Origin of the sequence: Vibrio sp. SCSIO 43137, from assembly GCF_028201475.1 — a bacterium.
Classification (GTDB): domain Bacteria; phylum Pseudomonadota; class Gammaproteobacteria; order Enterobacterales; family Vibrionaceae; genus Vibrio.
In genome coordinates this window covers 3,287,274-3,344,944 of the sequence record NZ_CP116383.1, presented here as the reverse complement: position 1 = coordinate 3,344,944, position 57,671 = coordinate 3,287,274, and the positions used below count along the sequence as shown (strand labels likewise).

44 protein-coding genes, 7 tRNA genes, 4 rRNA genes and 4 pseudogenes (2 of these 59 cut by a window edge) are annotated in these 57,671 nt (G+C 44.7%); 35 read left to right on the top strand and 24 right to left on the bottom strand.

Going from position 1 to position 57,671, the window contains the following annotated elements; all coding sequences use genetic code 11:
• A protein-coding gene (locus tag PK654_RS15740; protein ID WP_271696871.1) for a YifB family Mg chelatase-like AAA ATPase crosses the window boundary here: on the top strand, positions 1-83 show its 3' portion. The gene continues 1,444 nt to the left of window position 1, outside the view; the window shows 83 of its 1,527 coding nt (coding positions 1,445-1,527); its start codon lies beyond the left edge, outside the window; the stop codon is at positions 81-83.
• An 85-nt stretch (positions 84-168) separates the two neighbouring features.
• The gene (locus tag PK654_RS15735; RefSeq protein ID WP_271696870.1) at positions 169-1,050 is read left to right on the top strand and encodes an acyltransferase; all 882 of its coding nucleotides are present in this window, start codon (positions 169-171) and stop codon (positions 1,048-1,050) included.
• A 39-nt stretch (positions 1,051-1,089) separates the two neighbouring features.
• Here PK654_RS15735 and PK654_RS15730 read toward each other — a convergent pair whose 3' ends face one another.
• The 4 genes from PK654_RS15730 to PK654_RS15715 form a co-directional block, all read right to left on the bottom strand.
• The gene (locus tag PK654_RS15730; protein ID WP_271696869.1) at positions 1,090-1,689 is read right to left on the bottom strand and encodes a thiol:disulfide interchange protein DsbA/DsbL; all 600 of its coding nucleotides are present in this window, start codon (positions 1,687-1,689) and stop codon (positions 1,090-1,092) included.
• 58 nt (positions 1,690-1,747) lie between these two features.
• On the bottom strand, positions 1,748-2,734 hold the full coding sequence (locus PK654_RS15725) for a serine/threonine protein kinase (protein ID WP_271696868.1): 987 nt from the start codon (positions 2,732-2,734) through the stop codon (positions 1,748-1,750).
• A gap of 64 nt (positions 2,735-2,798) precedes the next feature.
• Complete coding sequence (gene ccoG, locus PK654_RS15720) at positions 2,799-4,217, bottom strand: cytochrome c oxidase accessory protein CcoG (protein WP_271696867.1); 1,419 nt, start codon at positions 4,215-4,217, stop codon at positions 2,799-2,801.
• 256 nt (positions 4,218-4,473) lie between these two features.
• Positions 4,474-4,740, bottom strand: a complete 267-nt coding sequence (locus PK654_RS15715; RefSeq protein WP_271696866.1) for a YihD family protein — start codon at positions 4,738-4,740, stop codon at positions 4,474-4,476.
• A gap of 699 nt (positions 4,741-5,439) precedes the next feature.
• Here PK654_RS15715 and PK654_RS15710 point away from each other — a divergent pair.
• Together PK654_RS15710 and trhA are read left to right on the top strand one after the other, a co-directional pair.
• Positions 5,440-6,234, top strand: a complete 795-nt coding sequence (locus PK654_RS15710) for a sporulation protein (protein ID WP_271696865.1) — start codon at positions 5,440-5,442, stop codon at positions 6,232-6,234.
• Positions 6,235-6,324: 90 nt separating this feature from the next.
• Positions 6,325-6,978: a PAQR family membrane homeostasis protein TrhA gene (gene trhA, locus PK654_RS15705; RefSeq protein ID WP_271696864.1), complete on the top strand. Its 654-nt coding sequence runs from the start codon at positions 6,325-6,327 to the stop codon at positions 6,976-6,978.
• Between the two features lie 44 nt (positions 6,979-7,022).
• Here trhA and PK654_RS15700 read toward each other — a convergent pair whose 3' ends face one another.
• From PK654_RS15700 to def, 5 genes are all read right to left on the bottom strand, one after another.
• Complete coding sequence (locus tag PK654_RS15700; protein ID WP_271696863.1) at positions 7,023-8,468, bottom strand: TrkH family potassium uptake protein; 1,446 nt, start codon at positions 8,466-8,468, stop codon at positions 7,023-7,025.
• 16 nt (positions 8,469-8,484) lie between these two features.
• The gene (trkA, locus tag PK654_RS15695) at positions 8,485-9,861 is read right to left on the bottom strand and encodes a Trk system potassium transporter TrkA (protein WP_271696862.1); all 1,377 of its coding nucleotides are present in this window, start codon (positions 9,859-9,861) and stop codon (positions 8,485-8,487) included.
• A 47-nt stretch (positions 9,862-9,908) separates the two neighbouring features.
• Positions 9,909-11,189 (bottom strand): 16S rRNA (cytosine(967)-C(5))-methyltransferase RsmB, encoded by a 1,281-nt coding sequence (gene rsmB, locus PK654_RS15690; RefSeq protein ID WP_271696861.1) that lies wholly within the window; start codon positions 11,187-11,189, stop codon positions 9,909-9,911.
• A 65-nt stretch (positions 11,190-11,254) separates the two neighbouring features.
• Positions 11,255-12,202 (bottom strand): methionyl-tRNA formyltransferase, encoded by a 948-nt coding sequence (gene fmt / locus PK654_RS15685; RefSeq protein ID WP_271696860.1) that lies wholly within the window; start codon positions 12,200-12,202, stop codon positions 11,255-11,257.
• Between the two features lie 10 nt (positions 12,203-12,212).
• Positions 12,213-12,725, bottom strand: coding sequence for a peptide deformylase (def, locus tag PK654_RS15680; RefSeq protein WP_271696859.1), 513 nt, complete (start codon positions 12,723-12,725; stop codon positions 12,213-12,215).
• Between the two features lie 258 nt (positions 12,726-12,983).
• Between def and dprA the strand changes: the two genes are divergently transcribed.
• The 3 genes from dprA to PK654_RS15665 are packed head-to-tail and all read left to right on the top strand — an operon-like array spanning position 12,984 to position 15,131.
• On the top strand, positions 12,984-14,087 hold the full coding sequence (dprA, locus tag PK654_RS15675; RefSeq protein ID WP_271696858.1) for a DNA-processing protein DprA: 1,104 nt from the start codon (positions 12,984-12,986) through the stop codon (positions 14,085-14,087).
• A 2-nt stretch (positions 14,088-14,089) separates the two neighbouring features.
• On the top strand, positions 14,090-14,563 hold the full coding sequence (locus tag PK654_RS15670; RefSeq protein ID WP_271696857.1) for a DUF494 family protein: 474 nt from the start codon (positions 14,090-14,092) through the stop codon (positions 14,561-14,563).
• Between the two features lie 13 nt (positions 14,564-14,576).
• On the top strand, positions 14,577-15,131 hold the full coding sequence (locus tag PK654_RS15665; RefSeq protein WP_271696856.1) for a DNA topoisomerase family protein: 555 nt from the start codon (positions 14,577-14,579) through the stop codon (positions 15,129-15,131).
• Between the two features lie 42 nt (positions 15,132-15,173).
• Here the strand turns inward: PK654_RS15665 and PK654_RS15660 are convergent, their stop codons facing one another.
• Positions 15,174-16,298, bottom strand: a complete 1,125-nt coding sequence (locus PK654_RS15660) for a 5-(carboxyamino)imidazole ribonucleotide synthase (RefSeq protein WP_271696855.1) — start codon at positions 16,296-16,298, stop codon at positions 15,174-15,176.
• A 1-nt stretch (position 16,299) separates the two neighbouring features.
• Complete coding sequence (gene purE, locus PK654_RS15655) at positions 16,300-16,788, bottom strand: 5-(carboxyamino)imidazole ribonucleotide mutase (RefSeq protein ID WP_271696854.1); 489 nt, start codon at positions 16,786-16,788, stop codon at positions 16,300-16,302.
• Positions 16,789-16,958: 170 nt separating this feature from the next.
• Between purE and PK654_RS15650 the strand changes: the two genes are divergently transcribed.
• The 4 genes from PK654_RS15650 to PK654_RS15635 all read left to right on the top strand — a co-directional run bounded on the left by PK654_RS15650 (position 16,959) and on the right by PK654_RS15635 (position 19,580).
• Positions 16,959-17,516, top strand: coding sequence for an L-threonylcarbamoyladenylate synthase (locus PK654_RS15650; RefSeq protein WP_271696853.1), 558 nt, complete (start codon positions 16,959-16,961; stop codon positions 17,514-17,516).
• A gap of 4 nt (positions 17,517-17,520) precedes the next feature.
• The gene (hemF, locus tag PK654_RS15645; RefSeq protein ID WP_271696852.1) at positions 17,521-18,426 is read left to right on the top strand and encodes an oxygen-dependent coproporphyrinogen oxidase; all 906 of its coding nucleotides are present in this window, start codon (positions 17,521-17,523) and stop codon (positions 18,424-18,426) included.
• A gap of 64 nt (positions 18,427-18,490) precedes the next feature.
• Positions 18,491-19,315, top strand: coding sequence for a shikimate dehydrogenase (gene aroE / locus PK654_RS15640; RefSeq protein ID WP_271696851.1), 825 nt, complete (start codon positions 18,491-18,493; stop codon positions 19,313-19,315).
• Position 19,316: 1 nt separating this feature from the next.
• The gene (locus PK654_RS15635) at positions 19,317-19,580 is read left to right on the top strand and encodes a DUF1488 domain-containing protein (protein WP_271696850.1); all 264 of its coding nucleotides are present in this window, start codon (positions 19,317-19,319) and stop codon (positions 19,578-19,580) included.
• Here PK654_RS15635 and PK654_RS15630 read toward each other — a convergent pair.
• Positions 19,577-20,113 carry a gamma carbonic anhydrase family protein gene (locus PK654_RS15630; RefSeq protein ID WP_271696849.1) on the bottom strand — a complete coding sequence of 179 codons (537 nt, stop codon included), beginning with the start codon at positions 20,111-20,113 and terminating at the stop codon, positions 19,577-19,579. The genes PK654_RS15635 and PK654_RS15630 overlap by 4 nt on opposite strands.
• 551 nt (positions 20,114-20,664) lie before the next feature.
• Here PK654_RS15630 and PK654_RS15625 point away from each other — a divergent pair.
• From PK654_RS15625 to rrf (PK654_RS15600), 6 genes are all read left to right on the top strand, one after another.
• A 16S ribosomal RNA gene (locus PK654_RS15625) occupies positions 20,665-22,216 on the top strand.
• Positions 22,217-22,298: 82 nt separating this feature from the next.
• Positions 22,299-22,374: transfer RNA gene (locus PK654_RS15620), tRNA-Ala, on the top strand.
• Positions 22,375-22,716: 342 nt separating this feature from the next.
• A 23S ribosomal RNA gene (locus PK654_RS15615) occupies positions 22,717-25,605 on the top strand.
• A 128-nt stretch (positions 25,606-25,733) separates the two neighbouring features.
• Positions 25,734-25,849 (top strand): 5S ribosomal RNA (gene rrf, locus PK654_RS15610).
• 62 nt (positions 25,850-25,911) lie between these two features.
• Positions 25,912-25,987: transfer RNA gene (locus PK654_RS15605), tRNA-Thr, on the top strand.
• Between the two features lie 44 nt (positions 25,988-26,031).
• Positions 26,032-26,147: ribosomal RNA gene (rrf, locus tag PK654_RS15600) — 5S ribosomal RNA — on the top strand.
• Together the 16S, 23S and 5S rRNA genes with 2 tRNA genes alongside form the textbook arrangement of a ribosomal RNA operon.
• A 38-nt stretch (positions 26,148-26,185) precedes the next feature.
• On the opposite strand, the gene ilvY is transcribed toward rrf (PK654_RS15600), so the two are convergent.
• Positions 26,186-27,076, bottom strand: a complete 891-nt coding sequence (ilvY, locus tag PK654_RS15595) for an HTH-type transcriptional activator IlvY (RefSeq protein ID WP_271696848.1) — start codon at positions 27,074-27,076, stop codon at positions 26,186-26,188.
• A gap of 132 nt (positions 27,077-27,208) precedes the next feature.
• Here ilvY and ilvC point away from each other — a divergent pair, with 132 nt between their 5' ends.
• Entirely contained in the window at positions 27,209-28,693 is a 1,485-nt protein-coding gene (gene ilvC, locus PK654_RS15590) for a ketol-acid reductoisomerase (RefSeq protein ID WP_271696847.1), read from the top strand.
• 69 nt (positions 28,694-28,762) lie between these two features.
• Here ilvC and ubiK read toward each other — a convergent pair whose 3' ends face one another.
• From ubiK to PK654_RS15570, 4 genes are all read right to left on the bottom strand, one after another.
• Positions 28,763-29,017 carry a ubiquinone biosynthesis accessory factor UbiK gene (gene ubiK / locus PK654_RS15585; protein WP_271696846.1) on the bottom strand — a complete coding sequence of 85 codons (255 nt, stop codon included), beginning with the start codon at positions 29,015-29,017 and terminating at the stop codon, positions 28,763-28,765.
• Between the two features lie 111 nt (positions 29,018-29,128).
• The gene (locus tag PK654_RS15580; protein ID WP_271696845.1) at positions 29,129-32,245 is read right to left on the bottom strand and encodes a multidrug efflux RND transporter permease subunit; all 3,117 of its coding nucleotides are present in this window, start codon (positions 32,243-32,245) and stop codon (positions 29,129-29,131) included.
• 11 nt (positions 32,246-32,256) lie between these two features.
• On the bottom strand, positions 32,257-33,363 hold the full coding sequence (locus PK654_RS15575) for an efflux RND transporter periplasmic adaptor subunit (RefSeq protein WP_271696844.1): 1,107 nt from the start codon (positions 33,361-33,363) through the stop codon (positions 32,257-32,259).
• Between the two features lie 18 nt (positions 33,364-33,381).
• Positions 33,382-33,957: a TetR/AcrR family transcriptional regulator gene (locus PK654_RS15570; RefSeq protein WP_271696843.1), complete on the bottom strand. Its 576-nt coding sequence runs from the start codon at positions 33,955-33,957 to the stop codon at positions 33,382-33,384.
• Positions 33,958-34,126: 169 nt separating this feature from the next.
• On the opposite strand from PK654_RS15570, the gene rep reads away from it, so the two are divergent.
• Complete coding sequence (rep, locus tag PK654_RS15565; RefSeq protein WP_271696842.1) at positions 34,127-36,151, top strand: DNA helicase Rep; 2,025 nt, start codon at positions 34,127-34,129, stop codon at positions 36,149-36,151.
• A 131-nt stretch (positions 36,152-36,282) separates the two neighbouring features.
• Here rep and PK654_RS15560 read toward each other — a convergent pair whose 3' ends face one another.
• Positions 36,283-36,690 (bottom strand): c-type cytochrome, encoded by a 408-nt coding sequence (locus tag PK654_RS15560; protein WP_271696841.1) that lies wholly within the window; start codon positions 36,688-36,690, stop codon positions 36,283-36,285.
• Between the two features lie 284 nt (positions 36,691-36,974).
• Here PK654_RS15560 and PK654_RS15555 point away from each other — a divergent pair.
• From PK654_RS15555 to tnpC, 12 genes and pseudogenes are all read left to right on the top strand, one after another.
• Positions 36,975-37,051 (top strand) — tRNA-Arg (locus PK654_RS15555).
• A gap of 43 nt (positions 37,052-37,094) precedes the next feature.
• Positions 37,095-37,170 (top strand) — tRNA-His (locus PK654_RS15550).
• Between the two features lie 159 nt (positions 37,171-37,329).
• Positions 37,330-37,406 (top strand) — tRNA-Pro (locus PK654_RS15545).
• A 9-nt stretch (positions 37,407-37,415) separates the two neighbouring features.
• Positions 37,416-37,491 (top strand) — tRNA-His (locus PK654_RS15540).
• A 42-nt stretch (positions 37,492-37,533) separates the two neighbouring features.
• Positions 37,534-37,610, top strand: a tRNA-Pro gene (locus tag PK654_RS15535).
• 651 nt (positions 37,611-38,261) lie between these two features.
• Complete coding sequence (locus tag PK654_RS15530) at positions 38,262-39,971, top strand: dipeptide ABC transporter ATP-binding protein (RefSeq protein WP_271696840.1); 1,710 nt, start codon at positions 38,262-38,264, stop codon at positions 39,969-39,971.
• 132 nt (positions 39,972-40,103) lie between these two features.
• Positions 40,104-41,657 (top strand): ABC transporter substrate-binding protein, encoded by a 1,554-nt coding sequence (locus PK654_RS15525; protein ID WP_271696839.1) that lies wholly within the window; start codon positions 40,104-40,106, stop codon positions 41,655-41,657.
• Positions 41,658-41,851: 194 nt separating this feature from the next.
• Positions 41,852-42,829, top strand: coding sequence for an ABC transporter permease (locus PK654_RS15520; RefSeq protein ID WP_271696838.1), 978 nt, complete (start codon positions 41,852-41,854; stop codon positions 42,827-42,829).
• 2 nt (positions 42,830-42,831) lie between these two features.
• The gene (locus PK654_RS15515) at positions 42,832-43,770 is read left to right on the top strand and encodes an ABC transporter permease (RefSeq protein ID WP_271696837.1); all 939 of its coding nucleotides are present in this window, start codon (positions 42,832-42,834) and stop codon (positions 43,768-43,770) included.
• 154 nt (positions 43,771-43,924) lie between these two features.
• Positions 43,925-44,887: an SPOR domain-containing protein gene (locus tag PK654_RS15510; protein WP_271696836.1), complete on the top strand. Its 963-nt coding sequence runs from the start codon at positions 43,925-43,927 to the stop codon at positions 44,885-44,887.
• A gap of 660 nt (positions 44,888-45,547) precedes the next feature.
• On the top strand, positions 45,548-45,736 hold the full coding sequence (locus tag PK654_RS23045) for a hypothetical protein (RefSeq protein WP_443088715.1): 189 nt from the start codon (positions 45,548-45,550) through the stop codon (positions 45,734-45,736).
• Positions 45,709-46,583, top strand: a pseudogene (gene tnpC / locus PK654_RS15505) (IS66 family transposase); the annotation flags it as partial. The gene PK654_RS23045 and the pseudogene tnpC, both read left to right, overlap by 28 nt.
• 66 nt (positions 46,584-46,649) lie before the next feature.
• Here tnpC and PK654_RS15500 read toward each other — a convergent pair.
• Entirely contained in the window at positions 46,650-48,230 is a 1,581-nt protein-coding gene (locus PK654_RS15500) for a methyl-accepting chemotaxis protein (protein WP_271696835.1), read from the bottom strand.
• A gap of 300 nt (positions 48,231-48,530) precedes the next feature.
• Between PK654_RS15500 and PK654_RS15495 the strand changes: the two genes are divergently transcribed.
• From PK654_RS15495 to PK654_RS15485, 3 genes are all read left to right on the top strand, one after another.
• A complete protein-coding gene (locus PK654_RS15495) occupies positions 48,531-48,914 on the top strand; it encodes a hypothetical protein (RefSeq protein WP_271696834.1) in 384 nt (127 codons plus the stop codon).
• 80 nt (positions 48,915-48,994) lie between these two features.
• On the top strand, positions 48,995-49,306 hold the full coding sequence (locus PK654_RS15490; protein WP_271696833.1) for a hypothetical protein: 312 nt from the start codon (positions 48,995-48,997) through the stop codon (positions 49,304-49,306).
• Positions 49,307-49,614: 308 nt separating this feature from the next.
• Positions 49,615-50,559 (top strand): histidine ammonia-lyase, encoded by a 945-nt coding sequence (locus PK654_RS15485; protein WP_271696832.1) that lies wholly within the window; start codon positions 49,615-49,617, stop codon positions 50,557-50,559.
• A gap of 372 nt (positions 50,560-50,931) precedes the next feature.
• Here the strand turns inward: PK654_RS15485 and PK654_RS15480 are convergent, their stop codons facing one another.
• The 3 genes and pseudogenes from PK654_RS15480 to PK654_RS15470 form a co-directional block, all read right to left on the bottom strand.
• Positions 50,932-51,378 (bottom strand): hypothetical protein, encoded by a 447-nt coding sequence (locus PK654_RS15480; RefSeq protein WP_271696831.1) that lies wholly within the window; start codon positions 51,376-51,378, stop codon positions 50,932-50,934.
• Positions 51,350-53,464: an integrase gene (locus PK654_RS15475; RefSeq protein WP_271696830.1), complete on the bottom strand. Its 2,115-nt coding sequence runs from the start codon at positions 53,462-53,464 to the stop codon at positions 51,350-51,352. Before PK654_RS15475 ends, PK654_RS15480 begins: the two co-directional genes overlap by 29 nt.
• Before the next feature lie 13 nt (positions 53,465-53,477).
• Positions 53,478-53,759: pseudogene (locus PK654_RS15470) on the bottom strand (hypothetical protein); the annotation flags it as partial.
• A 65-nt stretch (positions 53,760-53,824) separates the two neighbouring features.
• Here PK654_RS15470 and PK654_RS15465 point away from each other — a divergent pair.
• Positions 53,825-55,362 (top strand): annotated as a pseudogene (locus tag PK654_RS15465) (IS3 family transposase).
• A gap of 38 nt (positions 55,363-55,400) precedes the next feature.
• On the opposite strand, the pseudogene PK654_RS15460 reads toward PK654_RS15465, so the two are convergent.
• Positions 55,401-56,813, bottom strand: a pseudogene (locus tag PK654_RS15460) (hypothetical protein); the annotation flags it as partial.
• A protein-coding gene (locus tag PK654_RS15455; RefSeq protein WP_271696829.1) for a tyrosine-type recombinase/integrase crosses the window boundary here: on the bottom strand, positions 56,810-57,671 show its 3' portion. Its footprint extends 341 nt past the window's final position; 862 of the gene's 1,203 nt are visible here — the last part of the coding sequence; its start codon lies off the right edge, out of view — the gene reads right to left on this strand; its stop codon occupies positions 56,810-56,812. The gene PK654_RS15455 and the pseudogene PK654_RS15460, both read right to left, overlap by 4 nt.

Sequence of the window (57,671 nt, the reverse complement as noted above, 5' to 3'; positions counted from 1 at the left end):
TAGAGAGAAAACATTTGTCGGAAGCGCTGGGTTACCGGGCGATGGATAGATTGTTAAAGTACCTTAACGCTCAAGTGGTTTGATATGTGAGAGAGGATATTTCAATCTAATCATTCATTTGTATAATACTGGCGATTTAAAAACTGAGTCAGAAGGGCTTTTATACAGATGTTTGGCTACCTAAAACTTATCTTAAGTGTACTGTTTGTGATTGTGAACAGTGCCGTTTGTTCAACTCTTATCTGTATCCTTGCTATTGTTAAGTTTGTTCTGCCGGTTGCTGCAGCCAAGACAATCATTACATTGGCGGCCAATAAAGTAATGTGGTTATGGGCCACCCTTAACTCTGCGTTTCTCTCAATATTCAATAAAATAGAGTGGGATATTGAAGGTGGTGAGAACCTTAACCCTAAAGGCTGGTATCTGATGATATCTAACCACCTTAGCTGGACAGATATCGTTATTCTCTGCTGTGTATTTAAAGACAGAGTTCCTATGCCTAAGTTTTTCCTGAAACAGCAGCTTTTGTATGTGCCTTTTGTTGGTATGGCTTGCTGGGCTCTTGATATGCCGTTTATGAAACGCTATTCGAGGGAATATCTGATTCGAAACCCTCATCTCAAGGGTAAAGATCTGCAAACTACCCGACGCTCTTGCGAGAAATTTAAACATATTCCTACTACTGTGGTGAATTATGTTGAAGGTACCCGGTTTACTGCTGAGAAGAAGGCTGCGGGCAAAGGCAGGTTTAACAATTTGTTGCCGCCAAAATCCGGCGGTATAGCTTATACGCTGGCAGCCATGGGGGAACAGTTTGATAGTATTATTGATGTCACTCTGGCTTACCCTGATAACCGGGAATTGCCTTTTAAAGATATGCTGATGGGCAGGATGAAGCGTGTTGTGGTCAGAATTAAGGTGCTGCCTGTCGATGAGCAGGTGTCGGGTGACTATTTTAATGACAAGCCTTATAAACGCGCGTTTCAGGGCTGGCTAACCGATGTCTGGCAGCAGAAAGATAAGTTGCTGGATGAGATTTATAACAAATAAAAAATGGAGCTTTAACGCTCCATTTTTTCTGGGAATAGGTTATTTTTTCAATAAGAAATTAACCAGATCGAAATACTCATTGTAGTTTTTCAGATTATCTGTTTTAACCAGATACTTGTTGTTTACCACCAGTCCCGGAACACCTCTCAGACCAGTGTCTTTAAACTGTTTCTCAAAACGTCTCTGCATGGAATCAACGGCAAACCCTTTGTAGGCAGCGTCGAACTTTTTGCCGTCAATGCCGTTATCGATAAACATCTGGCGTAGATCTTGTTCTGTGGCAGGAGGCTTACGGAAATCCTGAATCTGCTTAAAGAAATAAGGAACCATCTTATCTTCGGCTTTTAGCACAACCATAGTGGCGTAAGCTTTTGCTACCGGAACACCCATATTGCCGCCCATAAAGGAGACATGAGCCTTTTGTAGTTTGGCATTATCAGGAATTTTCTTCTTCAGTTGCTCCATAATAGGCTCAAACTTATAGCAGTGTGGGCAGTAAAAAGAGAAAAACTCAGTAACAACAGGAGAGGACGATCTCTCTACGTCGAGAACCTGATAGTGGTCTCCTTCCTTAAACTGGGCTGCCTGTACCACCACGCTGAACATAAAGGTGGTCATTAACAAAAATAGCTTTTTCATTGTGATCTCTTTCTCCGTCTAGATTCTATTTATATTTATCAGTTTAACCTATATCTGGCTACCATTGTGGCATTAGTGACAGCGGTGGCTCCTGCAGTGCTGCAATTTGCTCTTTGATGGCCAGTACCTGATTTTCCCAATATTTAGGGTCAGCAAACCAGGGAAAGGCAGCAGGAAAGGCGGGATCATCCCATCTTTTCGCCAGCCATGCCATATAGTGCACCATACGTAGACCCCGTAATGGCTCTATTAGTTTCAATTCTGACTGGTCAAAGTCAAAAAACTCCTGATAACCTTCCAGAATAATATCCAGCTGAGCCAGTTTGTCAGCTCTCTCTCCGTTTAACAGCATCCAGAGGTCCTGAATAGCCGGACCATTTCTGGCATCGTCGAGATCCACAAACATAGGGCCGTCTCTCCAGAGAATATTTCCCGGATGACAATCTCCATGCAGACGAATGCTGGTGAACTGGTTATCCCACTGCTGCTCTAGTGAGTTAATCAGAAGGTTTAGATCGCTGAAGAAGCTGTTTTCCAGATGGGCAGGAATAAAGCTGGAGTTCTCCAACCGTTTTTTCGGCTGGTAAAGGTAGTCGTTCAGGCAGATTTCTGGCCGGTGCTGAAAAGTCTGTTTGCTGCCGATACTGTGGATGCGCCCCATAAAGCGGCCAACCCACTCTAGCTGGTCATAGTTATCAACTTCAAACTGGCGGCCGCCAACACTTTCAAACAGGGCAAACAGGTATCCCTGATACTCATGCAGGGTATGACCATTAATTTTTACTGGTGGTGCAACTGGAACCTCATGCTCAATTAACTCCAGAGTAAAATCATGCTCTTCCTGTATCTGTTCTTTGCTCCAGCGCATAGGGCGATAAAATTTCACTACATAGCGCTGCTTTTCTTCGTCGACAAACTGATAAACCCTGTTTTCATAACTGTTTAGTGCCAGAAGCCCCGATTCAGCCCTGATGCCGATACTGGCAATGGCATACCACATAAAGTCGGGGGTAAGGGCATCAAAATTAAAAGCCTTGTTGTTCATTTCTGTGCTGTCCGCAAATAAAAAGGACTCGTTACCGAGCCCTTTTTTATGATAACCAGAAAGCCTAAAGTTTATTAATAAACCGGCTCTCTACTTCAACAGTAAACTGGTTGCTGTCTGTGAGTATAAACTGAATCGTCGCAACGGGGGAGCTAAGTTTATCGGATTTAACCCCCAGACTGATAGGCAGGTTAAGTACTTCACCCGGCTCGACTTGAATGGTCTGTTTGCCATACCAGGTGGCATCACTTAAGCCATCGACACTGAGTTTATATTGCTGAGGTTGCTGAGTTTTATTTATCACTTTCAGGGTGTAGGTGTTTTCCACCTGACCGCTGCTGTTTACTTTAAATAGCTGGTTTCTGTCCCGTAACACGCTCATGCCTACAGGTTCTACCCTGGCTATCTGAACAAAGAACAGTGCTATCATCAGAATCATCACCGAGCCGTATCCGATCAGTTTCGGACGCATAACTTTAGTGCTATTGCCTGACAACCTGTGTTCGGTGGTGTAGCTAATCAGGTTCTTTTCATAGCCCATTCTGTCCATGGTCTGATTACAGGCATCAATACAAGCGCCACAGTTGATACATTCATACTGAAGCCCGTCGCGGATATCGATTCCTGTCGGGCAAACCTGAACACAGAGGTCACAGTCGATACAGTCACCCAGACCTAGTTTTTTAGGATCGGCTTTTCTCGATCTTGGGCCTCGTGACTCACCTCTGACCGGGTTATAGCCCACGATATAGGTATCTTTATCAAACATAGCTGACTGGAATCTGGCATATGGGCACATATGAAGACAGACGATCGAACGCATCCAGCCGGCATTGGCATAAGTACAGATAGCAAAAAACAGAACCCAGAATCCAGACCAGAAGGAGCTGTTAAAGGTAAAGAAATCGATAACCAGGGACTTAATAGGTACAAAGTAGCCGACAAAAGTAAAACCGGTAATTAAAGCGATAGCAAACCAGGCAAGGTGTTTGAGACTTTTTCTGGCAATCAGGTGTGATGTCAGTTTTTTGCTGTCTTGTTTACGCCGTTTATTCGCCGATCCTTCCAGCTTCTCTTCAAACCATATATACATAAATGTCCAGACGGTTTGAGGGCAAAGATAGCCACACCAGACCCGGCCGAGAAAAGTGGTGATAAAGAACAGGCCGAAGGCGGCAATCATAAACAGCAGTGCCAGCAGGGTTAGATCCTGTGGATAGAGTGTGGTACCAAAAAAGTTGAACTGCTGATTACCTATATCCAGCAAAATGGCTTGTCGGTCACCATAAGGGATCCATGGGGTTAAACCAAACAGCAGTAATAAAAACCAGGAGCCGTAGCGTCTCAGTTTTTGAAATGTGCCTTTGCTTTCCCTGACGTAAATTCGGTTGTTGGGATTAAATCTGTCTTGATTTCCTTTATGAGTTTTGGGGTTAAAGGTTTTGGGAGTCACATCTTTTATCTCTATCTTATCCTGACTCATGTTAGTTCCTTGTGGGCTGATGTGATGCTTTGTAGCATCTTTTTGACATTGCTTTCATTGTTATAATTAATACTCTGCAGCTTTCATGTTGGCGTGGAAGTGCTTTTATTGAGCATTATTGAAGCGGATTATATCCCTGTTAACATCTTTGTTTCTTAACAGCGGTCTATTTTTAACATATAACTGTGAAGTAAGAACAAAAAAACGACACATCAAGTGTCGTTTTTACCAGTAAATCATCTTATTGATGGTTGTATTACTTAATAATGCCTCTGGCTTTCAGAATGGCGGTTTTAAAGTCGTCTTCCTGATCTTTGGCTAAGCCGGGAATCATTTCATCTTTCTCTGAGTTGCGCATTTTTAAATGGTAGATCAGGATATCGTCGGTAAGATCAGCTAACTTACCTTTGTAGCCGGCTTCTTCACTGAGTTTCTGAATAAACTCAATTAAATTAAGATCGGGTTCTTTCTGCCACTCCGGGTGAAGCAGTTCAATAACCTCGTTGACTCTATGACACTTCATTACTTACTCCGTAATTGTTATAACGATACGTTAGCAAATCGCAGGGTAAGAAAAAAGCGCAGTGTTTAAACTGCGCTTTTTGTTATGCCGCTTGTGTCACTTTTTGTTCAGCGTTTTTAGCCATAGCTACTCGTTTTACCAAGGTCGTTGCTGGCGCTGGTTTACTTGCAGTAGGTGCCGAAGTTGATCCACTACGGTGATATGACGCGCTTCGGTTGGTGCGCGAAAACCTGACAGATGCTGGTCGCATAAATGTTACCTGACAGTCAGGCATATCCTTTGCCAAATTAATGGCCTGACTATTTATGAGATGAATCTCTACTTGGCCCACTGCCATTCCTATAAATAACCAGGTGTAAAGATATGCAATTGCATATCGACCTAAAGCATAGCATTAAGCTATTAGATGATCAGTAAAAAAATGATGTTTTTTTAGACGATTTTAATCAGCGTTTTAGCTGTACGGTTGCTCTTGTTTTTATGACTTATACAGAGAGATTTGAATAATGAGTTTTTCTGATTGGTGGGACAAATAAATTACTGCAAACAAACCCAGACAGAAGCAATAATTTTGAATTAAATCCCGAAAAAACATCCGGTTGTAGAATCCGGCTTTGCTAATATTATGATTAGATTCGGTAAAACAGGGAGAGTTTATCTTTTTACCGGCAACACGTTGTTATTAAGGAGTAGCTTTACATGTCTTTTCTAAAAAAAACCTTAGCCAGTTTTGGTATTGGCTCAGCAAGAGTGGATTCTGTATTGCAGCAGGAATACCTGATTCCGGGAGATAAAGCCAGTGTATCAGTAGAGGTCTATGGTGGTGCAACCGCGCAGGAGATAGACAATATTGAGTTAAAGATATATTGCCGTTACTTCGCTGAAGAGACAGTTGAAAGCAATTCTGAAGATGGCGGAGAGCGTACCCGCAGGGTTGCTAAAGATTATAAACTGGCGGAATGGAAACTCCCTTACGCCTTTACTATTGAACCGGGCCAGCAGCGTGATTTTGATGTAGAACTGGAGATCCCTTTAAATACGCCGGTTTCCATCGGTGATACAAAAGTCTGGCTGGAGACAGGTCTGGATATTTCTATGGCAAGGGATCCGAAAGATAAGGATATGCTGACGGTCCGACCCGATGCTTTGTTGGACGGTATATTTTCTGAGTTAGAGGAGCAGGGGCTTCGTATCCGACAGGTGGAGTGTGAGTCAGCGAAAGGATTTGCCATGCCTTTTGTTCAGGAGTTTGAGTTTGTTCCTACCACCGGACCATTCCATGGAGTGTGGCGTGAGCTGGAGATTGTTCTCTATCGTCATCCGGACAAACTTGAACTCTGGTTTGAAATTGACCGGAAACAGAGTGGCCTAAAGGGTATGCTGTCTAGCTTGCTGGGAACCGGTGAGTTAAAAAGGCATCTACAGCTTCCGATGAGTTTATCTGGCAAAGAGGCTGGTAAACAGGTGCTTGAGTATCTGCAATCGACAACTTAATTTAGCTTCGTTTTAAAAGATTATCAATTTAAGCTTACATGTGTAAGCTGAATATATCATATTCTAACTCTTAGCAGTGAGGGTTAGGGTATGACCAGAGCAAAAACGGATCCATATAGTCTCAAAGAGGAAGTTGCCAATTCGGTTACTCATGGTATTGGTGTCGTTTTGGGTGGCGTTGGCCTGATTTTTTTATTAATGAAGGCAATTGAGCTTAATGCTGATCCACTAACCATCGTCAGCATGAGCATTTACGGCAGCAGTATTATTATTCTCTTTCTTGCTTCAACCCTTTATCACGCTATTCCTTTCCAAAAGGCGAAGCGGGCTCTGAAAACCTTTGATCATTGTGCGATTTTTCTGCTGATCGCCGGAAGCTATACTCCCTTTCTGTTAGTCAGCCTGAGAACACCGTTAGCTATTGGGCTGATGGTTGCTATATGGTTGATTGCCATCGTCGGTATCATCTTTAAAGTGTTGTTCGTTTACCGGTTTAAAAAGCTGTCTTTGGTTGCTTATTTAACTATGGGATGGCTGTCTCTGATAGTGATTTATCAACTTGCTTTGGTACTCAATATCGGGGGTATTATTCTTCTGGCAGCAGGCGGGGCAATCTATTCTGCCGGGGTGTTGTTTTATATTGCCAAAAAAATTCCTTTTAACCACGCCATATGGCACTGCTTTGTGCTGGCGGGTTGTTTATGTCATTTCTTTGCTATCTATTTCTATGTAGAGCCGGTTTAGCTGCTCACTTGAGTTAAAAGGCTTTGAAGCAAAGAGTCTGATTGTCAGCTTTTCCAGAATGCCGGGAAGAAAAGTACCAAGATGGTCAGAATTTCCAGTCTTCCCATCAACATACCAAAACTGAGTATCCATTTTGCCAGATCCGGTAGCGGAGAGAAGTTACCGGTTGGGCCTATTACTGAGCCCATGCCCGGACCTACATTGGCAACGGCGGTCACTGAACCTGAAATACTGGTTATTGGATCGAGCCCCAGTGATGCCAGACATGCTGCTATCAGGATAATTGTGGCAAAGAAGGTGATAGCAAAGGCTACTACTGAGCGGACAATATCGTCGTTTACCGGCCGTTTGTTATATCTCTGAACAAAGACACCGGAAGGGTGAACCAGCCTCATCATCTGTTTATTAAGCAGCGTCATGGCTATCTGAAAGCGGAAAATTTTAATCCCGCCGGAGGTTGAGCCAGAACAGGCACCTGCCAGCATCAGGAAGGCAAACAGCACTGTGGGAAGTGCTCCCCATGCAGTAAAGTCTTCTAAGCCATATCCTGTGGTGGTTACTACCGAGACAATATTAAACATTGAAACACGGATAGCATCAGGGAAGCTGTAATCATTGTGAACCTGAAGCCAGATAGCAACCACAAGACTTGAAACAATAAACAGCAGTGAGAACCCCTTCACTTGGGCATCACTGTAGATGGCAACAAGAGAGCGTCTTTTAATGGCACTGACGAACAGCAAAAATGGCAGCCCGCCTAAAAACATAAATACGGTTCCAACCCAGTGAGCACCATCAGAGAAAAGGTTCATGGAGCTGTCGGATGTTGAGTAACCTCCCGTCGACAGGGTAGTAAAGGCGTGGTTAATGGCATCAAAAGGCCCCATCCCTGTGATCAGGTAGCCGATAAAACAGGCTAGTGTGAGGGAGATATAAACCACCACAATATTTTTTGCTACGGTTTTGGCTCTCGGGCTGCTTTTATCAGACCAGTCAGAAGACTCTGTCTGGAACAGCCGCATGCCACCTACGTTCAGCATAGGAAGAATAGCTACTGCCATAACGATAAACCCAATGCCTCCCAGCCACTGCAGGATAGAGCGCCAGAGCAGAATGCTGGGTGCCATATCGTCCAGTCCGCTTAATACCGTTGAGCCTGTGGTAGTAATACCGGACATGGTTTCAAAATAAGCATCGGTGAAACTAATGTGGTTAATAAACACAAATGGCAGGGCAGCAAAGGCACTGGATATGGTCCAGACCAGCGAGGTGATCAGGAACATATCCCTCACCCCGAGCCGGAAAGGTTTCTTTCTGCCCAGAGTAACGCATACAAAGGAGATTGCATGGGTGATAAGAACAGATTTACCAAATTCTAAGAAACCGTCAGTCCCTGACAAAAAGGAGACTAAGGTCGGTACGTACATAAAAAGGGCTAATTTTGATAGCACCAATCCAATAACGAACAGAATAGGCCGCAGGTTTACCATAACTTAAGGTCAAGTGTTATAAGAAGAACGGACTTGGCTGGAACAGCGCTTCAACATCCGGTACATATTTCTTGTCTACCAGGAACATAACAACATGGTCGTCCTGCTCGATAACTGTCTTGTCATGGGCGATAAGTACTTCGTCACCCCGGACAATGGCACCAATGGTTGTACCCGGTGGCAGTCTTAGCTCACCGATTGAACGTCCGACAACTTTAGAGGTAGTTTCATCACCATGGGCTATGGCTTCAATGGCTTCCGCAGCACCGCGACGCAGTGATGATACATTGACAATATCCGCACGTCTTACATGGGTCAGAAGGGCAGAAATAGTGGCCTGTTGAGGAGAAATAGCAACATCAATGGCGCCGCCCTGAACCAGGTCAACATAAGCACCACGCTGGATAAGTACCATCACCTTTTTCGCACCAAGCCTTTTTGCCAGCATGGCGGACATAATATTGGTTTCATCTTCGTTGGTCAGGGCAATAAATACATCGACCTGATCGATATTCTCTTCAGACAGCAGTTCCTGATCGGCGGCATCACCACAGAATACAATGGTGTTTTCCAGCTCTTCGGACAGTTTTTCTGCCCGGGTCAGGCTTCGTTCAATCAGCTTTACACTATGATCTTGATCGAGACGCTTAGCCAGTGAAGCACCAATGTTACCTCCGCCGACAATCATAATGCGCCGGTAAGGCTTCTCTAACCGCTGAAGCTCACTCATTACAGAACGAATATTGTTACTGGCGGCAACGAAGAAGACTTCATCGTCCGCTTCAATAATAGTGGTTCCCTGTGGACGGATAGGCCTGCCCTGACGGAAAATAGCTGCAACCCTGGTGTCAATATGAGGCATATGGTCACGCAGGGTAGAGAGCGCATTACCTACTAATGGACCGCCATAGTAGGCTTTAACGGCAACCAGGCTGACTTTCTTCTCTGCGAAGCTGACCACCTGAAGTGCACCGGGGTACTGAATCAGACGCTGAATATAGCTGGTTACCAGCTCTTCGGGGGCAATAAGGTGATCGACAGGAACTGCGCCTGACTGGAACAGAGCGTCTTTTTCGCGCAGGTATTCCGGTGAACGTATCCGTGCAATCCGGTTTGGAGTGTTAAAGATGGTAAAGGCAACCTGACAGGCGGCCATATTGGTTTCATCAGAGTTCGTTACTGCCACCAGCATATCGGCATCCTGAGCGCCTGCTTCGCGCAGGGTTTCCGGATGACTGGCAAAACCGTTAATAACACGTAAATCATACTTATCCTGCAGCTCACGAAGACGATCGCCATTTTTGTCTATGATGGTGATATCGTTATTTTCGCCAACTAAGTTTTCTGCCAGTGTGCCGCCGACCTGACCTGCACCGAGAATGATGATTTTCATGTTATTTGATCTCTTTAACAATCACTGTTTGGGGAAACAAAACTGCTTTAAGCCTGCTTGGTTAATACGGCGTAATAGAAGCCGTCCATGCTCTCTTCTCCCGGGAGAATTTGTCTGCCCGGTGATGAAATTTCGGAGTCCAGCAATCTGGCATCAGGGGTTCTTTCAAGGAAAGAAGCGACTTGCAGTCTGTTTTCCTGAGGCATAATTGAGCAGGTTGCATATACCATTGTGCCTCCGGCTTTAAGCTGTTGCCACATTGCATCCATGATTTCGCGCTGCAAATCAGATAATGCTTGAATGTCTTCTGCCCTGCGCAGCCATTTTATATCCGGATGGCGACGAATAACGCCGGTCGCGGAACATGGTGCATCCAGCAGAATGCGGTCAAACTTGTCACCTTGCCACCACTTTTCTGGTGTTCTGGCATCTCCACAAACCACTTTTGCAGAAACATTCAGGCGCTTAAGGTTTTCATAGACACGTTTAAGACGGAACTCATCGGCATCGATGGCCACTACCTGACAATCATTTGTCCGCTCCAGTATATGGACGGTTTTTCCTCCGGGTGCTGCACAGCAGTCCAGAATCAGTTCGCCATCCTGAGGCTTAAGGTAATCGACAGAAAGCTGAGCTGCGGCATCCTGAACCGATACCCAACCTTTTTCAAAGCCCGGAAGCTTGCTGACATCACAAGGAGAATCTAATAACAGTGCATCTTCTGCCTGTGAGTGCTTCTCAGCGCTAATGCCCTCTTTTTCCAGCTTTTTAAGGTAACTGTCACATGAGTGATGCTTACTGTTAACCCGCAGCCACATGGGTGCTTTACTGTTATTGGCTTCTATTATCTGCTGCCAGTGTTCAGGGTAGGCCTCTTTCAGAGTTTTCATCAGCCAGCTAGGATGGCCGTACTTACCAGCATCATGGCTGGTGGCCTGTGCATCCAGCTCTTGTTGATTTCGCTGGTAGTTGCGTAAAACGGCATTGATTAATCCGCGAAGCCTTGGTTCTTTCAGGTTTTTAGTTGCTTCTACGGTTTCGCCGACAGCTGCATGGGCAGGAATTCTCATAAAGCTTATCTGGTAGATACCTACTAACACAAGATGGTGCACTACACGCTTTTTCCCTTTTAATGGCTTGTCCATCAATTGATTTGCAATGGACTCCAGACGAGGCAGATAGCGTAATGCGCCATAACAGATTTCCTGAAGCAGGGCATGATCGCGAGGTTTGATGGTTTGTTGGGCTGCCGGTAATGCAGTAGAAAGTGACTGTCCTTTATCTACTACCTGAAAAAGAACCTTGGCCGCAGCTGCGCGAACATTCATTATGTGACCTTAATTTTATCTCTGAAAAGTAAAGGCTGGCAGAGCCAGCCGATGTAAGCATTTAATTAGCTTAGCTGGCTATCTATCTGGAACCAGCTGCTTTTGGAGTTCAGAACATCCTGTACCGACATCGCTTTTTTACCCGGTATCTGAATCTGTTCAAGTACCAGTATCTCTTTAGCGGTACTCACATAAATTCCTGTCTTATCGGCTTTCAATATGGTTCCTGCCGGCTTGTCAGATGTTTCACTTTCAACTCTGGATTTCCACACCTTGATATTGTTTCCGTCTACAGAAAAATAACTCATAGGCCATGGATTGAATGCTCTTACACAGCGTTCGATAAATGCTGCGTCTGTATTCCAGTCAATCTTTGCCTCTTCTTTAGATAGCTTACTGGCGTAATTGGCCAGATGATCTTTTTGCTTTTCAGCAACGGCTTTGCCTGAAGCAATCTCTGAAAGGCACTCTACCAGAGCATCAGGGCCAAGATTGGCCAGCTTGTCATACATTGTGGCGCTGGTATCTTCAGACTCGATAGGCAGGCTGGCGATTTTCAGCATATCGCCGGTATCCAGTCCGATATCCATCTGCATAATAGTCACGCCGGTTTCGCTATCACCAGCCCAGATAGAACGCTGGATCGGTGCTGCTCCGCGCCAGCGCGGGAGGATAGAACCGTGAACATTGATACAGCCCAGTTTCGGTGTATCCAGCACTACCTGAGGCAGTAACAGGCCGTAAGCGACCACCACCATAATATCGGCATTGAGGTCAGCCAACTGCTGCTTAGCTTCATCTGATTTAAAGTTCTCAGGCTGAAAAACAGCAATATTGTTTTCCAGTGCGATGTTTTTTACCGGGCTTGCGGTTAGTTTTTTACCTCTTCCTGCCGGGCGATCTGGCTGTGTATACACAGCAATAACCTCATGGTCCGTAGACAACAACGCCGCCAGATGACGGGCGGCGAAATCAGGAGTTCCAGCAAAGACAATACGTAGTGGCTGACTCAAGGAAACCTCTTTATTTATTTCTTTCGTTAAAACGCTTTATTTTTTCCAGCTTATCTTTAATTCGCTTGCGTTTTAGCGGGGATAGGTAATCGACAAAAAGTTTCCCCTCTAAATGGTCAAGTTCATGCTGAACACAGATGGCTAAAAGATCATCTGCTTCAAAGGTAAATTCTTCACCTTCACGGTTTAAAGCTTTTACGGATACTTCAGAAGCGCGGGGAACTAAAGCTCTTGCTCCCGGCACAGAAAGACACCCTTCTTCAATACCGTCTTCGCCGCGTTTCTCAGTGATTTCAGGATTGATAAGAACCATAGGTTGATCGCGTGTATCAGAAACATCAATCACAACGATGCGCTGGTGGAAATCAACCTGTGTTGCAGCAAGGCCGATACCCTCTTCTGCGTACATGGTTTCAATCATGTCATCAACGAACTTTTGGATTTCAGTTGTTACTGCTTCAACGGGTTTTGCTACCGTACGAAGGCGATCATCCGGAAATGTTAATACTTGTAATACAGACATATACACTCAAAAAATTGAACTGTGCCGAATCGGCTTTACGCCGGGGGCACCAATTCTAGACATTTTAATGGTCAAATGACAGCATCCGGACAGAAATAGCCGTCGGATGTATGTCGGTTCTGATTATTTTACTCTTTTTTTTGTGCTTTTTTTATCCATTTTTTATCCGGGCTGATTTTCAACAGATAAGCAGTTATATCAAGGGGCTTTTTCTTTATTTGGTTAAGCAGACAGCGTGGAAGCAGGGTAGGGGCAGAAATGACAGAGAAAGAGCTATTATGCTGGCTAATGTTAACCTCAGTACCGAAAATAGGTTGCCGAAAGTTAACCAAACTGCTCGCAATGGGTTCAGCTGAGAATATTGTCGGCTATTCTCATAAACACCTAGAAAAACTAGGCTTTTCTGCGCAACAGATTAGCTACCTGCGTTACGAGGCAGAAAAGCACGCTGAACGTTGTTTAAACTGGCGAAACAAAAGTTCATCTAACAATATTGTTACTCCACATAGTCCTGAGTTCCCTCCCTTGCTAAAAGAGATAGCCTCTTTTCCGTTGGTTCTGTTTGTCAAAGGCCGCATTGAGTTACTGAGCTCTGCGCAAATTGCCATTGTCGGCAGTCGTAATGCTTCTCTGGAAGGGCTGAAAGTAGCTGGCCAGTTTGCCGCTATGCTTGCTGAAAGCGGACTGACCATTACCAGCGGTCTGGCACTTGGTATTGACGGCAGAGCTCATGATGGTGCTTTGTCTGTTGAGGGGAATACTATCGCTGTGCTGGGATCCGGGCTGGAATCGGTTTATCCGGCAAAACACAGAGCACTGGCTAAGAGAATAGAATCACAGGGGCTGCTTGTTTCCGAGTTCTGGCCTGATTCAAAACCGCGTGCGGAGCACTTTCCCCGCCGGAACAGGATCATCAGTGGATTATCTCTTGGCGTACTTATTGTTGAAGCGGCTATAAAGAGTGGCTCCCTGATCACGGCGAGATATGCCGTTGAGCAGAACCGCGAAGTATTTGTGGTTCCCGGTATGATTCAAAATGCTAATTGCAGGGGAAGTAATGCCCTTATCCAGCAAGGCGCTAAGCTGGTACAGGATTGTGATGATATTCTGGTTGAAATAGAAAATCACTTAGGCGGGTCATCTAGTTATCAAAACAGCTTGTTTACTGTGCAACAAGAAAATGAACAATTGCCATTTGCTAAACTGTTAGCTAACGTAGGAGTAGAAGCGACACCGGTTGATATTTTGGCACAGAGGACCAATATACCTGTGCATGAAATAATGATGCAGCTTCTGGAGCTCGAGCTTCAAGGGCATGTTGCTGCCGTTTCAGGTGGCTATATTCGAATGAGGAGGGGTTAGCTATGATGGACATATTGATGTATTTGTTCGAAACCTACATCCATAGTGATGCAGAGTTGATGGTGGACCAGGACGAACTTGAAGAAGAGCTTTTAAGAGCCGGCTTCCACCAGAAAGAGATTTATAAGGCTCTGGATTGGTTAGAAGGTCTGGCAGCCCTTCAACAGAGTGAAACCCGTGCGGTTATCGACACCAATGCAGCAACCTCTACCCGTATCTATACGGAAAAAGAGATGGCTCGTCTTGATGTGACCTGCCGTGGTTTTCTTATTTTCCTCGAACAGGTTAATGTACTGACTACTGAGACCCGTGAAATGGTGATCGACAGAGTCATGGGGCTGGAAACACCTGAACTGGCGCTGGAAGATCTTAAATGGGTCATTCTTATGGTGCTGTTTAATGTTCCGGGTAATGAAAACGCATATACCTTAATGGAAGAGCTTCTGTATACCGCAGAGACAGGTATTTTGCATTAGTGCAGGCCTGATTATGAGCGGAAAGATAAACCACCAACTTTTTGAAGCGCACGAGCACGCGCTTGATCATGAACCTTGCCCACAGTGTGGCGGAGAGTTACAGCTCCGCCATGGCAAGCATGGCCCTTTTCTCGGATGCAACCAGTATCCGCAGTGCGACTATATTAAACCCCTTCATCAAAATGATGGTCATATTGTTAAGCCGTTAGGTGTTCCCTGTCCGCAATGTCAGAGTGAGTTAGTTTTACGTCAGGGACGCTATGGTATGTTTATCGGATGTAGTGGCTATCCTGATTGTCAGCATATCGAGTCAATGGAGCAAGAAGCTGATAAGGAACAAACGGATAGTTGTACTTGTCCGGAGTGTAACCGTGGTCAGCTTGTGGAGAGAAAGTCCCGCTTCGGTAAAGTTTTCTATGCCTGCGATAACTTCCCTAAATGTAAGTTTGCCGTCAACCAGCCTCCTGTAATAGGTAAGTGTGAGGTTTGTGGTTACCCACTTCTGCTAGAGAAGAAAGAGGAAGTTCAGTGTGCGAGCAGGAAATGTCAGCATATTCAGGGTAAATAGAGAAAAAGGCGCATGATAAAGCGCCTTTTTTACTACTGAAGTTTATTGATTTAATGCTACATGCAGGCCGGGAAAGCTATCCTTATCTAACCATTTCGATACAGTAAGTAATCGCTCACTAAGCTGCTGTTCGTTATCAGCACAAATATTGATATGTCCCATCTTTCTTCCGGGACGCTTCTCTTTTCCGTACCAGTGAATATGGCAGCTATCCAGAGATAGTAGCTGTTCCGGTAGTAAATCCTGCCCGAGAATATTGACCATGGCGGTCGGGCGAATCAATTCAGTACTGCCAAGGGGCAGACCGCAGACGGCTCGGAGATGGTTTTCAAACTGGCAAACTTCAGCACCTTGCTGAGTCCAGTGACCGGAGTTGTGGACTCTGGGGGCGATCTCATTGACCAGTAGTTTTCCGTCTAGTTCAAAAAACTCCAGAGCCAGAACGCCTACGTAGTTCAGGTTTTCAGCGATAGCTTTAAACATGTCCGTCGCCTGCTGCTGCAGAGCATGTTCAGGCAAGGCGCGGGATACACTTAGAACTCCATCGAAGTGGGTATTTTCTGTAAGAGGGTAAGCTTTAATATCACCTTGCTGGTTACGTACGCCAATTAGCGAGACTTCACGCTCAAACGGAATCATCTGCTCAGCCACAACTGCCTGATGCTCTGTGCTTTTTATGCTGTCAGCCATCTCCTGCCAGACAGAATCTGCTTGATCAACTGACTTCAGACGCCACTGCCCTTTACCGTCGTAACCGCCAAGAGCCGTTTTTAATACCAAGGGAAGCCCGATATTCTCAATGGCTGTGTCTAAGTCTGCCCGCTGATTGATTATGTGGTACTTGGCATTACGGACACCAGATGCATCAAGTAGCGCTTTCTCCACTCTTCTGTCACCACCGGCACGTATCGCCTCAGGATTTGGTAAGAATTTTCCGCTCTTTTCACAGATAGTCAGAATATCTGCAGGAATATGTTCAAACTCAGCAGTAATAACATCAGCCTGGTTAATCGCTTTTTCTAAGTCTGCCTCTATAACAGCAAGCGTCAGAGGATGGACAACATTTTCTGAGCGGACATCATATGCCGATACATCAATATTCAGCGGTGCCCCGGCCAACGCCATCATTCTGGCTAGCTGACCAGCACCCAGTACCAGTACCTGCATGTTAGTCGTCCTCTCGTGGGTCAGGGTTGGCAAGAATGGTTTCAGTCTGGCTATTTCTGAAAGCCTCTACCTTATCTGCTACTTCGTCATCGTGAGTGGCAATGATTTGTGCGGCAAGCAAGCCTGCATTGGCTGCCCCGGCTTCTCCGATAGCCAGGGTGCCGACGGCAATTCCTTTCGGCATCTGCACAATAGACAGCAAAGAGTCCATTCCTTTTAATGCTCTTGACTGAACAGGAACACCCAGCACCGGCAGAGAGGTGAAAGCCGCAGCCATACCCGGCAGATGAGCCGCGCCACCCGCACCGGCAATAATCACTTTAATTCCTCTCTCTTTTGCACTTGTGGCATAGTCGGCGAGCAGTTGAGGTGTGCGGTGAGCAGACACAACCTTTGTCTCATAAGGAACAGCAAACTGATCCAGCATATCCGCTGCCAACTTCATTGTTGGCCAGTCAGACTTTGACCCCATAATTATTCCGACTTTCATCCATGACTCCTGATTCACATTAGATATATGACTGTTTGCGCATTATAAGGTGAAAACTGCGCAAGGAAAACGTTTGCGTAGGGAAAAGTTTATTTATGCTGTAAATAGATTTAGTCAGATTGAATAAGAATTAGTACACTCTTGGAATGGAAAAAAAGCTGACAGATAAAATGACGATTATTGAAAAAGCAGTAGAAGCTCTGGCCGGCGGAGACGTGATCGCCTACCCGACGGAAGGTGTGTTTGGCGTCGGTTGTGATCCCGACAACCCAGAAGCCATACAGGCTTTGCTGGATATAAAGCAGCGCCCTATAAAGAAAGGGTTAATTTTGATTGCAGCCAGTTATGAGCAGATTAAGCCTTACGTTGATGAATCTGAGCTAACTTCTCAGCAGCTTGAACATATCAAGGCCTCCTGGCCGGCACCTATTACCTGGGTAATGCCGGCTAGTAAAAGAGTAAGCCGTCACGTATCCGGGCAGTTTAGTAGCGTTGCCGTACGGGTAACTGATCACCCTTTGGTGCGGGAGGTATGTCTTGCTTATGGCAAACCTATTACATCAACCAGTGCTAATCTGACCGGACAGCCACCCTGCAAAACAACAGCAGAAGTTGAGCAGCAACTAGGGCACACCCCAGTTGTTGTTGTGGCGGGTGAAACTGGTGGTCGTGATAAACCATCTGAAATCAGGGACGCCAAGACACTTAAGGTATTACGACAAGGGTAACTACATGGAAAAGGTAGATAAGAACAGCGTAAAACAGTTTTTACTTTCTTTGCAGGACTCTATCTGCCAACAGCTAGAGCTGGCAGACGGAAAAGAAAAGTTTGTAGAAGATAGCTGGCAAAGGGAGCAAGGTGGCGGCGGAAGGTCGCGGGTACTAAAAGAGGGGGCCGTGTTCGAACAAGGTGGTGTCAACTTCTCTCATGTGTTCGGTGATAAAATGCCGGCCTCAGCAACTGCACACCGGCCTGAACTGGCAGGACGTGGCTTTGAGGCGATGGGCGTCTCTCTGGTTATCCATCCACGCAACCCTTTTATTCCGACTTCTCATGCCAACGTAAGGTTCTTTATTGCAGAAAAAGAGGGAGAAGATCCTGTCTGGTGGTTTGGTGGCGGATTCGATTTAACACCTTTTTATCCTTTCGAACAAGATTGTCAGGAATGGCACGATAAGGCAAAAGAGATCTGTAAGCCTTTTGGTGAAGAGGTTTATAGTGAACATAAGGCTTGGTGCGATCGCTACTTCTTTCTTCCCCACAGAAACGAGACACGAGGTGTCGGCGGTCTGTTTTTTGACGATCTGAACCAGTGGGGCTTTGAAAAGTCTTTCGCTTATATGCAGGCGGTGGGAGAAGGTTATGCTCAGGCATATCTGCCGATAGTTGAAAGGCGCAAGTTAACTGAATTTTCTCAGAGACAGAGAGATTTTCAACTCTACCGTCGTGGTCGTTATGTTGAATTTAATCTGGTATACGACAGAGGCACTCTGTTTGGACTGCAAAGTGGCGGCAGAACCGAGTCGATATTAATGTCTATGCCACCTTTAGCCAGATGGGAATATGATTTCCAGCCAGAAGAAGGCTCTGAAGAAGAGATTCTTTATAAAGAGTATCTGTCACCAAGAGAGTGGTGATTTGGCGAATAGCAGCAGAAGTGATAGGGTCAAAGTAATCCTATCTTATTGAAAAGGCGAAGTTATGGAAGATAAACCTGACAAGTATCTTGTGTTTGGTAACCCGATTTCACACAGTAAATCCCCATTTATCCATACCCTGTTTGCCAGGCAAACTATGCAGAATATGGAGTACACCACTCAACAACCGGAAGAATTTGCTTCAGCTGCTGAGCAGTTTTTCCAACAAGGGGGAAGAGGTTGTAATGTTACCGTCCCGTTTAAAGAAGAGGCGTTCAGTTTCGCAGATCAACTGACAGAAAGAGCGAAACTGGCTGGTGCGGTAAATACCCTTAAAAAGCTTGATGACGGTGGAGTTATTGGTGATAACACCGATGGTGAAGGTCTGGTTCAGGATTTACTGCAAAATCAGGTTATTCTTCAGGGAAGCAGAATTCTGTTGATCGGAGCGGGTGGTGCTGCACGTGGCGTAATAAAACCTTTGCTAGATCAGTCTCCGGAAAAGCTGATGATAGTGAACCGCACTTATGAGAAAGCGCAGCAGTTAGCAGAGATGTTTGCCCGGTATGGATCTGTTGAAGCCATGCCAATGGATCAGGTAAACCAGTCCTTTGATGTCATCATAAACTCAACCTCAGCCAGTCTGTATAATCAGGTTCCTGATATAGGTGGCGCAATATTTACTACCACCAGTGTCAGTTACGATATGGTGTACGGGCAGGGAGTTACTTCATTTAACCAATGGGCTAAAGAACAGGGGGCTGCCAAGGTCTATGATGGCCTGGGTATGTTAGTAGGGCAGGCCGCAGAGAGTTTTATGCTTTGGCGAGGGCTGAGACCCGGAACAAAACAAGTGCTTCGTGAATTAAGAAAAAATCTGCAGGAGTAATATGAACCAGTCAATACTATTTCCTGATCTTCAACAGTGGCTTGCAGAATCAGAGTGTATAGAATTTCCGGCACAACAATCAGGTCACACTATTAGCTGTATTATTTCCGTTAATAAGCTGGCTAAGCTAAGTGGCAAGAACATTGCCGGTGAACAGCAAGCTCTCCTGGTATTTTCTGAATACCGCTTTGATATAGAAGAGCTCGCTGAAGAGTTAATAGAAGAGGAATCATTTAACTCATCTGGTCAGATTGAGATAAGTTAGATATCTGTAAGATACTCATTCTTATTCTGAACGTAGTTTTCTGCTGATTTAGTTAAAAATGCCCGTTCGTAATCTTTAAGGGGGCGGGCCTGCTTAACAGGTGTTCCGACATATAAGTAGCCACTCTCAAGTGTCTTATTGGGCGGGACAAGGCTGCCAGCCCCTATCATTACATCGCTTTCTATTACTGCACCATCTAATACAATCGAGGCCATTCCAACCAAAACCCGGTCTTTGATTGTGCAGCCGTGCAACATAACCTTATGACCTATGGTCACTTCATTACCGATTAGTAAAGGGAAGCCTTCCGGGTTCGATTCATTCTTATGAGTAACATGAAGGACACAACCATCCTGAATATTACTTCTGTTGCCGATACGAATATGATTTACATCCCCTCTTGCTGCAACCAGGGGCCAGACACTGGAATCCTCACCAACGACTATATCGCCGACCAAAACAGCACTCTCATCTATATAGGCTGATTCATCAATATCGGGAAAAATTCCTTTGTAGCTTCTTAATGTACTCATAACCACTCCTTTTGTTAGCTTAAACAAGCATAAATAAAGAACAAAAATTAGTAAAATCAGCCTTTAGTGGGTAAAAAGCAGCCAGACAGTAAAAAAAGTGAATTTATTTCAATAAAAGGGGTTGCCAATGTGATTTCGATCTCTATAATGCGCCCTCACTGACACGGCAGACACCACAAGGGTTAGTCAGCCAAATCAGTTAAGGCACCAGCCTGGCAATGTGACTTTTTCTTACGCTTTTAAAGCGAAGATAAAAAAAGTAAAAAAGTGTTTGACACTTCACATTAAATCGCTAGAATGGCCGCCTCGCTTCACGGAAGCGATGCTCTTTAACAATTTAAACCTATCAATCTGTGTGGGCACTCGTTGATGATAATCAAATTAGAAACTTCGGTTTCGATTCGGTTTCAATGATACGAAGTGACCATTCGAGTTGGAAAGCAGCCTTGAGCTGTTTTGTTTCACTTTTTCAAAAGTGAAAACCAACAAGAGCACAGTCAATTCAAACATTACTTATGTAATGTTCAGTATTCATTGAGCCACAAAAACTTAAATTGAAGAGTTTGATCATGGCTCAGATTGAACGCTGGCGGCAGGCCTAACACATGCAAGTCGAGCGGAAACGGCAACATTGACTCTTCGGATGATTTGTTGGACGTCGAGCGGCGGACGGGTGAGTAATGCTTAGGAATTTGCCCAGTCGAGGGGGATAACTATTGGAAACGATAGCTAATACCGCATACGCCCTACGGGGGAAAAGAGGGGACCTTCGGGCCTTCTGCGATTGGATAAGCCTAAGTGAGATTAGCTAGTTGGTGAGGTAATGGCTCACCAAGGCGACGATCTCTAGCTGGTCTGAGAGGATGATCAGCCACACTGGAACTGAGACACGGTCCAGACTCCTACGGGAGGCAGCAGTGGGGAATATTGCACAATGGGCGCAAGCCTGATGCAGCCATGCCGCGTGTGTGAAGAAGGCCTTCGGGTTGTAAAGCACTTTCAGCAGTGAGGAAGGTGGTAGTGTTAATAGCACTATCATTTGACGTTAGCTGCAGAAGAAGCACCGGCTAACTCCGTGCCAGCAGCCGCGGTAATACGGAGGGTGCGAGCGTTAATCGGAATTACTGGGCGTAAAGCGCATGCAGGTGGTTTGTTAAGTCAGATGTGAAAGCCCTGGGCTCAACCCGGGAAGGTCATTTGAAACTGGCAAGCTAGAGTACTGTAGAGGGGGGTAGAATTTCAGGTGTAGCGGTGAAATGCGTAGAGATCTGAAGGAATACCGGTGGCGAAGGCGGCCCCCTGGACAGATACTGACACTCAGATGCGAAAGCGTGGGGAGCAAACAGGATTAGATACCCTGGTAGTCCACGCCGTAAACGATGTCTACTTGGAGGTTGTTCCCTTGAGGAGTGGCTTTCGGAGCTAACGCGTTAAGTAGACCGCCTGGGGAGTACGGTCGCAAGATTAAAACTCAAATGAATTGACGGGGGCCCGCACAAGCGGTGGAGCATGTGGTTTAATTCGATGCAACGCGAAGAACCTTACCTACTCTTGACATCCAGAGAATTTTCCAGAGATGGATTAGTGCCTTCGGGAACTCTGAGACAGGTGCTGCATGGCTGTCGTCAGCTCGTGTTGTGAAATGTTGGGTTAAGTCCCGCAACGAGCGCAACCCTTATCCTTGATTGCCAGCACTTCGGGTGGGAACTTCAGGGAGACTGCCGGTGATAAACCGGAGGAAGGTGGGGACGACGTCAAGTCATCATGGCCCTTACGAGTAGGGCTACACACGTGCTACAATGGCGTATACAGAGGGCGGCGAACTCGCGAGAGTAAGCGAATCCCAAAAAGTGCGTCGTAGTCCGGATTGGAGTCTGCAACTCGACTCCATGAAGTCGGAATCGCTAGTAATCGTGGATCAGAATGCCACGGTGAATACGTTCCCGGGCCTTGTACACACCGCCCGTCACACCATGGGAGTGGGCTGCAAAAGAAGTAGGTAGTTTAACCTTCGGGGGGACGCTTACCACTTTGTGGTTCATGACTGGGGTGAAGTCGTAACAAGGTAGCCCTAGGGGAACCTGGGGCTGGATCACCTCCTTAAACGATGATTGTGCATTGATGAGTGTTCACACAGATTGATTAGGTTTAGAAAGTGAAGAGAAAGGAATTGCTTTTCCTAGATGGGGCTATAGCTCAGCTGGGAGAGCGCTTCGCTGGCAGCGAAGAGGTCTGCGGTTCGATCCCGCATAGCTCCACCATCTTTAAGTACATTTCTTTTGCAATAAAAAGACGTAAGTGTTCTTAAAAATGGTTTATTTCTTTAATTAGAAAAAATCTTTGCTCTTTAACAATTTGGAAAGCTGACAGATAACAACTTGATTGATTGTTATCTAATTAAAAGTTCTCAAATCCTGAATCTTTCTTTGAAACATAAGAGATTTAGGTACCAACACACATTCAAGTGTTCTTGGAAGCAACATTACTGAGTAATGATGCTTATATTTGAGTCCGGCAAAATCGAAATGTCTCTCGCTCATTCAAATAATGAGAGACACAAACCTTGGTTGTTTGCCATACATAGAAACCTCTTGGGGTTGTATGGTTAAGTGACTAAGCGTACACGGTGGATGCCTTGGCAGTCAGAGGCGATGAAGGACGTATTAACTTGCGATAAGCGTAGATTAGGCAGTAAAAGCCACTTGAGTCTACGATTTCCGAATGGGGAAACCCAACTGCATAAGCAGTTACTGTTAACTGAATACATAGGTTAACAGGGCAAACCCGGGGAACTGAAACATCTAAGTACCCGGAGGAGTAGAAATCAACCGAGATTCCGAAAGTAGCGGCGAGCGAAATTGGATTAGCCCTTAAGCTTTTAATGATGCAGGTGAATGGTCTGGAAAGTCCAGCGATACAGGGTGATAGCCCCGTAACCGACACGTCATTATTAGTGAAATCGAGTAAGGCGGGACACGTGATATCCTGTCTGAATATGGGGGGACCATCCTCCAAGGCTAAATACTACTGACTGACCGATAGTGAACCAGTACCGTGAGGGAAAGGCGAAAAGAACCCCTGTGAGGGGAGTGAAATAGAACCTGAAACCGTGTACGTACAAGCAGTAGGAGCACCTTCGTGGTGTGACTGCGTACCTTTTGTATAATGGGTCAGCGACTTATATTTAGTAGCAAGGTTAACCGATTAGGGGAGCCGTAGGGAAACCGAGTCTTAACTGGGCGTCGAGTTGCTAGGTATAGACCCGAAACCAGGTGATCTAGCCATGGGCAGGTTGAAGGTTGAGTAACATCAACTGGAGGACCGAACCGACTAATGTTGAAAAATTAGCGGATGACTTGTGGCTAGGGGTGAAAGGCCAATCAAACCTGGAGATAGCTGGTTCTCCCCGAAAGCTATTTAGGTAGCGCCTCGGACGAATACTACTGGGGGTAGAGCACTGTTAAGGCTAGGGGGTCATCCCGACTTACCAACCCTTTGCAAACTCCGAATACCAGTAAGTACTATCCGGGAGACACACGGCGGGTGCTAACGTCCGTCGTGGAGAGGGAAACAACCCAGACCGCCAGCTAAGGTCCCAAAGTATAGCTAAGTGGGAAACGATGTGGGAAGGCTCAGACAGCCAGGATGTTGGCTTAGAAGCAGCCATCATTTAAAGAAAGCGTAATAGCTCACTGGTCGAGTCGGCCTGCGCGGAAGATGTAACGGGGCTAAGCTATACACCGAAGCTGCGGCAATATCTTTTAGATATTGGGTAGGGGAGCGTTCTGTAAGCCGTTGAAGGTGAACTGTAAGGTTTGCTGGAGGTATCAGAAGTGCGAATGCTGACATGAGTAACGATAAAGGGGGTGAAAAACCCCCTCGCCGGAAGACCAAGGGTTCCTGTCCAACGTTAATCGGGGCAGGGTAAGTCGACCCCTAAGGCGAGGCCGAAAGGCGTAGTCGATGGGAAACGGGTTAATATTCCCGTACTTCTTACAATTGCGATGGGGGGACGGAGAAGGCTAGGTGGGCCTGGCGACGGTTGTCCAGGTTCAAGTGCGTAGGCTGATTTCTTAGGTAAATCCGGGAAATCTTAAGGCCGAGACACGATGTCGAGCGCCCAAGGGCGTGAAGTCATTGATGCCATGCTTCCAGGAAAAGCCTCTAAGCTTCAGATTGTAAGGAATCGTACCCCAAACCGACACAGGTGGTCGGGTAGAGAATACCAAGGCGCTTGAGAGAACTCGGGTGAAGGAACTAGGCAAAATGGTACCGTAACTTCGGGAGAAGGTACGCTTCTGACGGTGAAGTCCCTTGCGGATGGAGCTATCGGAAGTCGCAGATACCAGGTGGCTGCAACTGTTTATTAAAAACACAGCACTGTGCAAAATCGTAAGATGACGTATACGGTGTGACGCCTGCCCGGTGCCGGAAGGTTAATTGATGGGGTTAGACTTAGGTCGAAGCTCTTGATCGAAGCCCCGGTAAACGGCGGCCGTAACTATAACGGTCCTAAGGTAGCGAAATTCCTTGTCGGGTAAGTTCCGACCTGCACGAATGGCGTAATGATGGCCACGCTGTCTCCACCCGAGACTCAGTGAAATTGAAATCGCTGTGAAGATGCAGTGTACCCGCGGCTAGACGGAAAGACCCCGTGAACCTTTACTACAGCTTGGCACTGAACATTGAGCCTACATGTGTAGGATAGGTGGGAGGCTTTGAAACTGTGTCGCCAGATACAGTGGAGCCATCCTTGAAATACCACCCTTGTATGTTTGATGTTCTAACTTAGCCCCGTTATCCGGGGTGAGGACAGTGCCTGGTGGGTAGTTTGACTGGGGCGGTCTCCTCCCAAAGAGTAACGGAGGAGCACGAAGGTGGGCTAAACACGGTTGGACATCGTGTGGTTAGTGCAATGGCATAAGCCCGCTTGACTGCGAGAATGACAATTCGAGCAGGTGCGAAAGCAGGTCATAGTGATCCGGTGGTTCTGAATGGAAGGGCCATCGCTCAACGGATAAAAGGTACTCCGGGGATAACAGGCTGATACCGCCCAAGAGTTCATATCGACGGCGGTGTTTGGCACCTCGATGTCGGCTCATCACATCCTGGGGCTGAAGTCGGTCCCAAGGGTATGGCTGTTCGCCATTTAAAGTGGTACGCGAGCTGGGTTTAGAACGTCGTGAGACAGTTCGGTCCCTATCTGCCGTGGGCGTTGGAGAATTGAAAGGGGCTGCTCCTAGTACGAGAGGACCGGAGTGGACGAACCTCTGGTGTTCGGGTTGTGTCGCCAGACGCATTGCCCGGTAGCTAAGTTCGGAATCGATAACCGCTGAAAGCATCTAAGCGGGAAGCGAGCCTTGAGATGAGTTCTCCCTGATACTTTAAGTATCCTAAAGGGTTGTCGTAGACTACGACGTTGATAGGCAGGGTGTGTAAGCGTTGTGAGGCGTTGAGCTAACCTGTACTAATTGCCCGTGAGGCTTAACCATACAACACCCAAGGGGTTTTGTTTTGGACTCAAATAGAACATTGAATGTGTAAATAAGACTTTTAAACAGCTTTCCGATTTGTTGGTTTTCACTTTTTTAGAAAAAGTGAAATCAAAAACAGAATTTTGCTTGGCGACCATAGCGTTGTGGACCCACCTGATTCCATGCCGAACTCAGAAGTGAAACGCAATAGCGCCGATGGTAGTGTGGGGCTTCCCCATGTGAGAGTAGGACATCGCCAGGCTTTAAATTTTAAGGCCCGTTCTTTGAACGGGCTTTTACTCTTTATAGAAGAGTTAAAAATCTGCTGATATAGCTCAGTTGGTAGAGCGCACCCTTGGTAAGGGTGAGGTCGGCGGTTCAAATCCGCCTATCAGCACCACGTATTTTTGACTATCGAGAAGAGTCGGTAGCAACAGAATTTTACTTAGCGACCATAGCGTTGTGGACCCACCTGATTCCATGCCGAACTCAGAAGTGAAACGCAATAGCGCCGATGGTAGTGTGGGGCTTCCCCATGTGAGAGTAGGACATCGCTAGGTTCATATTGATAAGCCTCCCAATCGGGAGGCTTTTTTGATCATGCCTGTATAAACTTCTGTTCTGCTAAACTCCACAGTGCTTTGATCAACGGATCATCCAGTTTAGAGCGGTGGCAACAGATTCCGAGATCAAACGGGTTAATGCTTTCGACTTTTAGTCTCTGGATCTTATCTTTTACCGGGCTGTTATTAATAACCACATCCGGTGCAATACCCACTCCGCAACCAAGAGCGACCATACTGGCAATAGCTTCATGTCCTGACACCTGAGCATAGATAGAAGGTTTTATTTTCATCCTTTTAAACCACAGGTTTGCTCTTTCTCTTGCAGTGCCGGCTTCCGGAAGAATAAAAGGAATAGAAGACCAGTCAGGCTGCTCTTTTTTTAGTTCCTGAGAGAAGCTGCTTATTCCGCTAGGGGCAATTACCGATAATGGAATATGGCTGATAACTTCAAAAGCTAGTTTTCCGGGTAACTGTTCCGGTTTTGCGGCAATGGCAATATCTGCATTCCCTTCTAGTACTTTATCAATTGCCTGTGCCGGATCGCCGGTAGAGATCTTTAATTCAATCTGGGGATAGGTCAGGCGAAAATCATTCAGCAGATCTGGTAAATGGCTATAACTGGCGGTTACTGAACAGAACAGATGAATCTCACCCTGCAAAACACTACTGCTTTCTGTCAGTTCTGAGCGGAAATCAAACCATTCATTGGTAATGGACAAAGCAACGGGAAGTAGTTTTCTTCCCGCATTGGTTAAATCAACGCTACGGTTGTCGCGGATAAACAGTGCTTCTCCCACTTCTTCCTCGAGTTTTTGCACCTGACGACTAAGCGCTGAAGGACTGATATGCATTGTCGTAGCTGTCTTGCTGAAACTTTTGCTTTCGCAAAGATGGATAAAAAGCTGAAGTGTTTTGATATTCATAGTCACGTTGCATTTATTGCAATAAGTTATTGTGAATATATCACTTTAAGCAACCTAAATCCTGCATTAGTATGAGGATATTCAGCGCATAAGCCGCTGACCAACGGACAGTTTCTTTAAAGGAGTCAAAGAATGGCTAACTATTTCAATACCCTAAACCTGCGTGAGCAACTTGATCAACTAGGTCGTTGCCGCTTTATGGATCGTGAAGAATTTGCATCTGAAGCCGATTATCTGAAAGGTAAGAAGGTGGTCATCGTAGGTTGTGGTGCTCAGGGGCTTAATCAGGGTCTTAACATGCGTGATTCGGGTCTGGATGTGGCCTATGCGCTTCGTCAGGCTGCCATCGATGAAAAGCGTCAGTCATTCAGAAATGCTTCTGAGAATGGATTTGAGGTGGGTAGCTATGAGACCCTGATTCCTCAGGCAGACTTGGTAGTAAACCTGACTCCGGACAAACAGCATACAAACGTAGTTGAAACCGTAATGCCTCTGATGAAAGAAGGCGCAGCACTAGGCTATTCCCACGGCTTTAACATCGTTGAAGAAGGCATGCAGATTCGTAAGGACCTTACTGTTGTTATGGTTGCACCTAAGTGCCCGGGAACTGAGGTTCGTGAAGAGTATAAGCGTGGGTTCGGTGTTCCGACTCTTATCGCTGTACACCCTGAGAATGATCCTAAGCAGGAAGGCTGGGATATCGCTAAAGCATGGGCAGCGGCAACAGGTGGTCATCGCGCTGGCTGTCTTGAGTCCTCATTTGTAGCAGAGGTTAAGTCTGACCTGATGGGTGAGCAGACGATTCTTTGCGGCATGCTACAGGCTGGTTCTATCGTGTGTTACGAGAAGATGGTTGCTGAAGGTATCGATGAAGGCTATGCAGGTAAACTTCTTCAATACGGTTGGGAAACCATTACAGAAGCCCTTAAGTTTGGTGGCATCACGCATATGATGGACCGTCTTTCTAACCCGGCTAAGATTAAAGCATTTGAGCTTTCTGAAGAGCTGAAAGAGCTGATGCGTCCGCTTTATAACAAGCATATGGATGACATTATTGAAGGTGAGTTCTCAGGCACTATGATGGCTGACTGGGCCAATGATGATAAAAACCTGCTTGGCTGGCGTGAAGAGACGGGTCAGACTGCGTTTGAAAACTATCCTGAGTCTGATATTGAGATCCCTGAGCAGGAGTACTTCGACAACGGTATCCTGATGATTGCTATGGTTCGTGCCGGTGTTGAGCTTGCGTTTGAAGCTATGACTGCTTCAGGCATCATCGATGAGTCAGCTTACTACGAATCACTGCATGAGCTTCCGTTGATCGCTAACACAGTTGCCCGTAAGCGTCTGTATGAAATGAACGTAGTAATCTCTGATACTGCGGAATACGGAAACTATTTGTTTGCTAACGTAGCGACTCCTCTGCTACGCGAGAAGTTTATGCCGAATGTTGGTACTGACGTAATCGGTAAAGGTCTGGGAGAGTCTTCGAATCAGGTTGATAACGCCACCCTAATTGAAGTGAACGATGTTATCCGCAATCACCCGGTTGAATATATCGGTGAAGAGCTACGTGGCTATATGACGGATATGAAGCGTATCGCCGTAGGCGGTTAATGGCTTCCAGTTGAATACAAAAAAGGCCTGTTAAACAGGCCTTTTTCTATTTGAACAGGGTAAAGTTATCTACTCTTTATCAGCCAGTTTTGCTTCAAGGTCAGCCAGTTTCTGTTCCATTTCTGTCAATTTCTGACGGGTACGAAGCAGTACTTGTGTCTGCACATCAAACTCTTCTCTGCTAACGATATCAAGTTTATTCAGTTGTCCCTGAATTACCTGACGAACCTTTTGATCAACATCTGAACCCAGCTCTTTCACCGGCTGAGGCATTGACTCATGAATCTGCTTTGCAATCTGCTCTATCTTTTTTGCATCAAACATTGGGCATAAACTCCTTTCTATTTGCGCTTATTCTATTCAATCTGAATGGTTTTGTCGCTAAATAAAAAAGGCCGCAAAAGCGACCTTTTCTTTGTTAGCTTACCGGTATCTTTAGTTAGCTAACTGCTTCTCAGCAGCATCAGCTTTATTGATTTCGGCAAGCTCTTCCAGTTCATCTTTTTCAAGGAATACCGGAAGTGGTTTATGTTTTTCTGCCAGATAGGTGTAAATCACCGGCAGTACAAACAGAGTAAACAGAGTACCAATAGCAAGACCGGCTACGATTACGATACCAATACTGAATCGCTGTGCAGCACCGGCGCCGGTTGCATACATTAACGGGATCAAACCGGCAATCATAGCTGCTGTTGTCATCAGGATTGGACGCAGACGTACTTTGGCTGCTTCCATAACGGCTTCCATACGGTTTTTCTGGTTGTGCAGCTGTTCTTCTTTGGCAACCTCACAGATAAGAATACCGTGCTTGGTTATCAGGCCAACCAGCGTAATCAGACCTACCTGAGAGTAGATGTTCATACTTGCCGCACCCCATGCAAGGGCAATCAAGGCACCACAGATGGCCAGAGGAACCGAAACCATAATAACCAGTGGATCTCTAACCGATTCAAACTGAATCGCAAGCACAAGGAAGATAATAGCGAGTGCCAGGCCAAAGGTGGTATATAACGAGTTACCTTCAGTTACATACTGTCTTGCTTCACCCATGTAGTCATGGCTGTAACCTAACGGAAGAATTTCCTGAGCAAACTTCTCAAACTCATTAATCGCATCACCCATTGCTACCGTCGGAGACGGAACGGCACCGATTGTGGCAGAGTTTAGCTGATTAAAGTGAGGAAGAGAGCGTGGCTCTGATACGACTTCAATGCTGATTAAGCTTCCCAGAGGTACTGGGCTACCCGTCGATGAACGCACGTAATAACTGTTCATTGACTCTGGGTTCAGGCGGTATTTACGCTCAACCTGCGGGATCACTTCATAAGCGCGTCCGTTAAAGTCGATACGGTTTACGTTACCGTCTGCCATCATAGTACTCAAGGTTGCACCAATGTCCTGCATGGTAACGCCATAAGCTCCCGCTTTGTCTTTATCGATGCTGATCTTCATTGTTGCAGAATCGTAGTTCAGGTCGATAGTTGTATAAACAAAGTAAGGGCTGGTAGAGGCTGCCACAAGAACATCTGAAGCAATCTGATACAGGCTTTCAAAGTTATTCGGTGTGGTAATCACAAACTGAATCGGCAGGCCGGAACCTGCACCAGGTAGTTCAGGCATCTGGAATGCCGTTACTGACATTCCCGGAATGTCTTTCACCAGTTTACCAACACGGTTAGTTACTTCTGCCTGACTCGCTTCACGCTGACTCCATGGCAACATAGTTGCGATACCAAAGGCCTGATTCGAACTTGGTACACCAACAAACACCTGTGCGTACTCAAGTTCCGGCTGGTCTGTCAGAACCTTGTTTACATCATTCATGGTGTTTTGCAGGTAATCAAGGTTGGCATTTGACGGGCCGGTACCCATCAGCATTACCACCCCTTTATCCTCAGATGGAGCAAGCTCGCTCGGGATAAATTTGAATAGCATCGGCAGGCTGGCAAATACGATAAACGCGAAAGCGATAATCACCGGACGTCTCTGCATTACAACCGAGAGTATTCTGGAGTAACGATCTGTCATTCTGTCCAGCACATTGTGAACGGCTCTTTCAAAGCGGTTCGGCTCGGCATGGGCCAGAAGCATCTTAGAACACATCATTGGTGACAAAGTCAGGGCAACGATACCTGATACAAATACTGAACCAGCAAGGGTTAGGGCAAACTCTTTAAACAAGGAACCGGTAATACCACCCATCATAGCGATCGGTGCATATACCGCGCCCAGAGTCAGAGTCATGGCAATAACTGGTATAGCAATTTCACGTGTACCGATAATGGCTGCACGGAAAGGAGATTCTCCTAGTTTGATATGACGATCGACGTTTTCCAGAACAACAATGGCGTCATCCACCACCAGTCCGATAGCCAGTACCATCGCCAGTAGCGTCATCAGGTTCCACGAGAAGCCGAGCATCTGCATAACCATGGCCACACCAATCAGCGATAACGGGATAGTGATGATTGGTATTAATACTGCTCTTAGTGAACCTAGGAATATGGTAATTACCACCAATACGATCAGTGCTGCTTCAATAATGGTTTTAATTACTTCCTGAATAGACTCATTGATGGCTTCAGTAGAGTCATACATCACGTTCATCTGAATATTGGCAGGCATGTTCTTTTCAAGCTGAGGCAGCAGGGCAAGAACGTCTTTGGCAATATTAATAGGGTTAGCACTTGGTGCGGCGTTAACGGCTGCAACAACGGCTTCCTGACCATTAGCGCTGGCGCGGAAAGTATCGTGGCTCTTCTCAAGGCTAACTTTAGCAATATCATTCAGGCGAATCAGGTTACCTTCCTGATTTTTGACAACCAGACGTTCCAGTTCTTCAACACTGGAGATCTGAGTATCAGCGCTACCGTTGTAGACCACCATTTCACCGGTAGCCTGACCGGTTGCAGACTGGAAGTTATTGGCTTTAAGCACACCCATAACATCCGTTGCTGTCAGGCCCAGCGCCGCCATTTTGGCTGGATCAAGCCAGATACGCATGGCGTACTTAGAGCCACCGTAGATATCTATCTTAGAGACACCGTTTACCGTGAATAGCTGCGGGTTAATCACCCTTTCAAGGTAATCAGTTACCTGACTGGAAACCAGTTCGTCACTAACAAAACCGATATAGAGTACCGCAGTGGTAGAACCGGTGGACATGGTTACCGTTGGATCTTCAGATTCACTTGGTAGCTGAGAGCGTACCGAGTTTGTCTTTGCCAGAATGTCCGACAGAGCGGCATTCGGATCCGTATTGAGCTTCATATTTACCGTAATGGTAGAGCGACCCAATACTGACGATGAAGTCATATATTCAATGTTGTCTGCCTGTGCAACGGCCTGTTCCAGAGGCTGTGTAATAAAGCCCTGAATCAGATCGGCACTGGCACCGTAATAGCCCGTTGTTACAGTTACAACGGTATTGGTCATTTCCGGATATTCCCGCACCTGCATTTTGAACAGTGCCTGAAAGCCAAGCAGTGCGATCAAAAAGCTGATGGATACTGCGAGAACCGGACGTTTTATAAAGACATCAGTAAAGCGCATAGTTCCCCCAATTACAGCATCGGTGTTTCTGCTGGCGGTGTTATTGCGTCACTTTCCACGATTTTCACCTTAGCTTCGTTACTCAAACGAATTTGTCCTGAAGTAACAACGGTATCGCCGGGCTTAACCCCTTTAAGAATATGAGCAATTGAACCACGACGTTCACCAACACTAACGACCTGTTGCTTCACACGTTTTACACCATCAACTTCTGATACGATAAATACGTTATCGCCGTATAGGTTAAAGGTAATGGCTGTCTGGGGAAGAACCACCTGATCGGCTATTACCGGAAGGACGATATCTGCCCGGGCGAACATACCACTACGCAGTTTTCCGCCATTGTTTGGAATATCAGCCTGTACCTGAACCAGACCACTCTGATGATCGACTGCAGGCTCAATGGCCGAGATGGTGCCCTTAAAGGTTTCTTCTGGGTATGAATCCACCTGAATGTTGACTGGCTGGTCGATTCTGATCAGTGAGATATCAGTCTGAGGAATGGTAAAGCGCAGGCGCATAACACTGGTGTCTTCCAGACGAACAATCTTATTACCGGCCTGAAGGTACTGACCAAGATAAACATCGCGGATACCGACAACACCATCAAATGGAGCGGTGATTTCACGGCGGTCAATAGTGGCTTTAAGACTCTCGATGTTAGCTTTCAGAGAGAAGTAAGAGGCTTCTGCATCATCATAGGCTTCACGAGAGATAGAGCCTTTTTTCAGCAGGCCTTTATAACGCTTATATTTTGATTCAGCGGCAGGCAGTTTTGCCACTGAGCTGGCCAGGTTTGCGCGCTCTACAGAGGTATCAAGCACAACCAGCATATCACCGGTAGTGACAGTCTCGCCTGATTTAAACTCGATCTTATCGATAACTCCGCTGGATTCAGCGGTTAATGTCACACCTTGATTCGGCTCGATAAAGCCGATGGCCTGAATAGCTGGCTTCCATTCTACCGCTTCGACGTCTACCACGGTGACCGGAAACTCCGGTTCCGGCATATTGGCCATATACTCAGCGATCATCTTTTGCTTATACATGTTAAAGCCGATAACGCTACCAAATAGTAATACAGCTATCAGTAGCATAAAAAAAGTCCACTTTTTCATTCTTATCTGAACTCCAGTTTAGTGTTTAATGATTGCATCCCAGCTGGCTTCAATCGCTTGGTCAATATCGTTTGAATCCAACTGAATACATCTGTTTCGTTTCTTTCTCGCCAGTGCAATACTTGAATCAAGGCTGACACTGAAAAGTATGTGCCCGTCCAGAGGCTTAAATAGCCCTTGTTCTTTTCCTTTCTCGAATAATGCAACGACTTTATAGAACATCTCTTTTTCCAACTGCTGAATCCGGCTTTCGTTGGAATAATCAAATTGCTCATATAAAAAATGACTCTTAACCGCTGACTTAGTATTGGTTAGGTTCCAGATATTCAGCCATATGGTGCGGTACTGCTGTTTTAGAGACATATCATCGCTCAGGTTAGCCTGAATATAATCTGCCGCTCTCTGAGAGACGTATAAACGAGTTTCTTCAATGAGATGATCTTTGTCTCTGAAGTAGCGGTAGATAGTACCTGCAGCTACGGCGGCCTCTTTTGCTACTTTTTGCATAGATAAGCCTTGGAAACCGTCTTGAGCTAAAAGTTTCTCTGTTGCATCAAGAATTCTGGTTCTCTTATCTTCAATTTCGTCTGACATCGACTTCTCCAAAAATGAATGAACGTTCATTCATTCGCGTTATTATACATCTGTACATCAAAACGTATAGTTAATTTTTGAGAATCTTTCTCGTTTAATCTTACGTGGAAATCATATCGACTGAGGATTATTATAGTCGCCAGTTATGGATATCGCCTGAGTAAAGAGAATGAAGTTAAACCCAAAGCAAGATGAAGCGGTTAAATACGTTTCCGGCCCTTGTCTGGTGTTAGCCGGTGCGGGTTCCGGAAAAACTCGTGTGATTACCAATAAGATTGCTTATCTGGTAGAAGTTTGTGGTTATAAGGCGAGAAATATCGCTGCGGTGACCTTTACCAATAAAGCCGCCAGAGAGATGAAAGAGCGTGTGGGACAAACTCTTGGTAAGAAAGAAGCCAAGGGATTAATGATCTCCACTTTCCATACTATGGGGCTGAATATTATCCGCCGTGAGTATAAAGCTCTGGGCTTAAAAGCGGGTTTTTCTCTGTTTGATGATCAGGACCAGATGGCGCTTCTTAAAGAGTTGACAGAAAAACAGCTTGATGGTGATAAAGATCTGCTTCGTTTGCTGTTAAGCAGCATCTCTAACTGGAAGAACGATATGTTAACGCCTGAACAGGCGAAAGGGTTTGCCCGTTCTGAGCAAGAGCAGCTCTTTGCCTTCTGTTTTGAGATGTATCAGACACAGATGAAGGCTTATAACGCATTAGATTTTGATGATCTTATTTCTCTGCCGGTGATGTTGTTAAAGACCAATAAGGAAGTCCGTGATCGCTGGCAATCGAAAATTCGTTATCTGCTGGTGGACGAATATCAGGATACTAACACCAGTCAGTATGAACTGGTGAAGTTGCTTATTGGTGAACGGGGACGACTGACGGTAGTAGGAGATGATGATCAGTCTATCTACTCATGGCGGGGAGCCAAGCCTCAGAACCTAGTGTTACTGAGTAAGGACTACCCTCAGTTAAAAGTGATTAAAATGGAGCAGAACTACCGCTCTACCAGCCGCATTCTTAGGGCGGCTAATATTTTGATCGCCAACAACCCACACGTATTTGAAAAAACACTATTCTCAGAACTGCCTGACGGTGAAAAGCTGAAAGTGGTTACGGCAAAGAATGAAGACCACGAAGCAGAAAAAGTGACGGGTGAACTGATTGCCCATCGTTTTATCAACCGTACTGAGTATAAAGATTACGCTATCCTGTACCGGGGAAATCATCAGTCAAGACTGATAGAAAAATCGCTGATGCAGAACCGGATCCCCTACCGAATCTCTGGGGGAACCTCGTTTTTTGCCCGTGCAGAGATTAAAGACATTATGGCTTATCTGAGAGTGCTGGTGAATCCGGATGACGATAATGCATTTTTGCGTATTGTGAATACACCGCGAAGAGAGATTGGCCCTGCCACACTGGAGAAGCTGGGAAGCTATGCCAATATGCGCGGTAAAAGCCTGTTTGAGGCCAGCTTTGAGCTGGGATTAGAGCAACACCTAAGCGGACGAGGGCTAGAAAACCTTCGCAAGTTTACTCAATGGGTTGTTGCCATTGCGGATAATGCTGAACGGGGCAATACCGTAGAGGCAGTACGTTCACTAGTGCGGGATATCAACTACGAAGACTGGCTGTACGAAACCTCATCCAGCGCCAAGGCTGCAGAGATGCGCATGAAGAACGTATCGGATCTCTATAGCTGGATAGTGGCGGATCTGGAGGGAGACAATCTTGATCAGGAAGAAAAGACACTTAAAGAGGTGGTTCAGCGCCTGACGCTCAGGGATATGATGGAACGGGGCGAAGAGGAAAGCGATGCTGATCAGGTTCAGTTAATGACACTACACGCTTCGAAGGGACTGGAGTTCCCTTATGTCTATCTTATGGGCGCTGAAGAGGGCATTCTTCCTCACCAAACCAGTATTGATGAAGAGAATGTAGAAGAAGAGCGTCGGCTGGCTTATGTAGGGATCACAAGGGCACAAAAAGAACTGACGTTTACCCTGTGTAAAGAGCGAAGACAGTTTGGTGAGTTGATAAAGCCGCAACATAGCCGGTTCTTAGATGAGCTGCCTTTTGATGACTTGGAGTGGGAAACAGTGAAAAAGCCGGTTAGTCAGGAAGAGAGAATGGAGAAGGGACAGGCAAATGTTTCAAATTTATTGGCAATGGTCAGGAAAAATAAAGGGTAACTATTAGTTCTAGTTCGCGTATGAATTCCCACGCAGAGCGTGGGAACTAGAAGAAAGCTTGAGAAGTAAAAAGGCCACGAGATACAGATGTATTCGTGGCCTTAACGATTAGTACTGGTCTGTAATAAGGGTTACAGGCCTTCAATCATATGGTTGATTGTTGCGACGATCTCTTCATCAGAGCAATCCATACACGAACCTTTAGGCGGCATGGCATTGAATCCCTTGATAGCATGATCAGTCATGATATCCATTCCCTGAGCAATGCGTGGTGCCCACTGCTCAGCATTGCCTTTGATAGGAGCACCGGAAACACCGGTACCATGACAAGCAACACAGAAGGTTCCGTAAACTGATTCTGCTGTACGAGGTCCCTTAGGCTTTTCTGCAACTGGCTCCGCACCAACTAAATAGACATCACCAACCGGTTTGATTCGTTCTGCAATTTGCTGGTATTCCTCATCACTTACGCTGCTCGCCAGTGAAAATGCGGAAAAAGTTAGAGTGGCGACCAGAGCGCCAATGATTTTTGAAGACATATTATTAGCTCACTTTACCGTTATCTTTTTTATTGGGCTTCGACACCAAAAGTATTGTTAGAGTGTTTTCTATAGTTAAAGCTTTTGAAAACACTATGTTAATTAGGTGTGAAATTTGGGTGATTATATCCTGTTAATTTATAGCAATAAACATTGAGATCTAAATGATTAGTCCTTTATCACATCTTAACTGCTGAAAAAGACAACAATTAATAAAAAAACTGCAAAAAAAGCTAGACGCAGAATGGTGATATACGTATTATTCCACTCCGCCGACAGGGCATGCGCCCGTAGCTCAGCTGGATAGAGCGTTGGCCTCCGGAGCCAAAGGTCGAAGGTTCGAATCCTTTCGGGCGCGCCATTTCCGGAAGCGGTATATAGATTTTGTCGGCAAAAAAACAGTGGTGGCTATAGCTCAGTTGGTAGAGCCCCGGATTGTGATTCCGGTTGTCGCGAGTTCAAGTCTCGTTAGCCACCCCATTATTTCAGTAATTGACGTTAAGTGGATTACTAACAGATTTCGGTGATTAACGCGATTTAGTAGCGTATCCCGGTTTTGGAGTAGCGGACTAGCGGACTAGCGGACTAGCGGACTAGAGGGTGACCCTCTGGCATTATTTCAAAATAAAACAAGATTTTCGGTGAATAGCGCAGCTTGGTAGCGCATCTGGTTTGGGACCAGAGGGTCGGGGGTTCGAATCCCTCTTCACCGACCATTATTTTTGGTGGCTATAGCTCAGTTGGTAGAGCCCCGGATTGTGATTCCGGTTGTCGCGAGTTCAAGTCTCGTTAGCCACCCCATTATTTCAGTAGTTGACGTTAAGTGGATTACTAACAAAATTTCGGTGAATAGCGCAGCTTGGTAGCGCATCTGGTTTGGGACCAGAGGGTCGGGGGTTCGAATCCCTCTTCACCGACCACCTTTAAAAGCCTTATCGAAAGATAAGGCTTTTTTCGTTCTATTCTTTTCATAGTTTCTTATAAGCATAACGCATATACATTTTCTCTCCTGTGAGCAGTAATTAGCCGTAATTGAGCGGGTTTCAGCTCTGTTTTAGCTGCACTTTTTTATACTCTTTACCAACAGCCCCGTTTTGTCTTGCCTGAGCATGTTTTTTATCATGGGATTATCTGTTTTTTTTAATTGTCAGAGTTATGGTCTGTCTTTAATTTATAAAGCAGATAAATCATCTGTGTTTGAGATTATAATTGGTTGATGTAACTAATTTGTTAAAAGTGAATTAGAATAAAAATTCAAATTTATCGTACCTTCTGGTTTTGTAAATAACTACAGATATAGTGTTTAATTAGTGAAAAGTTCTTATATTTTGGTGCTTATCAGTCTTGATGTCTTAAGTGTCAATGAGAACTAAATGAATGATAAATGAATAATTATTGCGCTACCGTGCTTTAAAACTGCGCGATTACACTTTTTTATCCTATATTTGTTGCTTTTTAGTGAATTATTTGCCAAATTGGAACGCTATCAGATTATCAGGACTTTATTCTGGTAATGAACGGAATCAATATTTGCAGACAGGCAGTTGCGCCACAGTAGTAGAGGTCTGGTAATGTCTCTTTTAGAAGTTAAAAACCTTCGGATCGAATATCCGTCAAGGCATGGTATTCATGCCGCGGTTAAAGAGCTATCGTTTAACATTGAACGTGGCGAGATCGTTGGTGTGGTTGGTGAGTCAGGTGCGGGTAAATCAACCGTAGGTAATGCGGTGATCGATTTGCTAAGCCCTCCGGGTGTCATTGCTGGTGGCGATGTTTACCTTGACGGAGAGAAGATCTCCGGACTTTCCGGCAGTGAAATGAGAGCCGTACGTGGCTCAAAAATCGGATTTATTTTTCAGGATCCGATGACATCTCTAAACCCGTTATTTACCGTTGAACACCAGCTTAAAGAGACCATTCATGCCAATATGAAGGTGTCTGATGAAGAAGCGTATCAGCGGGCTCTTTCCCTGATGAAGCAGGTTGGTATTCCCCAGCCTGAAAACAGATTAAAACAGTTCCCGCATCAATTTTCTGGTGGTATGCGTCAGCGTGTGGTTATTGCGATTGCATTGGCTGGTGAGCCGGATCTGATTATTGCTGATGAGCCGACAACGGCACTGGATGTATCTATTCAGGATCAGATCTTGTGCCTGATTCGCGAACTGTGCGTTAAAAATGATGTTGGTTGCATGTTGGTAACCCACGATATGGGTGTGGTCTCCAATGTTACTGATAAGGTCGCGGTTATGTACCGTGGTGATCTGGTTGAGTTCGGTGAGACGAAAAAAGTTCTTGGTGACCCGGATCACTCTTATACCCGCAGCCTGATCTCTGCCGTTCCGCGTTCAGATAAGAAGCTGGACCGCTTCCCTCTGGTAAGCTATATCGAAGAAGCTTCAGAGATGGCACCGCTGGATGTTAAAACTCACTGGCTTGGTCAGAGTCAGGATCAGCGAGCCTATACCGGTCCTCTGCTTAATGTAGAGAATGTAAACCTACGTTTTGTAACTAAAGACTCTCTGTTTGAGAGCCGCCGCGAATATGTTCAGGCTTCGGACGACGTGAGTTTTGAAGTGTTTGAAGGTGAAACCTTTGGCCTGGTAGGCGAATCCGGCTCCGGTAAATCAACCATTGCCCGTGTTATTGCCGGTCTGTATGCGCCTAATTCAGGCAAAGTAACCTTTGAAGGTATCGATCTTACCAGCCTTAAATCTGAAAAAGAGCGCCGACCTATGCGCCGTCAGATGCAGATGGTCTTCCAGAACCCGTATACCTCAATGAACCCGCGTATGAAGATTTTCGATATTATCGCGGAACCTATCCGTTTCCATAACCTGACCCGTAATGAAGTTGAAACACGAGAGATCGTGAACGATCTGCTTGATCACGTAGGGCTAGGCAGAATGGCCGGACTAAAATATCCTCATGAATTCTCAGGCGGGCAGCGCCAGAGGATCTCTATTGCGCGAGCGTTAGCGACTCGCCCACGTCTTCTAATTTGTGATGAGCCGACATCCGCACTGGATGTATCCGTACAGGCTCAGATTCTTAACTTGTTAAAGGACTTACAAGACGAATTAAATCTGACCATGCTGTTTATCAGTCATGACCTGCCTGTGATCCGCCAGATGTGTGATCGCATAGGTGTGATGAAAATGGGTAAATTATTGGAAGTTGCTCCGACAGAGCAGCTGTTCAATTCTCCTCAGCATGAGTACAGCCAGCAATTAATCTCTCTGATGCCTGAATTTACCGGGCTACGTGAAGATATCGCTTAATCTTTGCTGTCCGGCAGCCGTTCGTCCGGGCAGCTAGTGTGATCCACAGGCACTCTGTGCTTTGGATTTATTACGATTAACAGAAGCAAAAACAACATTAGGGATTTAATTTCCCATAAAAGGAGTTATGCAATGAAATCCATTAAGACTAAATTGACAGTTGCTCTAATGGCTGCTGGTCTTAGCTTTAGTGCAGCTGCAGCTGATATCACCGTAGGTTATGCGGCAGACCCTGTGTCTCTTGACCCGCATGAGCAGCTTTCCGGTGGTACTATGCAACTGTCTCACATGGTATTTGACCCTCTGGTACGTTTTAACCAGAAAATGGAATTTGAACCACGTCTGGCTGAGTCATGGGATCGTGTCGATAACGAGACAATGCGCTTTAACCTTCGTAAAGGTGTTAAGTTCCACTCAGGTAATGAGCTTACTGCGGATGACGTAGTATGGACATTTGCCCGTCTGAAGAGCTCTCCTGACTTTAAGGGTATCTTTGCTCCGCTGGTTTCTCTGACAAAAGTTGATGACTACACGGTAGAGATTAAAACTGACGGTACTTACCCTCTGATTGAAAACGTTGCGACTTATATCTTCCCTATGGACAGCAAGTTCTACACAGGTAAGACAGCTGAAGGTAAAGATAAAGCTGAGCTGGTTAAGCACGGTAACTCTTTCGCATCAACAAACCTTTCTGGTACTGGTCCTTTCGTCATCACTTACCGCCAGCAAGGCGTAAAAGTTGAATTTGAGCGCTTTAATGATTACTGGGATAAGTCTTCTTCAGGTAACGTAGATAAACTGACTCTGGTTCCTATTAAAGAAGATGCGACCCGTGTAGCAGCACTTCTGTCTGGCGATGTGGACATGATTGCTCCTGTTGCTCCAAACGACTACAAGCGAATCAAGAGCGCAAGTGGTGTTGATCTGTATACCATGCCTGGTACCCGTATCATTACCTTCCAGATGAACCAGAACAGCAACCCTGCACTGAAAGATGAGCGTGTTCGTCAGGCTATCGTTTATGCAGTAAACAACGAAGGTATCACTAAGAAAGTTATGAAGGGTGCTGCGACAGCAGCAGCTCAGCAGAGCCCGGTTGGCTACGCTGGTTATAACGAAAATCTTAAGCCTAGATATGACCTTAAGAAAGCGAAGCAGCTGATGAAAGATGCAGGTTATGCAGACGGATTCAAGCTGACGATGATGGCGCCAAACAACCGTTACGTGAACGATGCGAAAATCGCTCAGGCAACAGCGGCAATGCTTTCTAAGATCGGTATCAAGGTTGACCTGAAAACCATGCCAAAAGCGCAATACTGGCCTGAGTTTGATAAGTGTGCGGCAGACATGCTGATGATTGGCTGGCACCCGGATACAGAAGATTCAGCTAACTTTACTGAGTTCCTGGCGATGACTAGAGATGCTGAAACAGGTAAAGGTCAGTACAACTGTGGTCACTACGGTAACGCAGAAGTTGATCAGCTGATTACTGAAGCAAACAAAGAGACAGATCTGACTAAGCGTAACGCTATGCTGAAGAAAGTTGAGCAGATCCTGTTTGATGAAGCGGCGTTTGTACCACTGCACTGGCAGGATCCATCATGGGCTGCTAAGAGCAACGTAGAAATTGCTCCTATCATCAACGGTATGAACTTCCCGTACTTCGGTGACCTGGTTGTTAAATAATAACTAACCGCAAAAGCGGTATCCTGCCTGCTAATGGGGCGGATACTGCTTTTTGTAGTGACTTATTCATTACAAGTTTTATGGTGCTCAGTCTTAATTCAGTCGGATTGGGTGTCATTTTTAGACTGAATATTGACTGAATATTGACTGAATAACTTCTGAAAAGAAGATTAAGGATTATTAAGGGGCAAGGAATGTTTTCGTTTCTGGTCAAGCGCCTGTATCAGGCACTGATAGTGATGTTTGTGATCAGTTTGGTTGCGTTTTCTATACAGGATAACCTCGGCGATCCGCTGCGGGAACTTGTGGGCCAGTCTGTTTCGGAAGCAGAGCGACAGGCTTTACGTGATGAGCTCGGTTTAAACGATCCGTTTATTACAAAATATACCCGCTTTGTAGGCAAAGCCGTACAAGGTGATTTAGGTACATCCTACTTTTTCAAAAAACCGGCAACAGAAGTGATTCTGGATAAGCTGGTGGCAACGCTGGAGCTGGTATTTGGTGCCGCTCTGATCATTGTTGTCCTCTCTATACCGCTCGGGGTTTACTCCGCTATCCATCCAAAGAGCTTTTTTACCAAGGTGGTGATGGCGTTGAGTAGTATAGGTATCTCCATCCCAGTTTTCCTGACAGCGATTATGCTGATGTATATCTTCTCCATTGAGCTAGGCTGGCTGCCTTCCTATGGCAGGGGAGAAACCGCCAATGTATTTGGCTGGGATTCCGGCTACTTTACACTCGATGGTCTGGCGCATCTGGTTTTACCAAGTATTGCACTGGCATCAATTATGTTGCCTCTGTTCATTCGTCTGGTTCGTTCTGAAATGCTGGAAGTGCTTAGCTCCGAATACATTAAGTTTGGCAAAGCCAAGGGCTTAGCCACCAATAAAATCTACTACCAGCACGCACTGAAAAATACCATGCTGCCGGTTCTGACTGTAGGTGGTGTGCAGATCGGTACTATGGTGGCGTACACCATATTGACGGAAACCGTATTTCAGTGGCCGGGTACAGGCTTCCTGTTCCTTGAAGCGATAAACAGGGTAGATACACCGCTGATCACCGCTTATGTTATTTTCGTTGGTCTGGTTTTCGTAGTGACCAACACTATTGTTGATTTGATGTACGGGCTGATTAACCCGACGGTTAACCTGACTGGCAAAGGAGCATAAAAATGAGTCAAGCAAGTGTTGTTCCTAGCCGCTGGGAACGTTTCAGACAATCGGATTTTCTTTACTATTTTCTGCGCGATAAAGTCGCCATGGTCAGTTTTGCTATTTTTATGGCCTTTCTGCTTATGGCTCTGGCTGCGCCGGTGCTTTCACCGAGCAACCCTTATGATTTGAGTTCAATCGACATCATGGACTCAGAGCTTCCTCCTGCATGGATGGAAGATGGAGACGAACGATTTTTGTTGGGTACCGATGAGCAAGGGCGGGATATTCTCTCTACCATGCTGTATGGCTCCCGCTTATCTCTGACTATCGGCTTTCTTGCTGTTGGCTTGCAGCTGTTTCTGGGTATTGTGATAGGTCTGTCTGCCGGTTACTTTGGTGGCCGTATTGATAGCTTCCTGATGCGCTTTGCCGATGTTCAGCTCTCTTTCTCGACCATGATGGTGGCGATTATCGTCTCTGCTATCTTCAAAGCCAGCTTTGGTAGTGAGTTTTATAGTCAGTATGCCGTTGTTATGTTGGTGGTGATTATCGGGGTGGCTGAATGGCCGCAGTATGCCCGTACTATTCGTGCTTCTGTGTTAGCAGAGAAGAAGAAAGAGTATGTTGAAGCTGCCCGTGTAATGGGCTTCAGGGCGCCACGTATTATGTTCCGTCATATTCTGCCAAACTGTTTGTCGCCGATTCTGGTTATCTCAACGGTGCAGGTAGCGAATGCCATTATGTCAGAAGCGGCTCTCTCTTTCTTAGGGCTGGGCTTGCCGGTGGATCAGCCATCACTGGGTGCATTAATAAGTATCGGTTTTAACTATATTTTCTCAGGTGCATGGTGGATTACAGCTTTCCCGGGGATTGTACTGGTTACTTTGGTTCTGGTAATCAATTTGCTGGGTGACTGGCTAAGGGATGTATTTAACCCTAAAATTTATAAAGGGTGATCCTTAACCCCAATTTTGATAAAGAGTGATCCAAAGCGATTGATCTTTAACTATAAAGCTTTCTAAACTAGGGGAGTCGCTGAAATGCGACTCTTTTTGTTTAACCGATGATAAAATATTATGCTGGTTGCATAATGTTTTTAGAGATAGATATATGACGAGATTTCTGGTTAGAAAGTCAATGTTACTCGCTGTCAGTCTGGTATTTGCCAGCACTGGAGTAATGGCTGCAACTGATACCAATAACGATTATATCTGTGAAGCGAAGCAGAGCAGTAATAGTGAGTTACCCGTTCTGTCCAGAGAGTGTCCTGTTGGTAACGGGTTGTGGGGAAAAACACCAAAGCAGAAATCGGGTTTATTCTGGATTCAGTGTGGTATGTTCTCTAAACCAGTCGCTCTGGCTCAGGCAAAAAGTATTTATAGCAAGATTTCAACCGATGTCTGGATGAAACCTGAAAGCAGAGGGTATCGTTGCTTGATTGGACCTTATGATGCCTTTGACAATGCTTCACAGGACCTGAAACAACTTAAGACTTTAAAGCCATATCGTCAGGCATTTATCAGGGCAGTGTCTAAGGATTCTGATAAACCGGCAACGAGCGGAAAAGCGATGGCTGCACCAGCCAAGCAGCAAGTCACTAAAACGCCTCCTAAGCCTAAAGCGAAACCTAAACCCGTCTCCAAGCCTCAACCTAAACCAAAAGCCGTTACGCCGAAAAAGGCGGCTCCTATTCCTGTCGCAACGACCCGGCCTAACAGCACGGCTAAGAAAACCGATGTCGGTATGATGGTGGTTCGCCGTGAAACTAAGATTGGTGAGAACTACTATGCTATCCCTTTCCTGATGGAAGGGAATGAGCAGTACTATATGGAATACGGCATAGGCTGGAACCGGCTGAACTATGAAATGGCGACGCAGGTTTGCCAGTCTCAGGGGATGCGTCTGCTAAATGATATCGAGTGGAGAGCTTTGATTAACTCCGGTGTGATGACTAAGAAGCAGTGGCCGATTCATGTTCCTTACTGGGGTGAAGGTAAGCGCGGTTTGTTTACCAGCGGTAAAATTACCCAGTTAACAGGCACATCACTGCTGAATGTGGTTTGTATTAAGTAACCAACCATTAACAAAACAAGAGTAAAACACGCCGTCAGAAATAATAAAGCCCGCTACAGAACTACCTGTGGCGGGCTTTTTAATCAGCGTACGCCTTATCTCATAGTTTACAAACTACTCTTTATATTCCGGTCTGGAATTATACTGGAGAACCTTAAAAAATAAGGTGTGACAAGGTTTTTCCAGAAAAATGCAATAATTTGATTAATTTTAATAAAAATTTTGTCTGGAAAAAATATTTTCCAGAGTTAGAGATAGACTTTTGTATTGGTTATGTGGGCTTTTATAGTTACTGCAATTGGCCAATACTTGTTTACAAAAATTCCGAAGGAGACTTCGATTACTTACCAGGTTTGTTTTGTCAGGTATAATCTCTGATACCATGTTGTCTTCAACAAATTTCAGTAAATTCGTAACGTGTTCAATGATCGGTTTGCCAGCTTCAGAGTTGGTAGTTGCAGAATTTGCAACAACTGCCATTGAGCCAAATTGTACAACAGCCTATTGCACAAACGGAGCATACCATACATTTGCCCGGCTCTTTGTTCTAGCAGTATTTTGTATGAAACGGAAGAAAACTGGTTTTGCTATAATTAAGCGAATCTCAACTTCATATCTTGGATATATGTGATGAGTAAAAAAAGGCTTACGGAAGAATAATTGCTTGAAGACATGACAGCTTACAATGCACATGCTGATGAGCTTATCACAATAGAAAGTAAAGACGACTGGTTGTCTTTTGCTAAAACAGAAAGCGTATCTGATGATTTCATGGCCGAAAGAGTAGGTGTTTTTGATGAATCTGAGTCAAATATAATCAATCCAGAACCATCATGGCTCGCTGGGTAGTTCAGGTCAGTGAACGCTTTACTCCGCTATACCAAGCTCTTCACAAGCACCAGCTTGAGCAAGTGGTTATCCAGACGGATGAAACACCGCTGAACGTGCTTAAGGAGGAGAAGAAGTGATATATGTGGATCTACTGTTCTGGTGCCGGCTCGCCCGAAGCTACGCTGAAAGGTGTAAAAAATATCGTCTTGTTCGATTATCAAAATGGGCGTTCTCGAGCATGTCCTGAAGGTTTCTTGGGTGAATACGACGGCTGTCTACAAACAGACGGATACAAAGCGTATGACGGGTTAACGAAGGTAGAACACCTTGGTTGCCTAGCTCACGCACGCCGCAAGTTCATGGATGCAGAGAAACTGCAAGGGAAAGGCAAAACAGGCAAAGCTGATGCGGCGCTGGCGAAAATCCAGAAGCTGTATGCGTTGGAAACACGACTGAAAAGCAAATCTGCTGAGGAAAAAATGGCAGAGCGCCAGAAACTTGCGAAACCAATGTTGGATGATCTGCATAAATGGCTGACTTCGCAAAAATAGTAGAGTCCAGCCCACTGTGTAAAGCTATAAAGTAGACCGTTGGTCAGTGGCATAAGCTGGTTCGCTATATTGAAGATGGCCACTTATCCATCGACAATAACCGCGCAGAGCGTGCAATCAAATCCATGGTCATTGGGTGCAAAAACTGGCTCTTCGCTGATACTCCAAAAGGTGCGCATGCCAGTGCCATGCTGTACAGCATGGCACTGGCCAACGGTCTTATCATGTACGACTACCTGATTCAGTGCATGAAAGAGCAGGCTAAACCAGAACCAGATATCGAATCACTTCTTCCCTGGAATTTCTCTCACTAAGACTGCGCCCGTGGAATAATGGGGCGCTTACATATATATCGACAAGCATCGCTATAGATAATTTACTTATTTGAAGAATGAGAGTTGATCTCGCTGGTCTTCAGCCAGAGATGATAGCTCGTTTGCCGTTGATGCGCTTTGGTTGATACCAGTTACGTTCTGACTCACCAGATCAATTACCGAGTTAACTGATTTGTTTACATGTTCAGTCACACTGCTTTGTTGCTCTGCAGCAGTAGCCACTTGAGTATTCAATTCACTAATTTCAATGACGACCTTGGAGATGCCTTGCATAGCATCACTTGCTTCAACCATAACCTCACGGTTTTTGACCAGTCTATCTAGACTTTGAACCATAGTATTATTAGCTGAGCTCGCCTTACCTTGTAGTGACTCTATAATACCCTGGATCTCTTCAGTTGAAGTTTGGGTGCGTTCTGCCAGAGTTCTGACTTCTGATGCCACTACAGCAAAACCTCTACCTTGTTCACCAGCGCGTGCCGCCTCAATGGCTGCATTAAGCGCTAATAGATTGGTTTGCGCAGAAATATCTTCAATAACGCTAACCACTTCTCCAATTTTGATAGACTCGGTAGCCAGTTGGTCTATTTCATCAGCAGCATTCTCAAGCGTTACACTCATTTCCTTACTTGCGTTGTAGGTTCTATCGAAAGACTCAGACCCCTTGTTCGACAACTCAAGTGCATTTCGAGCTGCGCCGTCAGCAAGTGATGCATTCTTAGCAACGTCTTGTGCAGTGCGAGATAGTTCATTGATAGAGGTCGCAATAGAATCTATCTGGCTGCTTTCTTCCGCAGCATTACTTTCGGCCTGAACCATAACCGTTGATAACTCAGTCGATGCAGATGCGACATTATGGCCAACGGTGATAAGTGAGTCAGCAATAGACTTAAGGCGTTCAATCATTGAATTCATGCTTTGGCTTAGTTGGCCAAGCTCGTTAGTACTATCGACGTTCGCGCTAACATTGAAATCACCTTCGGAAAGGTGCTTCATTGCGGTTTGGACATTAACGATAGGTCTAACAATCATGTTTGAAACAACATATGGCATGCCCACAGAGAATGCCATGAGAAGTATCAACACAATGCCACCTTGGTATTGAAGGTCTAATACCTCTTTGGCTCTAGACGCTTTTCCAGAAGCCATATCTTGTTCATATGCAACAAATAAAGCAGTAATTGAGATTGATACTTCGCTAGATGACTTGTGATACTTAGATAGGACAATAGGTTTTCGAGAAAGGATAGACTCTAGATTGTTTTCCACCAAGTCTAGAAGTTCATGGATCGCTTTCTTTACTGCCAATTCATGCTCACCAGTAGCATTATCAAGAATAGCATTAATGTCAGTAATATTTTTATTAATACGAGCTTCAAGCTCTTGAATTGTCGAGTTGACACTTGAGTATGCACTTATATTTTCTTGAATATTGGCAATATCCATTGTCATTTGTGCAATGGCGTTACCATTTGATAGTGAAAGTGCGGCGACTTGTTCAGTTTCATCAATCTTCTCGACTAAAGAGGTTGCCATGAAGATAGTGCTAGCAATAAGAATAATGGCGGCTGATAGAACTGGCAGCATAATTTGCCACCGAACCGACATGTTTTTAAATTTTATCATATTGTTACCATACAATTTTGAGGTACAGGTGTAAGTTGTACGATATAGCCGATTCCTTTTGGGTGCGCACAATTTAACAGAGCGTCCAGCGTTTGGGGCGTAGATTATTGCTTTATTGGTAGTATTGTCAAATTAAGGATGGTAAGAAAAGAAGTAATGAACATTTCTCTTATGCTTCTAAAACAAGTAAGTCTTTTAAAATGTACGTTTATTTAGACTCAATTGATTGCATATTCTTTGTCATAACTCATAATAAACCTAAACAATCGAATGTCTTGTTCAACAAGAAAGGTGGCAAGTATGCGCTATATTACCGATGAACAAATTGAGGAAGGAAAGCGAGCTACGAAGTATTCTGAACCAACTGATATTGTACATGAGCACAACGACTGTATCAGGATCGCTTATGAATGGTTAGATGCACAAAAAAAAATCAAAAATACATCCAACAAAATTAGACCTATCAAACATTATATTGAAAGATGGGCTGGAAGGTATGTATCAACCTCAGACGTTGAAGTGGCAGCTACAATACACCCTGATATTCAAGGGAAATATCCATTTTTCAACCTCAGTGCCCGGCTAACAATGCCAAGCACTGATAGACTTAAGATGATTTCTGAAGCCTTTACTCAAGCTTACAACGAAAGACACGCCCCATCCATATACGCATATTTTGAGTAATATTCTTGAAGTAAGTTTGGAATGCTTAAGGTACACAGCTAAGAAAAAGTAACAACTGTAAATCATCAGGCTAAAGAAAAATGAACTTAAATGATGGTAAGAACATGATATATGAAATAAATGTACGCCTAACATATGAATCAGAACTCGACAGAAAATTGATTAAAGATATTAATCGCTTTCCGGAAGAAGAATGTTATCCACAGTATAAAAGTGCTTTCTGTGAGGAATTAGAAAATAACGACAAAGTGATCAGTGCATCAGAAACAGGCGTGAAGATTGATTCGAATTTAAGCATAGAAGAAGTCAAATCTTTACTACTCAGTATTCAAGATCTGGATAGTTTTCGGAATATTATCCGAATTTCTTCAATCAAAAGTCTTGAAGAGTAATTCTCAATTAAAGTGAGCCGAAGAAATATGTTTGCAAGCCCATTCTTAACTAAAGTGAGTCCGTTCGCATTGATTGTGAGCCGGATGCAAGCCTTATTCTCACTTAATGTGAGCCAAGAATGGGCGATGTAATCAAGTCGGAGGGATTATGTTCGTGAGCCGCTACACATACTTAGAACTAGGTTTATTAACAGATTTCAAATAACATAGATATCAACATTACGACATGGAAACTTATAGTACGTTGTATTTGATATATGCTTATCAAGTTTGGAATATCGATGAGCGATTAAGTAATTGGATTTAAAATGAAAAAAAATTATCTATTATTCAGTGCTGCTGTAGTTGTAGCAGGATCTCTTGCAGGTTGTGGTGAAGAAAGCAATTCGGGGTCATCCGCACCGACTAAAGTTGATGTGTACACTTCGATTGATAATTGTTCCACAGCTGTAGATGTCCCTAACTGTCAGTTTGAAAATGGCATCTATGTGTTGAAAATCGATACTGCTGTTTCTGATGCTCAACAAGCGAGAACTAAAGTCCAGGTTGAGGACTTTATTTCTCGTTTGCATGATGATGTTCGAAAAAGATACAGTCAAAAACGCGTTGTAATTGGCCTTTTAGAAGATGAACCAGATCCTTCGAGCGGCAGTACAGCAGACGCTTTCGTTCTGAAGCTTGCCGACAGTATGAATGAGAATAGTGGGACACCAAAAGTTTTGGATGCAGTAGAGTTAGTATATACAAACCTTGGCGGAAAGGATGAAACAACAAGTTTGACAACATATCAAAAATTGATTCAACTTTTCGATTACTACATTGACGGAAACAATAATACGATTGTTGGAGCTGAGCTGCTAGCCTCATATAATGCATTTAAAGCACTTCTCATTATTCAAGCTTCTGGCGGGTACCCTGAATATCTCGTCCATGATTCTTGTAACTATGGCAATGGTCAGCTAAATGCTAACACGTGCACGACCGACCCAGACGATGATCCTGACGGTAAAGGAAAAAGAGATCAGATTCACACTTTAAGTGCTGATTTAAATCCTGGAGCTATGATAGGACTAACGTATGAGTACATGCGTGATCCTAGTAAGGCTGAACTTGGTGAGGTTAAAGGGTCCAGTGGCACTGTCTTTAGTAATACTGGTACAATAGGACAGGGAAGCCCTGATGCAATCAATTGGTCAAACCCTGCCTTCAAACCTTTAGCGGATTACATCAATAAATGGCTTTTAACTAAGTAAAGCATAGATTTTTAGATATTACATATAAACAGCCAACGTGAAAGTAGTCCTGTAAGAGTTCGTACTTTATTCTGGAAAAGAAGCTCTCCTTAAAAGGGGAGCTTCACATTTCTGATGTTCCCATATTTGTTGTAGAAGCCTAGAGCGCGATATTTTGATATCCCATTTTAAGTACTTATTTATAAAAGTATTCTCCCACAACATCCCTACAAGTCGATTTTAATAGACTTTTCTGAATTTACTTTCACCAGAATTAACTTCAAATGACTTCGGAATGCGTGACGCTGGATTGCCGGTTTAATTCTCAATTAAAGTGAGTCCGTTTGCATTGATTGTGAGCCAAGAATGGGCGATGTAATCAAGTCGGAGGGATTATATTCGTGAGCTGCTACAATTAGGTGACTCTAAATCCCTGATACCTGACTCTAGCTCTGCAATTTGATATTGATACTGTTGAATAATTAGGGCAAGCTGATTATGTTGGCTCGCCATACCTGCTAGTTGTTGTTTGTACACTTCAACTTGATTTCTGTATTTTTCTTTTAACTTAGACTCATTTGCAAGGCGTTCACGTAGTTTGGAAATCTTATCTTCATAGGCATTTTGTGCTTTTGTTAACGGGGTATTTTTGCGGGCTGCCTCTTTAACTTTTTCCACAATATCCTTGTAGTAATAAGCAGAGCCATCTCCAAGTCCAGCTTCTTCTTCAACAGCCTTGACAGATATTTTTCTATTAGGGTCAACTCGCTTAGTATCTCCAGAAACAAGTCTTTGTAGAGCTTGTTCTAGTTCAACTCTCGTAATTTGGGATTTGCTCATACTTGTTGCCGCCTATATCGAATCTGGTGAAAGGTATTTGAAAACGGTGCAGGACTTTCTCTGCTGCTCTTATTTGAGTGATGAAATGTGAATACATTGAGTTTGTCAAAGTTCCCAGTGCGTCCATATCTTGTACTTGTTTGCAGACCCAAGAGTATCGCTTTTGCCAGTTTTCAACTTGTTCTTTGCCGATAATTTGGTTTTCACAATTCATACAGTTAGCTGGTGAGCTTACTTTATGCATCTGGCATTCATATCCAGCCATACAGTATGAGTGCAAGGTACCAACTAGGGTTAATCGACCAGCTTTAACGTGCTCGTTTATAGCATCCCAGGACCTGTACTTCTTATGTAGGCTTAAGCGGTTTTTGTTTATCGAACCGGCCATTTTCCCCATTAGATTCAAAGATTCTTTGTCATCATACCAAGAGTGAATTTTGTGAGTTGTCGACTCTACAACTACCTCGTTCAAAAATGATTGAAGCTCTGTATCTATCTGTAACGCTTTTATTTTAGACGCTATTCCGCCTTCTCCGTACCATTCGGTTGTAGGTAAATCCAAGTGTTTAAATTGTTGTTTGATTGCTATGTCATGACAAAGACTATGCCTTTTTGCGAAAACGGCGAATGTACGTCGAAGCTGATGCGTGGTAAGTGGCCATACTTTTCCAACTTTCAAGCGATTGTCGGCATGGTCTGGTTCTCTGTTAGGGTTGATTACTTCAAATTCAACCATATCCTCTTCAGTGATAAATGCTCCGGCATTTTTACAGATTCGACTGAAATGCCTACGCATATTGTCATCTTGTCGAATGATTGGCTTGCGAGCTTTTTTCCCTTGTCCTAACCATAAGCAGCTTGAGTTGTGGATGCTCATAGGATCGCTATCTTCAAGCAACTGAACTCTCATATGGCGTGAAATTGCTTCCGCTAGCTCAATCGCTTTTTGGGTATATTTGGTCGTAACCCATTCAGCGGCTTGTGGCTTTCCTTGACTAAACTTGTGTTGCTCAGATTGAAGAACGTAGTATTTTCTACCATATACTTCTTTTTCCTTGAAGCTGTTGGAATGAAGGCTGAAAAGCTCAGACCGTCTCATTCCCGTCAGAGCGCCGCAAACGATATAACAGATAGTCTGAAGCTCAATAATAGTGCCTTGGAGTTTGTTGGCATGAGATGGAATCAGGCTATCAAGTGGTGTTCCTGTAATGTGCGCGTCTATTATGCTTGGATAACTGAATGGTTTATGCTTATTGACTTCAACTCGGTAACTTGAGGAATCTTGATGGAGCCAGCTCCATATGCCTGAGTTGATTTTGTCATTTACTCTTTTTTTTCCTTCTTCATAGTTTTGTCGTATATCATGAAGAAGGTCATGTATTGCTTCTTTGTGAGGATGAAAGGTATCAATAGTGTTGAAACAGTACTGGTAAATTTTTTCCATTAGCCGCGTAGGGATCGCGTAAAACTGATTTTTACCATCGAGCCTTGATTTTCCTGTAATGTCAAAAGAAAAGGCGCTTTGCCCAAGTCCGTTAGGTAGTTCAAAATCAAGGGGGAGATACTTTGATACTTTTTCAACATGCATCAATGCGGTGTATATCCCTTCGACTTGAGCTGCCCTATATTTTAAGCCTCTTAGATGCTTACAAAGCTCATTAAATACTAAGTGAGACCTTAAGCAAGATATAGACTGATAACCTGATTGATCTAGGTATTTGTAGATGATGCATATTTTTGAGTACCTAGCCATAAGTGTAGAGGGTTTTATTACCGCTCCTTTCCGGTGGTGGCCTGCGATGTATAGCCATGAAAAGCAAATTAGTTTGAGCTCTCTAGCTAATTGGTCGTCATTAATCTTTGAAAATACGATGTGTTTTTTGTAGGTAGTCCTTGCATCTAGGTAAGCACGGAAGTCCCACTCTTCATCTCCAAAGTGGCTTTTAGGTGTCCCGTCAAAGCCTTTAGTAACAACAACTTTGTCCAACTCTTGGTGTTTGTTTGATATATATAGCTGCACCGTTTTTTTATACTCGGAAATGTTCTCTTGAAGAATGTTTTTGGGAAGCTCAAAAAGTGGTGTCATCTCATATGCCCTTCTAAAAATCGATATTTATTCCGGCAGGCCACAACGGGTGACGACCATCATTTTTTAGTAGTTTCTCTGCTTGTCTTTTTACTTTTGGGTGGATTGTGAAGAGAACCCTGTTTATAGAGTCAATCAGTGCAGAGTAGTTTTTAAGGAAGTGCTTTTCACTTATATGGAATGCTTTGGAATCTATGATGGACTCCCTATAGCTAAGTAGGCACCAAATATCTTCAGCACACTCAATGATTACTTGGTTTTCGCATTGAAAGCAGTTGTGTATGTCTGAGCAAGCCCCCTCTGGCAGGATAGTTGTCACTGTTAAAATTTAACCAGTTAGGGGCGGTAACAGAGTAAAGAATGGCTCGTTATTCCCAAGAAAGAAGAGAAGCAGTACTGAAGAAGTTGTTACCTCCGTACTCCCGGTCAGTGGCAGAAGTGGCGCTCGAAGAAGGAATTCATGAAGCAACCCTGTACAATTGGCGAAAACAACTCAGAGAATCAGGAACCGTTGTGCCAAACAGTAATACTTCTTCCGAGCAGTGGTCAGCTCAAACTAAATTGGCCGTTGTGGCAGAAACTTATTCCATGACAGAGAACGAACTAAGCCAGTACTGTCGTGAGAAAGGACTTTATCCCGAGCAGATTAAAGAGTGGCGCGGTGAGTGTATGCAAGGCTTCATGTCCAGTAAGGAACGAGAAGCCCAAGCGAAGAAACAAGCCAAAGAAGATAAAAGAGAAATCAAAGAGTTAAAGAAAGAACTCCGCCATAAAGAAAAAGCCTTAGCTGAAACTGCCGCCTTGCTGGTGCTGAGAAAAAAGCTGAGAGCCTTTTACGGGGAAGAACCAGAGGACGATTAACCTCGACCTATGAAAGGCAAAGCCTGATCACACTCTATATCACGAGGCTCGCCAAAGCGGCTGTAGGTTGGAAAACGCATGTCACGAAGTTGAGATAGATCTCCGAACTTACCGCCGCTGGTATCAAGATGGAGAGGTTCAGGAAGATCAACGGCCGATAGCTCCGCGACCAGTGCCAGTTAACAAGCTCACAGAGCTAGAACGACAAACCATCATCGATGTGAGCAAACAACGCAGAGTACGCAAGTCTGCCACCGACTCAGATTGTACCAACGTTACTGGACAAAGGTGACTATATAGCTTCAGAGTCGAGCTTCTATCGCGTACTGAAAGCAGCAGGACAACTTAACCGCAGAGGACGCCAGCGTAGTCGACAAAAGGCATCTAGGCCAACGAGCTACACCGCAACAGCTCCTAATCAGGTTTTTACTTGGGATATTACCTATCTCCCGTCAGGTGTCCGCGGGCAATATTATTATCTGTATGTGATAGAAGACATCTACAGCAGAAAAATCGTAGGTTACGAGGTGCATGAACGTGAATGCGGAGAGCTGGCTTCGCAGTTATTACAACGTACGCTGATGCGTGAACAGTGCTTCAACCAGCCTCTGGTTCTGCACTCAGATAACGGTGGACCGATGAAGTCGTTTACGTTAAAAGCGAAAATGGAAGAGCTGGGGATCACACCTTCTTATAGCCGTCCAAGAGTCAGTGATGATAATCCTTATGTGGAATCGCTGTTCCGTACGCTTAAGTATGTGCCAAGCTGGCCGTCTGGCGGTTTTAATAGTCTTGAAGCAAGCCGTGTGTGGGTAGAGACCTTCGCTAACTGGTACAACACGGAACATAAGCACAGCCGATTAAACTATGTGACCCCATCGGAGCGTCACAACGGTAAAGATATGGAAATCTTGAAGCATCGTGAAAGAGTGTTGATGGAACACCGAAGGCAAAAGCCAGAACGCTGGTCACGGAATATCAGGAACTGTGAACCGATCGGAGAAGTTCATCTGAACCCAGAAAAAGAAGTTGCTTGAAAACTAAGCAAATAGTGACAACTATCTTGAAAAACGCCGCAAGCAAGATGATCAACATTGAAGTTTTTGGGATTAAAGTGATTTCTTCTACGGTACTTATCTGCATGTGATGAAAAGACATTTTTACATCCTGTACCCAAAATGGTTTTTTCTCCATTAGAGGTGGCATACTTTTTTAGAAACTCTTCGTATGGCAATATTTCAATTCCTAGCTCTCTTTTGGCGTACTCTTTGGCAGAGTTAATATCGGAACAACGAATAGAGCCTTCTAAGGTATAAGTAGCTGCAAGTAATTGTTTTTCATTTTCATTAACATTTCCCGAGGTGTAGTGCTTATTGAAGGTCTGTGGAGTGTTGCCAAGAAGTAACGCAGTTTCTGTGGCATTACCAGTTTTAGCTAGGTATCGATAACTACCACTTGCTCTAAAGCGCGCTGCCGTTGGGCGTAGTGGCTTTCCCTCATCTGAAATCAGTGAGAAGGTTTGTTGCACCCAGTTGGAAAACGTTTGAATATGGCTCTGCTCTAAAGGGGCTATAACCCCACCTTTAGCTTGGTACAGTAAATGGGTATCTGAAGATATTGTATTGCTTAGCTCTAGTAATCTTTCAAAAAAACGGAGTGCGTTTTTGGGAACATGAAATGTTCCATTGTCTCCAATGGAAATAGATACAAACTTGTTGGCTCTAGGTTTGAGCACACTTTGTTCATACCAAATGCCACCGTTGAAACTCTTCTGCTTAGGCTTTGTCATATTGAGTATTACAGTCGTGTTTCCCCACGTGTAATACGCTAGCAGAAAGTAGGCGGCACTAAAGCACTTTGTAACAGGAGATGCAATATCATGTGTGTGGCCGTTATATTTAAACCAAGCTGTTCGTTTATTAGATGATGCTGACAAATGCACTTCTGGATTCTCGAACACCTGCTTTGAAACCTGAAAGAAGAAGCGATAAATAATTCTGATAAGGATTGTAATCTCTCTGTCGGAGTATCCTTGAGTTGGGTTGGGCTCTGAGCGAAAGACTGCATAACTAGAAAACCACTTTGAAGCTGGATTACCAAGTTTCTCTAGGCATTTTTTTATACAAGAGATTCTTTTCCGAGCTGAGTTCACATTTAGCTTTGATAACCTTACGTGCTCAATGAGATCTCTCTCGAATGCTTCTACTGCTTCTGCACTTTCGGGAGTTAAAGATTTGAGGTCGCAGAATCTCACGTAAATAGCAAAGTCTCTCAAGTAGCATTGTTTTGTCTGATCTGAGTACTCATGAGCCTCATTAAAAAATCGAAACCACCTTAAAACATCTTTGTCCCGATTAGCTGGAGTAGCTTGATGTAGGTTTCGTTTGAATTCCACGCCCATATAAAAAAAACGAGTAAAGTCATAAGTAAAAAATTGATTGACCCCCGTTCGAAGCTTAATCAATAACTTTGGAGGTGAATATGTCATGATATAGCCTCCTCGATTATTTGATCTAACATTACAATCGCATTTTGATTAGCTTGCTGTTTCCTTAGATAACGCAAGTACTTCCAGGTCGTTTTGTCGTCGTTGTGACCCATCCATGCCATGACCAATGCAAGTGCATCTCCTACTGGGATATGATCTAATAGAGCGTCCAACCGGTATGTACCGTAGCTTGCTCTAAGGTCGTGTGTTCGGTGTTGGAAGTTTGTGTTATAAGTCTTTTTTATCTCTAACCTAAGTCTGCGGAAGTATTGTTGAATATTGTTGCTACACAGAGGGTTACCACGATTGTTTAGTAATAGAGTAGATTGCTGAGTTTCAGATTTAACAGCTCGAATATAGCGTCTTTCTGAAATGGCATATATATACATCCTTCGCATGAGTGAGTAAGGAATCTCTACTCTTCTTGTCTTGCTAAATTTGGTTTTAACTCCATTGAAGGGACCAATTTCTACTTCGCACCTTTGCACCCCATAGTTCGGTTTTTTCACTGCTTCTAAAGGAAACGTACATGCTTCTTCTACCCGTAGCCCTGATTGTAATTGAAGTAATTGATGGATAATAAACTCATCAGAATAACTGGTGATACATTCTGCAAACCATTTCAATTCCAGCTGTGAAAGTGGATTTAGTTTTTGCTGATCGTTTCGGGCTGGCTTTCTAATTCTCAAATCAGTAGAGCGAACAACAAATTTAGGGTTGTTATGGCTCATCATGCCAGTGTTAGCAATATGAACTAGCTGATAGTCAAAAGGTTTGTTATCTTCAGTGAATGTGATGAATCGCTCATGTGCTGCCCATTCATAAAACTTGATAACCTGTTGAATGTATAGAGAAGCT

What these genes read in the sequence shown, in the direction of transcription:
- PK654_RS15710 (WP_271696865.1), top strand. Translation starts at nt 5,440, where the DNA reads ATGTCTTTTCTAAAAAAAACCTTAGCCAGTTTTGGTATTGGCTCAGCA.
- def (WP_271696859.1), bottom strand. Translation starts at nt 12,725, where the DNA reads ATGTCTGTATTACAAGTATTAACATTTCCGGATGATCGCCTTCGTACG.
- PK654_RS15490 (WP_271696833.1), top strand. Translation starts at nt 48,995, where the DNA reads ATGAACTTAAATGATGGTAAGAACATGATATATGAAATAAATGTACGC.
- PK654_RS15635 (WP_271696850.1), top strand. Translation starts at nt 19,317, where the DNA reads ATGAACCAGTCAATACTATTTCCTGATCTTCAACAGTGGCTTGCAGAA.
- PK654_RS15580 (WP_271696845.1), bottom strand. Translation starts at nt 32,245, where the DNA reads ATGCGCTTTACTGATGTCTTTATAAAACGTCCGGTTCTCGCAGTATCC.
- ilvC (WP_271696847.1), top strand. Translation starts at nt 27,209, where the DNA reads ATGGCTAACTATTTCAATACCCTAAACCTGCGTGAGCAACTTGATCAA.
- PK654_RS15485 (WP_271696832.1), top strand. Translation starts at nt 49,615, where the DNA reads ATGAAAAAAAATTATCTATTATTCAGTGCTGCTGTAGTTGTAGCAGGA.
- ilvY (WP_271696848.1), bottom strand. Translation starts at nt 27,076, where the DNA reads ATGAATATCAAAACACTTCAGCTTTTTATCCATCTTTGCGAAAGCAAA.
- PK654_RS15515 (WP_271696837.1), top strand. Translation starts at nt 42,832, where the DNA reads ATGAGTCAAGCAAGTGTTGTTCCTAGCCGCTGGGAACGTTTCAGACAA.
- PK654_RS15480 (WP_271696831.1), bottom strand. Translation starts at nt 51,378, where the DNA reads ATGAGCAAATCCCAAATTACGAGAGTTGAACTAGAACAAGCTCTACAA.
- ubiK (WP_271696846.1), bottom strand. Translation starts at nt 29,017, where the DNA reads ATGTTTGATGCAAAAAAGATAGAGCAGATTGCAAAGCAGATTCATGAG.
- PK654_RS15570 (WP_271696843.1), bottom strand. Translation starts at nt 33,957, where the DNA reads ATGTCAGACGAAATTGAAGATAAGAGAACCAGAATTCTTGATGCAACA.
- PK654_RS15700 (WP_271696863.1), bottom strand. Translation starts at nt 8,468, where the DNA reads ATGGTAAACCTGCGGCCTATTCTGTTCGTTATTGGATTGGTGCTATCA.
- PK654_RS15560 (WP_271696841.1), bottom strand. Translation starts at nt 36,690, where the DNA reads ATGTCTTCAAAAATCATTGGCGCTCTGGTCGCCACTCTAACTTTTTCC.
- dprA (WP_271696858.1), top strand. Translation starts at nt 12,984, where the DNA reads ATGACAGAGAAAGAGCTATTATGCTGGCTAATGTTAACCTCAGTACCG.
- PK654_RS15575 (WP_271696844.1), bottom strand. Translation starts at nt 33,363, where the DNA reads ATGAAAAAGTGGACTTTTTTTATGCTACTGATAGCTGTATTACTATTT.
- PK654_RS15715 (WP_271696866.1), bottom strand. Translation starts at nt 4,740, where the DNA reads ATGAAGTGTCATAGAGTCAACGAGGTTATTGAACTGCTTCACCCGGAG.
- PK654_RS15495 (WP_271696834.1), top strand. Translation starts at nt 48,531, where the DNA reads ATGCGCTATATTACCGATGAACAAATTGAGGAAGGAAAGCGAGCTACG.
- hemF (WP_271696852.1), top strand. Translation starts at nt 17,521, where the DNA reads ATGGAAAAGGTAGATAAGAACAGCGTAAAACAGTTTTTACTTTCTTTG.
- PK654_RS15730 (WP_271696869.1), bottom strand. Translation starts at nt 1,689, where the DNA reads ATGAAAAAGCTATTTTTGTTAATGACCACCTTTATGTTCAGCGTGGTG.
- trhA (WP_271696864.1), top strand. Translation starts at nt 6,325, where the DNA reads ATGACCAGAGCAAAAACGGATCCATATAGTCTCAAAGAGGAAGTTGCC.
- PK654_RS15665 (WP_271696856.1), top strand. Translation starts at nt 14,577, where the DNA reads ATGAGCGGAAAGATAAACCACCAACTTTTTGAAGCGCACGAGCACGCG.
- PK654_RS15510 (WP_271696836.1), top strand. Translation starts at nt 43,925, where the DNA reads ATGACGAGATTTCTGGTTAGAAAGTCAATGTTACTCGCTGTCAGTCTG.
- aroE (WP_271696851.1), top strand. Translation starts at nt 18,491, where the DNA reads ATGGAAGATAAACCTGACAAGTATCTTGTGTTTGGTAACCCGATTTCA.
- rsmB (WP_271696861.1), bottom strand. Translation starts at nt 11,189, where the DNA reads ATGAATGTTCGCGCAGCTGCGGCCAAGGTTCTTTTTCAGGTAGTAGAT.
- ccoG (WP_271696867.1), bottom strand. Translation starts at nt 4,217, where the DNA reads ATGAGTCAGGATAAGATAGAGATAAAAGATGTGACTCCCAAAACCTTT.
- PK654_RS15520 (WP_271696838.1), top strand. Translation starts at nt 41,852, where the DNA reads ATGTTTTCGTTTCTGGTCAAGCGCCTGTATCAGGCACTGATAGTGATG.
- purE (WP_271696854.1), bottom strand. Translation starts at nt 16,788, where the DNA reads ATGAAAGTCGGAATAATTATGGGGTCAAAGTCTGACTGGCCAACAATG.
- PK654_RS15650 (WP_271696853.1), top strand. Translation starts at nt 16,959, where the DNA reads ATGACGATTATTGAAAAAGCAGTAGAAGCTCTGGCCGGCGGAGACGTG.
- PK654_RS15525 (WP_271696839.1), top strand. Translation starts at nt 40,104, where the DNA reads ATGAAATCCATTAAGACTAAATTGACAGTTGCTCTAATGGCTGCTGGT.
- PK654_RS15475 (WP_271696830.1), bottom strand. Translation starts at nt 53,464, where the DNA reads ATGACACCACTTTTTGAGCTTCCCAAAAACATTCTTCAAGAGAACATT.
- PK654_RS15530 (WP_271696840.1), top strand. Translation starts at nt 38,262, where the DNA reads ATGTCTCTTTTAGAAGTTAAAAACCTTCGGATCGAATATCCGTCAAGG.
- rep (WP_271696842.1), top strand. Translation starts at nt 34,127, where the DNA reads ATGAAGTTAAACCCAAAGCAAGATGAAGCGGTTAAATACGTTTCCGGC.
- PK654_RS15630 (WP_271696849.1), bottom strand. Translation starts at nt 20,113, where the DNA reads ATGAGTACATTAAGAAGCTACAAAGGAATTTTTCCCGATATTGATGAA.
- PK654_RS15670 (WP_271696857.1), top strand. Translation starts at nt 14,090, where the DNA reads ATGATGGACATATTGATGTATTTGTTCGAAACCTACATCCATAGTGAT.
- PK654_RS15735 (WP_271696870.1), top strand. Translation starts at nt 169, where the DNA reads ATGTTTGGCTACCTAAAACTTATCTTAAGTGTACTGTTTGTGATTGTG.
- PK654_RS15500 (WP_271696835.1), bottom strand. Translation starts at nt 48,230, where the DNA reads ATGATAAAATTTAAAAACATGTCGGTTCGGTGGCAAATTATGCTGCCA.
- PK654_RS15660 (WP_271696855.1), bottom strand. Translation starts at nt 16,298, where the DNA reads ATGCAGGTACTGGTACTGGGTGCTGGTCAGCTAGCCAGAATGATGGCG.
- PK654_RS15725 (WP_271696868.1), bottom strand. Translation starts at nt 2,734, where the DNA reads ATGAACAACAAGGCTTTTAATTTTGATGCCCTTACCCCCGACTTTATG.
- trkA (WP_271696862.1), bottom strand. Translation starts at nt 9,861, where the DNA reads ATGAAAATCATCATTCTCGGTGCAGGTCAGGTCGGCGGCACACTGGCA.